We start from the raw sequence: 57,671 nt of genomic DNA, 5'->3' as shown, positions 1-57,671 counted from the left end.
GCCCGCGACCAGGCCACAGCCACGATAAACGGGCCCAAGGCGCACATGTCGCCGGACCGCCGCTCGATTCGCCACCAGGGGGCGGGCGGTGGCCGCGCGACCAGACTGCGCGCCGCAGGTTCCGGGCCGGCCACGTGTGCCGCACGAGGCCGGACGACACCCGCTTGTCCACGCCGAGCCCATCCGCTCCGCCGCAGCTCAGGCTGGGCTGCAACGGGGTCATAACCAAGAACTATGCGCGCCTTTATGACCGCTGGTTTGGTTTCGTCACCAAACTACGGGCGGCAACACCTCTTCGCTCTCCGAGATCCCTGAGCCACGTGGCCCGCCGGTCCGACAGGACCCGGCGGAGCCCCCGCCGCGTCCTGGCCCGTTCCGGCCGCCGCGGCACCCCCTGTCACATCCAACCTCACGCTCGTTCTTCCACACCCCCCGGAGGTTGCTCGTGGGAATCACCCCACCCCTGCGCGCGCTCAGAAAATCGTCACTGACCGCGCTCGTCCTCGTCCCGGCCCTCGGCCTGGGACTCGCCCTACAGCCGGCGGCCGCATCGGCCGCCACCGAGCCCATCGCCAGGCCCGTCGTGACGGCATCCGCGGGTAAGACGCCGCCCCCCGCGCCGGCGCTGCTCGCGACCGACGGCACCGACCACGTCCGGCGTTCTCCGCTCCCGGTCAGCGAACGGGCGCCGATGCCCTCCTCCAACGAGCGGCTGCGCCATGACTACGATCGGCCCGAGCCCGCCCCGGCGCACCCGCGCCCGTCCATGAAGGAGAAGGCGAAGTCCGCCGCCACGGTGCAGGCGGCGGCCGCGTGCACCGTGAGCGACTTCACCAGCCGGACCGGAAGCGCCCTGGTCCAGCAGATCAAGTCCGCCACGACCGACTGCGTCAACACCCTGTTCAGCCTCACCGGCAGCGACGCCTACTACGCCTTCCGCGAGGCGCAGATGAGCAGCGTCGCGTACGGCCTGCGTGACAACGGGTCGTACTACCCCGGTGACAACTCCACCGGCACCGCTCAGCTCGTGCTCTACCTGCGCGCCGGCTACTACGTGCACTGGTACAACGCGTCCACCGTGGGCACGTACGGCTCGTCGCTCAAGACCGCGATCGAGGCGGGCCTGGACGCCTTCTTCGGCAACTCCAAGTCCTCGACGGTGAGCGACGCCAACGGCGAGGTGCTGGCCGAGGCGGTCACGCTGATCGACAGCGCCGAGGAGAACGACCGCTACCTCTACGTGGTGAAGCGGCTGCTCAACGGCTACAACAGCTCCTACAACGCGAGCTGGTGGATGCTGAACGCGGTCAACAACGTCTACACGGTGCTCTTCCGCGGCCACCAGCTCCCGGCGTTCGTGACCGCCGTCCAGGCGGACCCCAGCGTGATCGACACGCTGTACGGCTTCGCCGACAACAACTGGAACCTGCTCGGCACCGACCAGAGCTACCTGGCGTCGAACGCCGGCCGGGAGATGGCCCGCTTCCTTCAGGAAACCGCCCTGCGGTCGAAGGTGCGGCCGATGGCCAAGGCCCTGCTCGACCGCGGCGACGTCTCCGGGACGACCGCGCCCATGTGGGTCGGCGTCGCTGAGATGACCGACTACTACGACAAGGCCAACTGCTCCTACTACGACACCTGCGACCTGCAGGCGCGGCTCGCGGCCGCCATACTGCCGATCCGGTACACCTGCAGCTCCAGCATCACGATCCGTGCGCAGGCCTTGACCTCCGCGCAGCTCACCACCGCCTGCAACAGCCTCAAGAACCAGGACGCGTACTTCCACAACCTGGTGAACGACGGCAACCGACCCGTGGCGAACGACAACAACACCACCATCGAAGTCGTCGTCTTCCACTCCAGCACCGACTACCAGAACTACGCCGGGACGATGTTCGGCATCGACACCAACAACGGCGGCATGTACCTGGAGGGCGACCCGGCCGCGGCCGGTAACCAGCCGCGCTTCATCGCCTACGAGGCGGAGTGGCTGCGGCCCGCGTTCGAGATCTGGAACCTCAACCACGAGTACACCCACTACCTCGACGGCCGGTTCGACATGTACGGCGACTTCACCGCCGGCATCACCACCCCGACCATCTGGTGGATCGAGGGCTTCGCCGAGTACGTGTCGTACTCCTACCGGAACGTGACCTACGACGCGGCGATCACCGAGGCGGCCAAGAAGACGTACCCGCTCAGGACGCTGTTCGACACCGACTACTCGCACGATACGACCCGCGTCTACCGCTGGGGTTACCTGGCCGTGCGATACATGTTCGAGAAGCACCCGGCTGACGTCACCACCGTCCTCGGCAACTACCGGACGGGCAACTGGAGCGGCGCCCGCACCTTCCTGACCAGCACCATCGGCAACCGCTACGACAGCGACTGGTCGAGCTGGCTCACCGCCTGCGCGTCCGGCTCCTGCTCGGGCGGCGGCGGCACGAACAAGCCGCCGGCCGCGAACTTCACCTTCACCGTCAGCGGCCTCAACGCGACCTTCACCGACGCCTCGACCGACTCCGACGGCACGATCGCCTCGCGCTCGTGGGAATTCGGCGACGGCACGTCCTCGACCGCGGCGAACCCCACCCACGCGTACGCCGCGGCGGGCACCTACCCGGTGAAGCTGACCGTCACCGACAACGGCGGCGCCACCGCGTCGACCACCAGGCAGGTGACCGTGACGTCCGGAGGCGGAACCCTGCCCGAGTGCACCTCGTCCGACACCAGGGAACTGGGCAAGAACTGCCGGCGCGGCAACGTGTCCGCGACCGCCGGTAACCACGCCTACTTCTACCTGTACCTCCCGGCCGGCACTACCAGGATCGTCATCACGTCGTCTGGCGGCACCGGGAACGCCGACCTCTACTACAGCCCCAGCACGTGGGCCACGAAGTCGGCGTACACGCAGCGGTCGACCAACTCCGGCAACAGCGAGACCCTGACGATGACCAGCCCGGCGGCCGGCTACCACTACATCAGCCTTTACGCCACCACCGCATTCTCCGGGGCCTCGGTGAAGGTCGAGTACTGACGCCCACCGTCGCCTCATCTATGCCGGGACCGGGCCTCACGTCCGGTCCCGGCCCTCGGCACCGCCGGCCGGGTCTCGACACCACAGAGATTTCACCGCGGCACCGGCACGACGCAGTACCGACACACCCCGGCCGGTCCCGGCTCTGCGATTTCATACATGGACTTCGGCATCCGCCTGCTCTACCGGACGCTCGCGACGTTCAAGGCGGAGCCGGGCGCGGCCGGTGCGGAAATCGTCCCGGACCTCGCCACCGACCTCGGCACCCCCAGCGAAGGTGGCAAGGCCTGGACGTTCACCCTCAAAGAGGGCGTGAAGTACGAGGACGGCACCCCGATCCGAGCGCAGGACATCAACCAGGGGCCGCACCAGACCGTGGTCGACGATCGGCTCACCGACAGGGGGCGAGGATGCCACGTCGGTCGGTCTCCTACAGCGACGCGACCGCGGCCGGTCTGGCGAAGATCCTGCCCCGCCCACAGGTGAAGTCCCGGCTGGCCGACGAGATGTCGGGCTGCACCAGGCTGATCGGCTTCAACACATCGGATAGGGCACGTGTCCGAAGAAGACCCGGAGAAACCGTCTCATCCATCTGATGACGATCGTCTAAGTTGTCAGTGATGCTTTGAAAAGTGCGATCGGGGGTGTTCGCGGTGCCCCCTGGACGGCAGGCGGGTCGCGGTGCCGACGGCACGGACGTCGCCGACAGTGTCCTCCGGAGCCGCGATCGGGAACCTCCCGTCCCGGTACGGACCCGGGTGAGGCGCCGTCCCCGCATGATCGCGGCCGCGCTGCTCATGGGAGTCTGCGCCTGCGGGCCCGCCATGCCGCCGTCGGCCACCGGCGGACAGGCTCCGAGCGTCCCTTCCGGAGAAGGTGCTTCGCCGGAGTGGCTCGGCCCGTCGGAGACACCCCCACCCGTGCCCTCTCCCGTTCGGAAGGCCGAAACGCCTTTCGCCCGGGCCTATCCCCGGGCCAGGATCCTGTGGATCCCCGCCAAGGACACGATGTCCCGTTCCGTCATCGGCGCCCTGCCCGACGGGCGGCTCATCGTCCGCAAGTTCTCCCGGTACCTCCCGTACCTCGACCACGTCGACATCCTCGACCCCGTCACCGGCCGCAGCACGCTGTTGCAACGCAAGAACAGGGAGTCGTACACCGCCGCCGCCGCGGCGCATGGCACGCGCGTGGTGAAGCTGCTCGGAAACGACGAGCCGGGCGGGTGGATTCTCGAGGTCACCGACATGCGCACCGGCCTGACCCGGCAGATGACGAACACCTGGGGCGTTCCCGGGGGGTACTGCGGGACCGGCTGGCAATACCCCATCGACCTCCAGTTCCATCGGGGCGAGCTCTACTTCTCCCGGTGCGTCACCAACAGCTCCGGAGACGTGGGCGTCTACCGCATGGGCCCCGGCGACAGGACTCCCCGGCTGTGGCTGCAGGGGGTGTACGACATCGCCTGGGAGGGCGACACCTTCCTCGCGAGGTCCCCTGTCATGGTGCCGGATTCATCGGATCCGGGGGAGTTCACCGGCTCGCCGCCGGCTCGCTACGGCCCGGACTGGGCCAGGCGCGGCGTTTCCGATCCGGCCTCGTACATCGCCCGGGTGGGCAGGGACCGGGATCGCCTGGAGTACGGCGACGGCACCGTCGCCGGCCTGAGCCCGCGTGCCAAGAACGTCGACATCTCGCGGCACGGGCGCTTCGCGGCGTGGCGCGAGGACGGGACCGGATGGCTTCTCGACGCCCGGACACGTACCGCGGTGCGCCTGCCAGGCCGGGAGACGGACAAGGTGAGCATCTCCAATGCCAGGTACCTCCACTGGAAGACGGCGGGCGGCTACCACGTCCTGGACCTGGCGGCCCTGAACGACCGGGGTTGAGCGTCCTCGGCTACGGCGGAGACCGGAGCCGGGACGTGCGGCCGGGCTCCCGGCAGGCAGGTCGGGCGGTATCGGAGCGCCGTGGTAGGCCAGGTTCATGGTCAACGAAACTGAAGGCGTGATGTCGCCAAGGTGAGGCTGGTTGCGGTCAGGCATCCGTGGACGAGGTCGCTGCGGTACTGGAGTTTGCGAAGTCCTCGACGCGGGCTGCCGAGCAGGTGGTCGGGGTCGGTGAACCGGGAGGAAAACCAATGTGCGCGGAGTGGTTCGACTGAGTATCGTGCTTGCCATGTCGAGCCCAGAGGCATCCAAGGTGGGGGCTTTCGGTCACCCGTCAGCCCCCTGAACCACTGAACAATCCTGTTCTGCCGCACGGTGGCGGCAGATGACAGGAGTAGTCGGGCCGCTGACCGCGGTGACGAGACGTTTCATCTGATCTCTCATCACCTCGGAGTTTCTCGATGCCTCTACCTCTCTATCTGCTTGCCATGGCGCTTTTCGCCATGGGCACGTCAGAGTTCATGCTCGCCGGCCTGCTGCCGGACATCGCCGCAGACCTCGGCGTTCCGGTTGCGACGGCGGGACTGCTCACATCGGCCTTCGCCATCGGAATGGTGGTAGGCGCCCCGCTCATGGCGGGCCTCGCGCGCCGGTGGCCACGGCGATCCAGCCTGCTGGGCTTTCTCGGCCTGTTTCTGGCCACACACGTCCTCGGCGCCTGCACCGGCAGCTTCACGGTTCTGCTCGCCACCCGAATCATCGCAGCGCTTGCCAATGCCGGCTTTCTGGCGGTCGCGCTCACCGCAGCCGCCGAACTGGTCCCCTCCGACCGGAAGGGCCGGGCCCTGGCCGTCCTGCTGGCGGGCACCACGGTCGCCACCATCGCAGGGGTCCCCGGTGGTGCCTTGCTGGGGACACTGCTCGACTGGCGCGCCACCTTCTGGGGGATCGCGATGTTGTGCCTACCCTCGGCGCTCGGCGTAGTGCGTGGCATTCCCGCCAAGACAGAACGGCCAGACGAGCCGGCAGGCCCGGATCTACGTCGGGAGCTCACTGAACTACAGCGTCCGCGACTGCTCCTGGTCCTGCTGCTGGGCGCGCTGGTGAATGCCGCAACGTTCGGCACTTTCACCTTCCTCGCTCCGATCGTCACCGATGTCGCCGGACTGGATCCGCTGTGGGTCTCTGTCGTGCTGGTGCTGTTCGGCCTAGGGTCCTTCGTCGGCGTCACCGTCGCCGGGCGGTTGTCCGACCAGCGGCCCGGTGTCGTCGTCGCAGTCGGCGGGCCGTTACTGCTCGGCGGCTGGGTCACCCTCGGCCTCGTCGCGTTCAACCCGATCGCTCTGCTGATCCTCGCGTTCACCCAGGGTGCGCTCTCCTTCGGCCTTGGGAGCACGCTGATCGCACGCGTGCTGTATGAGGCCGCAGGAGCGCCGACCATGGCAGGCTCCTACGCCACCGCCGCTCTCAACGTCGGGGCTACCGCCGGTCCCGTCATCGCCGCCGCCACGTTGAACACCTGGTTGGCCGAACTGGGACCCGTCTGGGTCAGTAGCGCCTTGGTCTCGGTCGCGCTCCTCCTCGCTCTGCCCTTTCGCCGGGCGCTGCCCGTAGGAGAGTTGGCGGAGTAGCTGTCCCGGTCGTCGTACGAGCTCACCCAGGTGCCGGCGGAGACGTCTTGTCGATTCGTGCCACGGATTCGCACACGCCGGCTCCCGGGTTGGCGGACGCGTCCGGTCAAGCCGATCCGCTCATGTGACTCCAACCCCTTTCCCAAGAGATGTTGGAAATGCCATAATCCCAACATGTCTTGGGAAAAGGGTGACGGCCTGGTGCCGCTGCGTGCGCTGGCGAACCCGCTCCGGATCCGCATCGTGTCGCTGCTCACCGGCGCGTCCATGTCGGCCACCGAGGTCGCGGAGGAGCTGGGCATCGCCCACGCCTCGGCCAGCTACCACCTGCGCCAGCTGGCCGAGGCCGGCTTCCTGCAGCAGGTGGACGAGCGGCCGCCACCGGGCGGCAAGGGCAGACCCCGTCGGCTCTACCAGTACGACCCCTCCAGCGGCGCGCGGCTGGACCGCGCGAACGGCCGGCAGCTCCTGCACGAGGCGCTCACCACCGACCTGGCACGACGCCTCGCCCAGACCAAGCTGCAGCGCATGTCCATGGACGCCGAGGTATGGCTGGATCGCGCCGTGTGGGAGGAGATCGTCGGGCTGATCGAGCAGGCGGTCGCGCTGGCCCACGACAAGGCCGGGCCGCCCCGCTCCGACGACCGGGTCAAGGTGAGCATGACCGCGATCCTGCTGGAACTCGACGACGTGCGATGACCCGCCTGCTGATGGCGTGCGCGGGAGCGTGCTTCCTGTCGCTCGGGCTGCTCATCCCAACGATCCCCAAGTACGTCACCGGCCCGCTGGACCAGGGTCCGGGCCTGGTCGGCGGTTGCTTGGCGATCACGGCCGGGTGCGCCGTGCTCTTCCGCCCACTGGCCGGTCGGCTGGCCGACCGGCTCGGCCGCAGGGCGGCGGCCTGCACCGGCGCCGCGCTGCTGGCGATCACCTCCTTCGCCGTACTCATGGCCGAGTCGCTGCCGCTGTTCCTGGCGTGCCGGGCCGTCGCGGGAGCGGGGGAGGCCCTGACCTACGTCGGTCTGGCCGCCGCGGCCAGCGATCACGACCGTCCGGGTGCCGCGATCAACCGCTTCTCCGTCGCGGTCAACGCCGGCCTGCTCGCCGGACCGGCGCTCGCCGAGGCCGGCCATTCCGTCGCCGGCCTGCGGGCCACATGGGCGCTGTCCGGAGCCGTCGCCCTCGCGGCCTTCGTGGCCTGCCTGTTCCTGCCCGCGGGCCCGGCCGTCGCCGGCGATCCCGCCGGCACGAGGAAGGCCGGGCCGCTCGTGCATCGCGCGGGACTGCGCCCCGGGCTGGCGTACTGGGCGTCGGTGTGGGGATACACCGCCTTCGGCGCCTTCCTCCCGCTGCACGTCGCCGCGCTGGGCGGCAGCGGCAGCGGCCCGCACTTCCTCGTCTACGGCTGCGTGCTGCTCGCCGTGCGGCTCGGCGGCCAACGATGGACGGACCGGATCGGCCCGCGTGCGACGGCGACCGCGGCCCTGCTGGTCACCGCGGCCGGGCTGGCCCTGCTCGTCGCCTGGCCGTCCGTGACCGGGGCGCTGGCCGCCGCGGCGGTGATCGGCGCCGGGCAGGCGCTGGGGCTTCCCGCGTTCCTCACGATGGCGGTGACCGGTCTGCCCGCCGCGCAGCGCGGCTCGGCGGTGGCCACCACGACGGCGTTCTTCGATCTCGGGTTCATGACGGCCGCGCTCGCGCTGGGCGCCATCGTGCAGTCGTCCGGCCTGGCCTACGGCTTCGCCGTCGCGGGCTGCGTGCCGGCCCTGGCGCCGCTGCTGTTCCTCTCCCGCTCCCGCAAGGTCCGCAGGACATCCCCCCAAGGAGACAGCCATGACCATTCCCACCACTGAACTGGCCGGCTACGCCGACGTCGTCTTCGACATAGCCGTACCGGTCGTCGCCGGCGACCGGGTGCTGATCAACGCCGAGATCGAGCACGCCCCGCTCGCCCGCGCCCTGGCCGAGGCGGCATACGCCCGGGGTGCCCGCTATGCCGACATCTGGTATTTCGACCCCTACGCGAAGCGATCCCGGGTCCAGCACGCGGACGCGGCCACCCTGAGCGAGGTCCCGGCCTGGCTGGACGCGCGCAACGAGGAGTTGGCCCGCCACTGCGGCATCCTGCTCAACATCCGCGGCGTCGCGGCCCCGGATCTCCTCGCCGGGCAGGACCCGGTACGGGCGGGCCTGGACCGCATGCCGTACCTCACGTCGAGGCAGCGGCTGCAGCTCGGCAGCCTCGTCCGCTGGACGATGGTCCCCTGCCCGACTGCGGAATGGGCGCGCGCGATCTTCGGGGAGCCGGACGGAACCCGCCTCTGGCAGCACCTGCGCCCGATACTGCGGCTGGACCGGCCCGATCCCCGCGCCGCCTGGGAGCAGCGGATCGCCGAGCTGCTGAGCCGCGCGGAGGTGCTGAGCAGGATGCGGCTCGACGCCGTCCGGTTCGAGGGGCCGGGCACCGACCTGACCATCGGCCTGCTCCCGGACGCGCACTGGACCGCGGCGCGCCTCGAATCCGTGCGGGGGCACCGCTTCCAGGCCAACCTCCCCACGGAGGAGGTGTTCACCACGCCTGACTACCGCCGGGTGGAGGGCACCGTCCGTTCGACGCGGCCACTCGCGCTCAACGGGAGCGTCATTCGCGACCTGGAGCTGACCTTCACCGGTGGGGTGGTGACGGAGGTGAGGGCGAGTGCCGGCGCCGACGTGGTCCGCACCCACCAGGCGACCGACGCGGGCGCGGCCCGTCTGGGCGAGCTGGCCCTGGTCGACGGCTCGTCGCCGGTCGGGCGATCGGGCCTCACCTTTCTCGAGACCCTGCTGGACGAGAACGCCACCTGCCATCTGGCCTGGGGTGCCGGCCTGCCTCCGGGCGTGCCCGAGCACCTGCGCGAGCGGGACGCCGCCGGGCTCGATGCGGCCGGGGTCAACCTCTCCGGTGTGCACGTCGACTTCATGGTGGGCGGCCCCGACGTCACCGTCACGGGGATCGGGCATGACGGCGGCGCGATCGAGTTGCTCCGCGACGACGAGTGGCAGGTCTGAGTCGAATCCACGTAGGACGGCGCGAGCCGCGCGGGATCAACGGACATCGCCGTCGGTACCGAGGAGCGAACCTCTCCGTACCGACGGCGATGAAGCCCCATCGCGAGTCACCTCCACGGACCCTGTCACGCGGACGGCCGCCGTCACCGGCTCCGGGAACTACCGGGAGAACCGCGTCGCGGTCTCCCCCGCGTGATGTGTCGGTGACGACGCATATGGTCGGGGGATGGCAGAGACGCTGACCGGTGTGGGTTCCCGGCTGGAGCCGTTCCGGACCGAACTGACCGGTTACTGCTACCGGTTGCTCGGCTCCGGCTTCGAGGCCGAAGACGCGGTGCAGGAAACGCTGCTGCGTGCCTGGCGGGCGTTCGACCGCTACGACGAGCGACGGGCGTCGCTGCGTACCTGGCTCTACGGCATCGCCACCAACGTCTGCCTCGACATGCTGCGCAGCACGCAACGCCGGGCCTTGGCCATGGATCTCAGCCGGGCCGCGGACGGCGGGCCGAGCATCGGTGAGCCGGTCTCGGAGCGGATCTGGATCCAGCCGGTTCCAGACGGTCTCGTGCTGCCGATGGACGGCGATCCGGAAGAGCTGGCCGTGCGGCGGGAGACGATCCGGCTGGCATTCGTCGCCGCGCTGCAGCACCTGCCGCCCCGGCAGCGGGTGGTGCTGATCCTGCGCGACGTGTTGCGGTGGAAGGCCGAGGAGGTCGCGAACCTCTTGGAGACCACCGTCGCGTCGGTGACCAGCGCGTTGCAGCGGGCAAGGTCGACGCTCAAGACGGTCGACGTCATGCCCGGTGAGCCGTTCCGGCCGTCCGATCCCGCCCAGCGCGAGCTGCTCGCCCGCTACTGCAGCGCGTTCGAGCGTCACGACATCACCGCGCTCGTCGCCCTGCTGCACGAGGACGCGACGATGTCGATGCCTCCCTTCACCTGGTGGCTTCGCGGCCGCGACCGGATCGAACAGGCGCTGCTGGACCCGAACGCGTCCTGCGCGGGCGCGCGCCTCGTCCCGGTCGCGGCGAACGGCTCGCCGGCGTTCTGGCAGACCAGACCCGGCCCCGACGGCGTTCACGTGCCCTTCGGGCTGGTCCTTCTGGACGTGTCCGAGGGTCTGATCAGCGGCATCACCACATACCTGGACGCCGACCGGCTGATCCCGCTTTTCGGCGCTCCGGCCGAGTCCTCCCGCACACCGATGAGTTTCGTGACGCCACGTCGTATCACCCTGAACGGCTAGTCACAGCAGACCGGAGGAGCGGACATGACGACTGTCCAGCCCATCATCATCACATCCGACCTGGATCGACTGCGAACCTTCTACGAGCGCCTGCTCGGCGCGGTGGAGGTGAGCCGCTTCCCCGACGACGGGCCCACCTTCTTCGTGAACCTGAAGCTGGGCGACTCGGAACTCGGACTGGTCAACGAGGCGGCGACCGACCTGGCCGCCCCGCAGCGGATCCTGCTGCGCGTGCAGGTCGACGACGTCGACGGTCTGCTGGACCGGGTCGAGTCGGCCGGCGGACGGGCGCTCGGCCCGTCGACCGACATGCCCTGGGGAGAACGCGTGGCCCACATCCACGACCCTGACGGAAACATGGTCAACCTGACCCAGTACCTCCAAGAAAGCGCCGGATAACTCAGGCGATGACGCGCTCTGGATCCTTAGCCGACCCCACTCTGACCAGGGGCGGAACAACGGGGAACCGGATGTGAGCGCCACGCGCCCGCCGCTCGCCTGAGCCGGTCGGCGAAAACCCGGTCCGCGATGCGCGGGAAAGGCCCCGGCCGGCCGGTGAAACCTCGCCTGACCAGCGTGGTGGCCCGGCCAAGAAAACACACCGTAGCCGGCCATACGAACACCGTGAAATATCGAAACCGATGGTTGAAAAGATTCAACTCGCTGACTATGCTCAAAGTAAAGATCCAGTCGACAAAAAGAAAGGCGAAGTGTGAGGCTTCGGAAAAAATTACTTCGAGTGACTTCAGCGGCAATTCTGGCCGGGGCGATGTTCGCCTCCGCACCGGCATCGGCTTCCGCAGCGCCGACGCCGGGCGATGTGCAGATACTTGGATGCGGCGCCTACGAAGGAGCCGTGAAAAAGCAAATCATCTACTGGTACGCGCGGGTCTACAACGCGTGCGGCTCATCGAAACAAATGCGCGCGGTGGTCAACGGGTGGCCCGACGGCCCATGCGAATGGGTGGGCGCGTACAGTCGCGCGGATCTCTACGCCGGCGTGTACCAGCCGAGCGGCACCGCCGACTGCTGACAGACGGCACCGGCTACGACCCGGTTCCGGCGGTGGGGCTCCGGACTCGGCGGCCATTCCCCATTTCGTGGTTCAGGTGATCGTCCCTCGCGATGTGGAGGTCTGGCGCCTCGCCGCCATTCTTATGTGACGGGCCCTCCCGGAACCCCCCGGGAGGGCCCGTCACTGTTTAATCGGGCTCCCGCAGCAGAGATAACGGTAAGACAATCAATCGAAGCCTCGAGCCCCGGAGCCGATGCCGCCGGGTCGGTGCTCTCTTTTTCAGGTTAGGGTGGTCGTGCGGAGCCATTTCGTTTCCGGCTCAGTCGAAGACGGAGACGCGGGTGCGGTGGTGCCGTGGCGTGTCGATTTCGTCGATCACCGCCACCGCGAGGTCCGCATAGGACAGCTGCGCCGATGCCGATCGCGGCACGGTCTCTCCCCCGATCCGGTAGCGGCCGGTCCTGGGACCGGCCGAATCCAGCAGCGCGGGCGGGGTCAGCATGAGCCAGTCGACCGCGGTGTTCCCGGCCGCCCGGAGCCGGTCCAGGCCGGCCGTGTGCGCGATGGCGAACGGCCGGATCTCAGCCGGGAAGACCGAGGGATCGTCCATCACCGGACGCCCGTGGGCGTCGCGGAGGTTCGCGAACAGTCCGACCAGAACGAGCCTGGGCACGCGCGCTTCCGCCAGACCGTGCAGCAGGGCGTCGGCCGCCTTGACGAAGAACTGCGGGTCGAGGCCGGCGAAGCCCTGCTCCGGGCCGGAGAACGGGCTCACCGCCTGAACCGCGGCATCATGGCCGGGCGCGATCGAGGAGATCGCCGCCAGGTCCGTGACGTCGCCCCGCACCACGTGGACACCGTCCGCCTGAATGTCGCGGTACCTGTCCGGATCCCGGACCACGGCCGTGACGTGATGTCCGCGCCCACGTGCCTCAGCCGTGATCGCCCGTCCCGCCCGGCCTCCCGCCCCGAAGATGACGATGCCGCTCATGTCGCTCCTGTCTGGTCGCGTATGTCGCCGCCGGACAGAACGGTATCCAGGGGATACTGGTTACCTCAAAGATACTGGGATAGCCTCGCGTTCATGGTCGAACCCCTGGACCCGCAGATGTTCGACCCCGTGTGCCCGTCCAGCGCCATGCCGATACGGATCGGCGACAAGTGGACCGCGATGGTCGTGCTCTGTCTCGAAGGCGGCCGGCGGCGGTTCAACGAACTGCGGGGACCGCTGCGCGGCATCACCCCGAAAGTGCTCACCCAGACCCTGCGGGCGATGGAGCGCGACGGTCTGGTCACCCGCACCGCGTACGACGAGAACCCGCCCCGGGTCGAGTACGAGCTGACCGCGCTGGGGCGCAGCCTGCTGACCCTCATCGCGGCCGCACGCGCCTGGAGCGGGGAGCACCTCCCCGCGCTCCTCGAAGCCCGCGACGCGCACGACTCCGCACCCGGCCCGTCACCGCTGGGATAGATCGCCCGAAAGGCTACGTGCGGTCCTAGTGTGGGAAGGTGGGGAGGGTCGGGGGTTCGAAGTCGGCGCCGGTCCGCGGGTCGCCGGTGGACTGGGTCAGCAGCAGGCGGGTGGTCTCCAGCAGGTGGTCGTGCATGGCCTGCGCGGCGCCCTGGTTGTCACGGGCCCGGATGTTGTCGAGGATGCGCTCGTGGACCCGCCAGATGTCGGCGAGAGTCCGCGTCTGGGTGGTGGACAAGCCCCGGGCGGACATCTGGGCGCGGGTCGTCGCGACGGACTGGGTCACCCGTGCGTTGCCCGCCGACTCCAGGATGAGCTGGTGGAACTTCACGTCCTCCTCCTGGAAGAGGCGCTCGTCCCCGGCCTCGCCCGCCTGGCGCATCTTCTCCAGGGCCGTGGCGACCAGTGCCATCTGGGCGTCGTCCATCATGGTCGCCGCGCGGTACACCGAGGGGACCTCCAGCAGGAAGCGGAGCGAGTAGATCTCCTCGATGTCACGCGTGGTCATCTGGAGGATCCGGACACCGCGGCTGCGCTCGAATCTGACGACTCCGTGTGTGGCCAGCTGGAGCAGGGCCTCCCTGACCGGGGTTCTGGACACGCCGAGCTGGGCCGCTATCCCCACCACGGAGTGCAGCGTCCCGGGAGCCAGCTCACCGGTGATGATGGCACGGCGAACCACCTCGAAGGTCCGGGCCGTCAGCGATGCCTGGTCCACCGAAATCTGTTCCATCCGACAAGACTCCCGGGGGGATCGGTCCGGCGCCCGACTGAATGATCAGGCGCCCTTGGTTGGGCAAAAAGGTACCACGCGCACAGTAGTGCAGCATGCAACATGCAGCATTACCGCTCTGCGGGATCAGAGGAACGACAGATCGGCGCCCTCACCCGCGGGGAGAACCGTCTGCGCGTACAGTCGCCGCCAGCCTCGCTCGGGCAGCTCGGGCGGGGTGAAGTCCGCCCGGCGGCGCTCAAGCTCGTCCTCGTCCACCAGCAGATCGAGCCGTCGCGCCTCGACGTCCAGCCTGATGAGATCGCCGTTGCGGACGAGCGCGATCGGCCCTCCGGCGGCGGCCTCCGGGTCGCAGTGCAGCACCACGGTGCCGTAGGAGGTGCCACTCATCCGCGCGTCGGAGACCCGCACCATGTCCCGGACCCCGGCGCGGGCCAGCTTGGCCGGGATGGGCAGGGCACCGGCCTCGGGCATGCCCGCGGCGATCGGGCCCGCGTTGCGCAGCACCAGTACGTGGTCCGGGGTGACGTCCAGATCCGGGTCGTCCAGGATCCGCTGCGCCTCCTGCGCCGAGTCGACGACCAGGGCGGGACCGGTGTGGTTCATCAGGTGGGGGCTCGCGGCGGCGGTCTTGATGACCGCTCCGCCCGGGGCCAGCGTGCCCCGGAGCACGGCCAGGCTCCCCGCGGGTCCGAGCGGGTCCTCCAGGGGGCGGATCGTCGTCTGCCAGTCCTCCCGCGCGGGGGTCTCGGCGAGCAGCGATTTCAGGCTGTCCCCGGAGACCCCGACGGTCTCCGCTTCGAGCAGCGGTTCGAGGACCTTCAGCAGCGCGGGAAGCCCTCCGGAACGGTGGAAGTCCTCCAGGTACCCCGAGCCGGCGGGCTTGCAGTCGACCAGGAACGGCACCTCGGCACCGATCACGTCGAAGTCCCTGAGTTCGAGCTCCACGCCGGCCCGCCGGGCCACGGCGAGCAGGTGGATCAGCGCGTTCGTCGAGCCGCTCATCGCCGAGAGCACCCGGATGGCGTTGCGGAACGCCGCGGGGGTCATGATCTCCTTGGGCACCGGGCCGCCCGACCGGGCGAGCTCGACGGCGCGGCGGCCGGTCTCGGCGCCGTGCCTGAGCCGGGCACCGGTGGCGGCCGGGGGCGTCGCGCCGCCCGGCAGCATCATGCCGAGGGTCTCGGTGACGCAGGCCATGGTGGAGGCGGTGCCCATCACCGCGCAGGTGCCCGCGGTCGTCACGAGCTCGTTGCGCACACTGGTGATCTCGGCCTGGTCGAGTTCCCCGCCCCGGTGCCTGCCCCAGAAGCGCCGGCAGTCGGTGCAGGCTCCGAGCCGCTCACCCCGCCAGCTGCCGGTCATCATCGGGCCGACGACCTCGAGCAGTACCGGCTTGTCCGAGGAGGCCGCGGCCATGAGCTGGGCCGGCACGGTCTTGTCACACCCGCCGAGCAGCACCGCGGCGTCCATCGGGAGGGCGCGGATCATCTCCTCGGTGTCCATCGCGAGCAGGTTGCGGAACAGCATCGTCGTCGGGGAGGTCAGGATCTCCCCGAGCGAGATGGTGGGGAACTCCATGGGAAGGCCGCCGGCCTCCAGGACCCCGCGCCTGACCGCCGCCAGCAGCGCGGGCATGTCGCGGTGGCAGGTGTTGTAGTCGGAGGTGGTCACCGCGATGCCGATGATCGGCCGGTCCAGCGCCTCGTCGTCGTACCCGCTGGAGGCCAGGAAGGCACGCCGGAGATATTTGCTGAAACCGTCATCACCGTAGGACGTACGACTCCGGTCGATGACCGATTCAGTGGGTTTGGCGTGCATGGTGGTAATGCCTCCGGGGGTCAATCCGATCAGGGAAGAATGGGGTCGCGTCAGGGGCGGAGCGGCATGGCCAGCGGGCGCATCGGGGCGCCGGTCGCGCCGCGCAGTTTCATGGCGGCGGCCACGAAGGCGAACTCGTAGAGCCGCTCGGCCGAGATCTGCTCGCAGTCGACCACCTCCATGATGGGGATGCCCGCCTCCCCCAGCAGATAGGTGTGGACGACCTGCCAGTTCTCCTCGTCCGCGGCGGGCATCTGCTCCAGGGCGAGGGTGTCGCCGCCGATGACCGACGCGCCCAGGTGGGCGAGGAACCGCGCCCCTTCCAGGTTCAGGCCGGGGCTGTTGTCGATGTAGGCGTCGATCTTCGGCCACGCGCGCATCCGGCCGGTACGCACCAGCGCCACGTCACCTGGCCGGAACTCGACGTTCTGGCGTCGCATGGCCTCGCGCAGGTCGTCCGCGCCGATCCCGTGGTTGTCCGGGAGCACGTCGACGTCGTGCAGCGCGGCGATGTCGAACAGGACCCCGCGGGCGATGATGGGAGGGATCTTGTCGGCGCCGCACTTGGTCCAGTGCCGGGAGGTGATGTGCTCCTCGGCGGAGAACCCGTTCCAGATCCGGCCGTTGTACCCGAAGTGGTTGAGGGTGTCGATGTGCGTCCCGCAGTGGGTGTACATCGAGATCGCGTCACCCGAGTAGGAGACCAGCTCGTTCTGCGCGCGGCCCATTCCGGTGATGTCGTCCAGGACGGTGCCGGCGGGCGTGTGCGTCATCCACTGCTGGAAACCCGGATCGCCGGCCTTGGTCCACGAGGGCATCCCGACGAAGTAGTCGACCGACAGGTCGATGACGCTGCCGCCGTCCGCCCGCCGCAGCACCTCACGTGACGCCTCGGGGGTGAGCAGGTTCAGCATGCCGATCTCGTCGTCGGGACCGAATGGGCTACGGGTGACCTCGCGGAACTTCGCGCAGTACGCCGCGATCCTGTTCCTGGTCGCCTCGCTGATGAGTGCCGGCCCGCACATGTGGTGTCCGCCTTCCTGTTAACGGTCCGGGGTCACCGGACGGGTGATCTCGCCGTACATCTCGGGGCGCCGCCCGGAGAACACCGGGAGCTCGAACTCGCCCGGCCTGATGATCAGCCTCTTCGTCCGGGAATCCCGGACGTCGATCGCCGCCCCGAACAGCCCTTCCTTCTCCCCCGCGTCCACCAGCACCGTCCCGGAGGGGGCGATGATCTGGCTCCTGCCGATGAAGCGGGTTCCGGACTCGGAGTCGGCGCGGTCCGCGACCGCGAGATGGACCAGGTTCTCCAGGGCGCGCACGCGGACCATGTGGTCGGCGAGGATGTCCGCTCCCTCCGGCCAGTTGGTGGGCATCGCGATGACGTCGGCGCCCTGCAGCCCGAGCTCGCGGGCGGATTCGGGGAAGCGCAGGTCAAAGCAGATCATCACGCCGACCCGGCCGAAGGGGGTGTCGACCACCCGTGGCGCCGCGTCGGTGCCCGGGTCGACGAACCGGTCCGCGCCCAGGTAGGGCAGGTGCTGCTTGCGGTACCTGCCAATGATCCCGGTGGGTCCGAGCACCAGGGCCGTGTTGTGGACGCGTCCGTCCGCCTCCTCCAGCAGGCCCACCACCGCGTGGGTGGAGTACTCGCGGCAGGCGTCCACGATGCGGCCGATCCTCGGGTCCCCCGCGCTGATCGCGGCGGCGTGCGTCTCGGCCCGGGAGCCGAACAGGTACCCGGTGAGCACGCATTCCGGGAAGACCACCAGTCGCTGCCCGGTCGCGGCACCCTCTCGCAGGGTGTCGACGACCCGATCGACGTTCGCCGCCACATCGGTTCGGTCGACGCCGACCTGAGCCACGCCGATCCGGATGCCGGTTTCGGTATCTGCGCCGGGCAAAGTGCCACCCCTTGGGTCCGCCGTGAGTTGAGTATGCCCCAGAGTGGCATGCAACATGTTGCACGTCAACGCAGTACTCATCATTGACATGCAGCGTGCTGCATGCCAGTCTGGCCGACCAAATCGGACATTGTGCTTGAGAGGGATTGAGTCGTGCCGGAAGTAGTGATCCTCAGTGGCGCCGGAGGTGGGATCGGCGCCGCGACGGCCCGCGAATGCGCGGCAGCCGGCGCGTCCGTCCTGCTCACGGATCAGCGGGTCGAGCTCGTCGAGCGGCTCGCGGCCGAACTCCGCGCCGACGGTGCCGACGCCGTGGCACACGGGCTGGACGTCACCGACGAGGAGGCGGTCGCCCATACGGTACGGGTCGCCGTCGACCGGTGGGGCCGGATCGACGGGCTGGTGAACTGCGCCGCCACGATCGTGGCGAAACCGCTGGTCGACACCACTCTTGACGACTGGAACCGGGTCATGACCATCAACGCGACCGGGACCTTCCTGCTGTGCAAGCACGTGGTGACCGCGATGCTCGCCCAGCGGACGCCCGGGGCGATCGTCAACCTCTCCTCGATCTCCGGGACGGTCGGCCTGCCCAACCAGCCCGCCTACTGCGCCTCCAAGGGAGCGGTGCTGCAGCTTTCCCGCCAGATCGCCGTCGACTACGCCGCCGCGGGAATCCGGTGCAACGTGGTCAGCCCCGGCTCGGTGGCCACCGAGCAGCTGGCCACCTACCTGCGGTCCCAGCCCGATCCCGAATCCGCCCGGCAGAGCCTCATCGCCGGCCACCCGATCGCGCGCCTGGCGGATCCGCACGAGGTGGCCAAGGTGGTCGCCTTCCTGCTGAGCTCCGCCGCCGGCTTCATGACCGGCGCGGACGTGGCCGTCGACGGCGGCTACACCGCCATCTGAGCACGGATTTCCAGGAAGGGACTCGGAAAATGTCTCGGCATACGACCTTGCCTCCGGCGGAGCGCGCCGGTCCTGGTGGGCTGCTCGACCTGCGCCGCCTCAAAGGCGGCCGGTTCTCCTCGATCTGGCTGATCACGCTGCTGCTCTTCGCCGTCAGCCCGCTGATCTCACCCGGCAGCCTGTCCGGATCCGCCGTGCTGTCGATGCTGCCGTTCGCGGCGGTGATGGCGATCGCCGCGCTCGGGCAGACCCTCGTCGTCTCGCACGGCGGCATCGACCTGTCGGTGCCCGGCGGGATGGCGCTGGCCGCGGTGCTGGCCACCAAGCTGCCCGCGGTGTCGGGCGTCCCGGTCTGGGCGGCCGCCGCGCTCGGACTGGTCGCGGGCGCGCTGAGCGGACTGGTCATCGGCATCGCCGTGGTCCGGCTCTCCATCGCGGCGTTCGTGGCCTCGCTGGCGGTGAACTCGATCCTCATCGGTGTGGTCCTGCAGGTCTCCAAGGGCTTCCCCGCGTCGGCCGGTCCCGCGCTGAGCGCGTTCGCGGTCGGCTCGGTGGCCGGTATCCCCAACCTGCTGCTGGTCGCGGTCGTGGTGATCGGCCTCGCGCACTGGGGCATCCGGCACACGGTGCTCGGCCGGCGCTTCATCGCGGTCGGCGCCGGACGGCCCGCGGCCCGGCTGCTCGGCCTGCCCACCGGCTCCTACGAGGTGGGCGCCTACGTGGTGGCCGGAATCTGCTACTCGCTGGCCGGAATCCTGCTGGCCGGCTACCTGCGCACCCCGGACATCCTGCTCGGCGACACCTACCTGCTCCCCACCATCGCGGCCGTCGTCCTCGGCGGCAGCCTGCTGTCCGGCGGCATCACCAACCTGGCCGCCACCGCCGTCGCCGCGCTGTTCCTCACCCAGCTGAACCAGGTGGTCCTCGCCGCCGGCGCGTCCACCGCCACCCAGCTCCTGGTCCAGGCCGGCGTGCTCGCGCTCAGCGTGGTGGCCCGCGGAGTGCCCTGGAACTCCGTACGCGCGCGGCTGCGAAGCCGCTCCCTCGAACCCGCTTCCACGCTGTCCTCGCCCTAGAGGCCTCCCCCAACAGGAGATCACAATGTCCCTCACCAAAACCCGCCTGCGGGCCCGTCAGTCGGTCGCCGTCCTGGCCCTCGCCGCCCTCGGCGCGGCGGGCTGCGCCGGTGGCCCCGGTGAACCGGCCGCCGCGAACGGCGGTGTCGAGGCCGTCTACAACGACGCGGCCCGGACCGGAGACGTCTCCGCCCTCCGCCCCATGGCGGACTTCTGCGGCACCAAGCCGGTGAAGGTCGCCCTGGCCGACGGCACCGGCGACAACGCCTTCCGCAAGACGGCTCGCGCCGAGTTCGAGGACGAGGCGAGCAAGTGTCCCAACATCACCGTGCTGCCGTACGCCGACGGCCAGAACAACCCGCAGAAGGCGATCAGCGACGTCAAGGCCCTGGTCGCCCAGGGTGTGGAGGCCCTGGTGGTCTTCCCCGACGCCGGCGAGGCGCTGCTGCCCACCCTGCGTGAGGCGTACAAGGCGGGCGTGCAGGTGGTGCCGTGGACGGCCAACCCCGGTGGCAAGCCGGGCACGGACTACACGACGTTCGTCGGCCACAACACGGTCAACGACGGCGTGACCTGGACCCGCTGGATGTGCGAGGCGCTCGGCACCAAGGGCGGCAACGTGGTCTTCCTCGGCGGTACGCCGGGCAACACCCAGAGCCTCACCGAGCTGGTCGGCATCGAGAAGGAGCTCAAGGAGAACGCCGGCTGCTCGGCCGTCAAGCTGCTGAACGACCCGGGCAAGCCGATCGACACCAACTGGAACCCCGCCCAGATGCAGAAGGTCGTGTCCGGGCTGCTCACCAAGTACCCGACCATCGACGGTGTGATCACCGACTCCGGTGACGCCTCCCTCGGTGGCATCCGCGCCTTCCTGCAGGCCGGCCGGCCGCTGCCGCTGTGGACCGCCAACGACCTCAACGGCTTCGCCTGCGCCTGGAAGGACAACTCGGGCAAGCAGCCGAACTTCCAGACCGTGACCGTGTCCTCGCGTACCTGGATCATCCGTCTCGCGCTGCGCAAGGCCGTCGCCGCGCACCAGGGGATCAAGAACGACGAGCCGGAGATCATCAACATCCCGATCTTCGAGAACACGCTCGACAAGTCGAAGCTCCCCAAGTGCGACCCCTCCCTTCCCGCCAGCGCGATCCTGTCCTCCGAGCTCACGCCGGAGCAGCTCAAGCAGGCCTACAGCTGATCACTTGTCGTCTTCCGCCGGGCACGCGCCCGGCGGAACGCACTGAGCCGGAGTAAGGAGTGATCCTTCGCATGGTCGAATCGACCGCTGGACTGGTTCTCCGTGGAGTGACCAAACGCTTCCCCGGCGTGGTCGCGCTCGACGGGGTCGATTTCCAGGCGCACCCGGGCGAGGTACACGCCCTGGTCGGCGGGAACGGCGCCGGAAAGTCCACGCTCATGGCGGTGGCCTCCGGTGCGCTGGCACCCGACGCTGGCACCGTCGAGATCTCGGGCTCGCCGATGCGGCAGTCGTCCCCGATCGCCGCCCGGGAGCAGGGCCTGGCCATCGCCTTCCAGCATCCGGCGCTTCTCCCCGATCTCACGGTCACCGAGAACCTCCTGCTGAGCGTGCCGAAACGGCTCCGCCCGTCCTTCGGCGACGCCCAGGACTGGGCCAGGGAAAAGCTGCTGCCCATGGGGATGGACATCGACCCGGCCGCCGCGGCCGGCCGGTTGACCCTCGCCGAGAAGCAGGCCGTCGAGATCTGCGGGGCCCTCGCCTGCGAGCCCGGCGTCCTGATCCTCGACGAGCCCACCGAGCCGTTCATGGTGGCCGAGATCGAGAGGCTGTTCGAGCAGATCAGGAAGCTCGCCGCCGACGGGATGGCGGTGGTCTACATCAGCCACCGGCTGCCCGACGTGATGGCCCTGTCCGACCGTCTCACCGTGCTGCGCGACGGGCAGATCCGCGGCACCTTCCTCGCCTCGGAGGTGACCGAGGAGGAGATCGTCACCCGCATCGCGGGACGGGAGATCGACGCGCTGTTCCCGCCGCGCCCCTTCTCGGTCGGCGACGTCGTGATGGAGGTCCGTGACCTGCGCTCGGACCGGCTCCGCGGGATCACCACCACGCTGGCCCGCAACGAGGTCCTCGGCCTCGCCGGGGTGGAGGGCAACGGGCAGCGCGAGTTCATCCGCGCGCTGGGCGGAGCCGACCCGGTCACCGGTGGCACCGTCACCGTCGACGGCCGGACCGTCGAACTCGGCAGCCCCCGCCGGACCCGGCGGGCCGGGGTGGTGCTCATGCCCCAGGAACGGCACGTCGAGGGCGTCGCCACCGTACTGTCGGTCAAGGAGAACCTGGGCGTCGCCGCCACCGGCAGGACCGCGGTCGCCGGAGTGGTACGAGGCTCGGCGGAGAACGCGATCGTGGCCGAGGAGATCAGGAAACTCGGCATCAAGGTGGCCTCACCCGACTCCGCCGTCGACCACCTGTCCGGCGGCAACCAGCAGAAGGTGGTACTCGGCCGGTCGCTGCTCTCCGCGCCCAAAGTGCTGCTCTGCGACGAGCCCACCCAGGGCATCGACGTCGGCGTCCGCTCCGACATCTACCACCGGCTCCGCTCCACCGCCGCCTCCGGGACACCGGTGGTGGTGCTCAGCTCCGACAACGTCGAGCTCGCCGGGCTCTGCGACCGGGTGCTGGTCTTCTCCCGGGGGGAGGTCGTCCGCGAGCTGACCGGGGAGCAGATCTCCGAGCACGCCATCACCGAGGCGTCCCTCACCGCCGCGACCTCGGCGCGGAGCGCCGAGACCACCGAGCGGGCCCGGGGCACCGGCCTGCTCGGCGGGTTCCGCAGGCTGCTCTCCAGCGAGCAGGCGCCCAGCGCGTTCCTCGCCGTCGCGATCGTGCTGCTGGCCGCGGTGAGCGCGACCCGGAGCGACCGCTTCCTGTCCGAGTTCAACATCGCCAGCATGCTGGGGCTGCTGGCCCCCGTGCTCTTCCTCGCCGCGGGCCAGCTCATCGTCATGCTCACCGGAGGCATCGACCTGTCGGTCGGCCCGCTGAGCGGGACCCTCGTGGTCATCGCGTCGTTCTACGTCCTCGACGGGTACGGCGCCGGATGGTGGGCCCTGGGCTTCCTGCTGATGGTCCTCGCGGCGACCGGCGTGGGACTGACCAACGGCATGCTGGTGAGATTCGCCCGGGTGACCCCGGTGGTCGCGACGCTGGTGACCTACACCGCGCTCCAGGGACTCTCCCTGGTCATGCGGGACTCGCCCGGAGGATCGATCTCCACCTCCGTCACCGAGGCGCTCGGCGCGCGCATCGGCCCCATCCCGTACGCGGTGATCGTCGGTGCCGGTGTCCTCGTCGCGCTGGAGGTGATGTCCAGGCGCTCCATGACGGGGCTCCGGCTGCGCGGGGCCGGCTCGTCCGAGCAGGCGGCGCGGAAGCGGGGCATCCCGGTGGCCCGTGTCCACCTCGTGGTCTACCTGGCCAGCGCGCTGTTCACCGTGGTCGGCGCCCTGCTGCTGATGGCGCAGATCGGCGTGGGCGACCCGACCGCCGGCGTCAGCTACACGATGGCCAGCATCACCGCGGTCGTGCTCGGCGGGGCCTCGATCTTCGGCGGCCGGGGCAGCTTCGTCGGCGTCCTGTTCGGCGTCGTCCTCCTGCAGGTCATCCAGAACGCCACGGTCTTCCTCGGCCTCTCCCAGTCGTGGCAGTACTGGATGCTCGGCCTGATGGCCCTGGCGGCGACGGCCGTCTACTCCCAGGCCCGCACGGCGCGGGCCTAGGCGTCGCTGTCGGAGGTTCGGATGCCGCACTCCGGGAGCGGGCACCGTCCGTGGGCGTTCCTCAACTCACGGAGGGTGCTCCTCTCAGGGTTCGAGCACAGCGGATTCGAACACGAAGGAGAGGCCCGGCCAGCGTTCCGCCGCACAGAGCACGGGAGGCCGGTCGACGGGGGCGGGCAGCGTCACCACCCGCGAGCCGCCGAGGACCGTGCCGGTCCAGACGTCGACCCACTCCCCCTCAGGGAGGTACACCGGTATTTCCGAAATATCCGGTGCGGTGACCGGGGCGACGAGCAGCGCGTCCCCGAGCTTGTACTGCAGCGGGAAGTCCCACACCCGCGGGTCGCGGGGGTGGTCGAAGAAGAGCCCGCGCATTAGCGGCGCTCCCCCACCGACCGCCTGGCGAGCCTGCTCGGCGAGGTACGGCACGAGCCTCTCGCGGATCTCGACCAGCCGCCTGAACACCGGCACGACCCGCTCGTCGCCGGTCCGGGCGGCGATGTTCCACGGCGTGCGGTCCCTGCTGGGCGTGCGGTGGTGGTTGAACTCCGAGTGATACTGCATGATCGGCATGAACGCCGCCGCCCCGGCCGCCCTGAGGTAGAGCTCCGCGCTCGGCACCTCGCCGGAGAAGCCGGCCAGGTCCCACCCCCAGTAGACGATCCCGCAGGCGGAGGCGGTGATCCCGGCCCTGATCGAGGAGCGGAAGGCCTCCCAGGTGGAGTCCTCGTCCCCCGCCCAGAACGCGCCGTGGGGCTGCGACCCGGCGAACCCGGCCCGGCTGAACGTCACCGGAGCCCTGCCGTGCCGGCGCAGCAGATCGCCGAAGGCACGGGCGTAGTGCACGGGGAACAGGCCGTTGCCGTCCGCGCCGCGCCGACCGTCGGCGTAGCGCAGGTCGTGCCCCCAGGCGTGCTCGCCGCCGTCGGTCTTGAAACCGTCGATCCCGACCTCCTCGACCAGGTAGGCGCGCTTGGCCGTCCACCAGTCGCGCACCTCCTGCGACGACAGGTCGGGCATCAGCGCGAGCGGGAACCACCAGCCGCGGTTGCGGTACGGCCTGCCGTCGGCCTCCCGCACGCCGTATCCGCGCTCGACCAGCTGCCTGGCGTCGACGGCGGCCTGGTGCCTCGGGTGCGGGCGCGTCTTCTGCAGCGGGATCTGCCAGAGCAGCACCTTGATGTCACGTTCGTGGAGCTCGTCCACCATGCCCTTGGGGTCCGGCCACGGCCCGTCGGCCGGGAAGGTGTAGTCGGCGAGCCGGTGCGGCTCCTCCGACGGCTCGTACTCGGCGCCCCTGAACGCGGTGAACGTGCTCTCGTCGCTCCACGCCTCGATCACCACGGCGCCGACGGGGATGCCGTGCTCGCGGTGCCGGTCCAGCTCGGCCAGCACGCGCTGCTGGGTGTTCCACTCGTTGCCGCTGGCCCAGAGCCGGAACACCCAGGAGGGCAGCTCGCTGGGCCGCCCGACGTCGTCGAGGAAGGCGTGCAGCACGTCACCGGGGGTCACCCGGGGCGCGCCGTCGGGGGCAGGACCGGAAGCCGTCGCGAGGGACGCGCTGTCGTAGACGCGCAGGGCCGGCTCGGCGTCGGGCCCGACCTCGGCCTCGACCCGGAGCCGGCCGGGCGTGCTCGCGCCCACGTCGTACCAGGTGCGCCGGGATGTCTCGACGTGCAGCCCCCAGCTCTCCTCGCCGCCCACCACCAGGGCGAACGGCATCGGCAGGTACGTGCGGCCGTGCGCGCCCTGCGTCTTGTACTGCTCGAACACCACCGCGTCGAGCTCGCGTCCGCGCTGGTCCACGGCGTCGAAGCGCTCGCCGAAGCCCACCACGTGCTCGCCCTCGGCCAGGGCCAGCTCGAACCGGACCCGCCGCACGCCTTCGCCGTCGCCCAGCCATCGGACGCTGCCGGGTACGACCCGGTCGCTTCCGCGTACGTGGAGCCTCCCGCCGGTCTCCGACCAGGTCGCCGCCGTCACCTCGAACCACTTGCCGCGCCGGCTTCCTCCGCCGTCCAGCGTCGCCACGAACCGGTAGGAGTAGTGATGCCCGCTGCGCAGCACGGGTGTCGTCACCACCCACGACCCGGACACCGCTCGCGCGGCCCGGGCCTGCGCGGCGGCCAGATGCCCCCCGTCGACGGCCGTGCCCCCGCCGCTCGGGGCCGGGGCGGCGGAGGGGACGCCCGGTCGCGCGGTCGAGCCGTCCGCGCGGCTGAGCGGGAGCTCGACCCGGGTGGTGTGGTCCACCAGCCACTCGCAGACCACCGCCGTCACCTTCGCCGACGCGCGCACCCGCAGCTCCACCGTCTCGCCGTCGAGCGGCAGAGCCGGCACGCGCTGGTCCTCGGTCGTGGCGTACGGATGCCCGGACCCGTACGGACGATGCCGGATCATGCCCGCACCCCCAGTTCGTCGGCGAGAATCAGGTACATCCCGTGCGACCACAACAGGGGCGTGGCGACCGTGCCCCACCGAGCCACCCACTCGTCGTGTCGTTCGGGAGCCAGCAGCACGTCCGACACCTGCTCGGGCAGGTCGCCCTCGGGGGTCGCCTGGGCCGCCATCCAGTCGAGGTACCGGGTGGCCTCGGCCGTCCGGCCCGCCCGCGCGTGGTTCCAGCCGAGGAACCCGGCGAGCAGCACCCACCGGCCGCCGCCGTAGAAGGTGTCGGCGAGGTACCGGAACACGCCGCCGTCCCTGGCCAGTTGCCGCTCCACCTCGGCCACCGTCGCGGCGCCCACCGGGTGGTCGGCCGGGTAGAGCCCGAACGGCTCGACGCAGGCCAGCAGGCTCGCGTCCACCGCGTCGGTGCCCAGCCACTTCGTCAGGCGGCCCGCGACGACGCCTTCGGCCGCGACCAGCGCGGCGATGCCCGCCACGGCCTCGGCGGCGGCCTCCGCCTCGGGGCCGCTGAGGACACCGAGGGCCAGGGCCGCCCGCAGGCCGGCGTGGACGGAACCGAGCGTCGCCACGTGCCGCTGCTCGACGTGCTCCTCCCACCAGTCGTAGCAGGGCAGCTGCCAGAACGCGGTCAGGTAGCTGACCGCGGTCCTGACGCCCTTCTCGACGCCGGGAACCGCCCTGCCGTGCCGGAGGGAGTGCTCGCGCAGCGCCCACAGCCAGGCGCCGTAACCGTCGAGCTGGAAGTCCCACCATTCGTCATCGCCGTCGACGCCGTCCAGGGTGAACCTGGTGGGCAGCATCTCCGCCGGCGAGACGCGCTCGCCGCGGGCCGCGCGGGCGACGAGCGCGTCGACCTGGCCGGCGCGGTCGCCGAGCACTCCGGCACTCCAGGCGTGGAAGGCGTCCGCCCCGGCCACGTCGCCGTGCCGGCTCACCCCCTCGGCGATGAACGCGCCGTCGCGCAGCCACGAGTAGCCGCGGTAGGCGGAGAAGGTGGGCGACGCCGGGTACGCGCCGGTGTGGGACTGGAACCTCTTGATCACGTCGAGGCTGTGCGACACGAGGGTCACGAGAACGTATCTCCTGGAAGTAGGGAAACTAGCCGAGCAGGGCGTCGACCGCGGCGGCGGCGGCCTTGAGCGCGTCGGGCACCGGCTTGCGGCCGGCCGCGGCCTCGCTCAGTTCCTTGGTCACGGCGTCCTGCATCTCCTGCTGGCGCTTGATGACCGGCGGCAGCGCGATCGACTCGAGCGCGTCGAACACGGCCTGGCGGTTGGCCGGCTTCGGGTCCTTGAGGTAGCCCGACAGCACCGCCTGGTCGGAGACGGGCGGCAGCTCCCACGACGACTCGATGCGGGTGGTGGCCGCGGTGCCCGAGGATGACAGGAAGCGGGCCCAGGCCCAGGCCTCCTTGCCGTGCCTGGTGGTGGAGGACGCGGCGACGGCGTTGTGGAAGACCGCGCTGGCCCGGGTGGCGTCACCGGGCTCGACGACCACGTCCCACTCGAACGGCACGTCCTTCAGCCCGGCGAACTGCCAGATGCCGTTGTGCCACATCGCGAGCTTGCCGGACTTGAAGAGGTTGGTGTCGTAGTCGGCGGTGCCGCCGATCTCGGCCTCGGTCGGCATGGTCTTGCCCACCTTGGACACCAGCCACTGCGCCGCCTTGACGCCCTGCGGGCTGTTGAAGGCCGACTTCTTGCCGTCGGCCGTCAGGAACTCGCCACCCGCCTGCTTGAGCGTCTTGTAGAACTCGAAGAACTGCACCGGCTGGAAGTCGCCGAACACGCCCTTCTTCTTGTCGGTCAGCTTCGCCGCCGCGGCCTGCTCCTCGGCCCAGGTCCAGTCGGCGGTCGGGACGTCCACCCCGGCCTTCTCGAACAGGTCCTTGTTGTAGAAGAGCACGACCGTGGAGAAGGAGGCGGGCAGCGCGTACTGCTTGCCGTCGCGCTTGAAGGCGTTCAGCGACTCCTGCGCGTACACCGACGGGTCGCCGTCGCCCGCGACCGAGCCGAGGTCGAGCAGCGAACCGGCGCTGGCGTAGGTGACGAAGTTCTCGTAGTTGAGCTCGAAGGTGTCGGGCGCGGTGCCGCCCGCGATGCTGGTCTGGAGCTTGGTGAAGTACTCGTCGTAGGGTGCGGTCTCCACGACCACGTCGATCTTCGGGTTCTCCCGCTCGAACGCGGCGACGATCTTGTCGAGGTCCTTCAGGTGGTCCGGCGCCGCCGAGAAGGTGAAGTAGCGCAGCGTCGTCTTGCCGTCCTCGCCCGACGAGGTCCTCGTCGCCGAGCCCTGCGAGCATCCGGCGGCGAGCAACGCGGCCGTCAGCACGGCGGCCATCTGGAACTTCCTGGTGTGCATGGGGGGATTCCTTTACTTGAGCCCGGACTGAGCGACGCTGGCGATGACGTGCTTCTGCGCGAAGACGTACAGGATGAGAATGGGGACGACGCTGATCACCGAACCGGCCATCACCACGTCCCACTCGGTGGTGAACTGGCCGTGCAGCGTGGCCAGCCCCAGCGGGAGCGTCATGAACTCGGGCGACTTGATGATGATCAGTGGCCAGAGGTAGCTGTTCCAACTGGCCATGAACCCGAAGATGGCGAAGGTCGCCAGGGCGGGCCTGATCAGCGGCAGCACGACATACACAAAAATCCGGAAATGTCCGGCGCCGTCCAGCACGGCCGCCTCGTCGAACTCCTTCGGCACCTGGTTGATCGCCTGCCGGAGCAGGAACACCCCGAACGCCGAGGCGATGGTCGGCGCGAGCAGCGCGAAGTAGGTGTCGACCAGGTTGAACGTGCGCATCTCGATGAACAGGGGCACGACCAGCACCGGCAGCGGCATCATCAGCGTCGCCAGGTAGACCGCGAACAGCGCGCCCCTGCCGGGGAACGGCAGCCTGGCGAACGCGTAGGCCGCCATCGCGCTGGTGACGAGTTGCAACGCGGTCGAGGCGGCCCCGATCCAGGCGCTGTTGGCGACGATCCGCCAGAACGGCAGGGTCTCCAGGAGCTTGCCGTACGCGTCCAGGCTCGCGTTGTCGGGGGTGAAGTCGGGCGGCACGGCCAGCACCGCGTCGCTCGGCGTGATCGAGGTGATCACGGCCCACGCGAACGGGAACAGCATCACCAGCGCGCCCAGCCACACCAGCAGGTGGCGGATCGCCTTACCCATAGGTCACCCACCGCTTCTGGCCCCGGATCTGGACGACGGTCACCAGCAGCACGACGGCGAACAGCAGCCACGACAGCGCCGAGGCCGCGCCCGCCCTGCCGTACCGGAAGGTGAGGTCGTAGATCTGCGACACGACGACCTGCGTCGCGCCGGCCGGCCCGCCGCCCGTCATGATCTTCACCTGGTCGAACACCTGGAAGCCGTTGATCAGCGAGATCACGATGACGAAGAACGTCGAGGGGGAGAGCAGCGGCAGCGTGATGTGCCGGAACCGGCGCAGCGCGGTGGCGCCGTCGACCATTGCGGCCTCCTGGTACTCCTTCGGGATCGCCTGCAGGCCCGCCAGCAGGATGATCATCACGAAGCCGAGGTCCTTCCAGGCCGAGGCGAGGATGACCGACGGCATCGCCCAGCCTGGATCGGTCCACCAGCCGGGCCCGCTGATCCCGAAAAGACCCAGTGCCCAGTTCACGATCCCGCTGGCGGGGTTGAGCAGCCACTTCCACATCAGCGCGACGACGACCCAGCTGGTGATGACCGGCAGGAAGTACACGCCGCGCAGCAGGCTCCGCCCGGCCATCGCCCGGTTCAGCAGCACCGCCAGCCCGAGCCCGCCCAGGTACACCAGCGGCAGGTAGCCGGCGATGAAGTACAGGGTGTGCAGGAAGGCCGCCCTGGTCTGGGGGTCCCCGATCAGCTCGGCGTAGTTGCCGAGGCCCACCCAGCGCATCTCGGTGATGAGGTCCCACTCGTGGAGGCTCGTCCAGAACGACCAGATCATCGGGATCAGCGTGTAAAGGAGCAGCGGGACGAGGCTGGGCAGCAGGAACACCGCCACGGTGGCCGCGTACCGCAGCCGCCGTCTCGGCTCCCGCCGCACGTGCGCGGGCCCGGCCTCCGGCCGGGCCGCGATGAGGGTCATGCGATCGCTCCCTTACTCGTACGGCGGGCGCTCACCAGACCGCCCTCGATGAGGCGGGCCCTGACCAGGCGGCCCTGTTCCCCGGCGGCTCCGGCGGCGTCGAACGGCGTGGCCAGCACCAGCGCGGCGGCGCCCTGGGCCCAGCTGGTGTCGTCCCAGCTCTCCACCTCGATCGAGATGTCGCGTCGCCCGGGATACAGCTGCGCCCGCACGGCCCGGTCGAACCCGGCCTGCCAGAGCGGCCAGTCGGCCGTCCCCTCGCCGAGCAGCACGACGACCTCGGGGTCCACCACGTTGATCAGCCCGGCGGTGGCCCGGCCGAGGATCGCCCCGGCCTCGGCGAACACGGCCAGTGCCGCCCGGTCCCCGCCCGCCGCGGCCCGCCCCAGAGCGGCCACGGCGCCGAGGGGGTCCGTCTCGTCCTGCCGGCCGCCGTCGCGCTTGGCACGGGCCGCCGCGAGGAGCCCCGCGGAACCGACGAAGGCTTCGAGGCACCCCCGGGCGCCGCATCCGCACACCGGCCCCGAAGGATCGACGGGGAGGTGGCCGAACTCGCCTGCCCCGCCCCTGGCACCCCGGTACACCCGGCCGTCGGCCACGATCGCCGCGCCGACGCCCCGGCCGATCGTCAGCACCAGGAAGTCGCGGTGCGTCCGGCCCCTGCCGTACAGCCGCTCGGCCGCGGCCAGCGCGTTCACGTCGTTCTCGACCAGCACCGGCAGGTTGAGGCGGCGGCGCAGCCGCTCGCCGACCGGCATGGCCTGCCAGCCCAGGGTGGGCGCGTTGACCGTGCCCACCGCCTGGTCGTCCACGCTCCCCGGGACGCCCACACCGATGCCCAGCAGGGGCGGCGCCTGCCCGGCCGCCGGAGCCGCCGACATCACCGACTCGACCGCGTCGGCCAGGTCGCCGAGCGCGTCGAGCGAGGCGGGGTCGAACGGACGCTCCCAGGAGCCGAGCACCTCACCGTCGAGCCTGACGTCCACCAGCACCAGGTGGTCGGCCGTCACCTTCACGCCGAGCGCCCTGCCCGCACTGCCCACCAGGCCGAGCCGCTGGGCGGGCCGGCCGCCGCGCGACGGCTTGAGGTCGAGTTCCTCCAGCATGCCGTGGCCCATGAGCTCACGCGTCAGCTGCGTGACGCTCGCCGGGCTGAGGTCGAGCTCCCGGGCTATCTCGGTCCGGCTAAGCGGGCCGACCGTGCCGAGGAGGGCGAGGATCGCCGTCCTGGTGAGGTCGCCGCGGTCAGTGCCTGCCATGAGGGACTTTCTATAGAGGTAAAGTTAGTGGTGAAAATATGACCGCCCGAAACGTCGCTGTCAAGCCCCCGAAACACGCGAAAGGCCCCGGCCCGCGAGTGCGGGCCGGGGCCTGGGGCAGGTGGTCACGGCCCCTTCAGGCCGATGGGCGGTTCGGGCACGGCCAGCCCCAGCGCGGCCGCCATGTCGATCGTTCTGCGGGGGGTCGAGCACCGCCTGGCCAGGCCGGCCTGGTCGAGCCGGCCGTTACGGGCCTGGAACAGGTACTGCGCGGCGGGATGCCGTCGCAGCTCGTTCGTGGTGAGCCCGTCGGCGACGCGATGCGCCGCGGCCACCAGGGCGGGAAACGACGACCGCAGATCCGCGGCCCACTTCTCGACCGTCTCCAGCCAGCCGCGCGCGGCGGCGTCGGGCGTCGAGGAGAATCGCACGATCGCCTCAGCCAGCTCCGACCAGGTGAAGTCATGCCAGGGCTTGGTCTTCAGGACGGGCAACTGCCACTGGCGCTTGGCGACCGACCAGTGATCCGCGTGCGCCTCCACCGAGTGGACCGTGAATCCCGGCACGCACAGCGCGGTCAGGTTCCCGCCGTGACAGGCACCGGTGTCCAGGCCGAAGATCCTGCCGTCGCGGATCATCGGCTCACGTCCGGTCACATGATGGCCGAACACGACCGGCTTGATGTCGGTGTAGTGGTCGTGCCAGTGGCCGTCCGGGAACAGCGCGGTGAGCTCTCGCTGACCGCTGGTCGAGCCGCAGAGGATTTCCTCCTTCTGGTCGGCCGGCGGAATTCCGGGCAGCATCGCGGCGTGGACGACCCGGACATGCTCGTTCTCGAAGTAGTACGGCAGCGTCCGCATCCAGTGGACCGTCTCGGCGTAGCGGTCGCCCAGCTGCAAGCGCGTGATCTCCTGCGCGTAGGAGAAGATCCCGCGCACGTGCTTCCTCTCGTGGTTGCCCATGACCACGACCGAGTTCGGACGCTCGCGGAAAAGCCTGACCACCTCACCGGGTGCCGGGCCGCGGTCGACCAGATCGCCGACGCTGACCAGCAGGTCGTCCGGGCGGAGGCCGACTTTCTCCAGCAGTTCGAGCAGTTCGTCGAAGCAGCCGTGGATGTCACCGACGATGACGGTACGTCGCACCCCGGCGAGCCTAGGCGGGCAGTGGTTCGGCGTGCAAAGGATTATCCACCGCGTGCGACTCTCAAGCACTCCCATGGGCGGGCACGACCTCCCGGACAGATTGCCGCCGACTTCACTGCGGGGCTCGGCAGCCTCGCCCTCGCCCCCTTACGCTCTCGGGTATCCGGTCAAGAGGCGAAACTCCGTATTCGTTTACGCGCCGTCGCGCCCTATGATCTTTACTCGGCAGAGTGCGTCACCTGGGCCGCCGTTCACCTTGAGTGGATCGATCGGCCCGATGAGCTGGTCCCACGGGAGAATCCAGTAATAGGTCGCCATTTCTTTTATTTCGAGGGATTCGTTAATTTGATAACTCGCCCGGTGCGGCAAAGGGGGCACGCATGACGGCTGACGGTCTTGAGGCGCTACTCGCCGGCCGGTACGAGCTGCTGGGAGAGATCGGCACCGGGGGAATGGGCACGGTGTGGAGAGCCCGCTCGGTGGCCACCGGCGAGCCGGTGGCGGTGAAGGCTCTCCACAAGAACCTCAGCGCCGACGACGGTCTGGTACTGCGGTTCGTGCAGGAGCGCAACGTGCTGCGCGCGCTGCGCCATCCCCACATTGTCACGATGCGCGACTTCGTGATGGGGGGCGACCAGCTCGCCCTGGTGATGGATCTCGTCGACGGAAAGGATCTACGGGCGCTGCTGCGTGAGCGTGGCTCATTACCTCCCGCCGAGGCCGTACGCCTGATCGGCCAGATCGCCGACGCACTGACGCACGCCCACGCCCACGGCGTGGTTCACCGTGACGTCAAACCGGAGAACGTCCTGGTCGATGCCGCCGGACAGGCACGGCTGACCGACTTCGGCGTGGCGCGTCTCGCGCACGGCCCCGGTCTGACCCAGACCAGCCTGATTCTCGGTACCCCTTCCTACCTGGCGCCCGAAGTGGCCGATGGGCGACCTGCCACCCCTGCCGTGGACGTCTACGCGACCGGCCTGGTGCTGTACGAGCTGCTGGCCGGACGTCCGCCCTTCGTCGGCGACCATCCGATGGCCGTGTTGCGCCAGCACGCGATCTCGGCCCCACGCAGGCTGGCCGGGATGCCCGATGCCGTCTGGTCGATGATCACTGCCTGTGTCGCGAAAGATCCGGCGCAGCGGCCCTCCATCGATCACGTGGCCGCGACCGCACACACCCTGGTGCCGGCCCTGGCCGGCTTGCCCGCGCTGCCCCCGATCAGCCGGACGGCCGACCCCGCGATCACCCGCGAACCCCTGGCCCCCGATCTGGCCGCCACCTCGCCTCGTCCCCGTCCCGAGTCACGATCACGGCTCAGGCCGCGCCTGATCGGCGCGGCGGCGGTCACGACCGCGCTGGCCGCCTCAGCCGCCGTAGCCCTGGTCGTGAACTCCTCCGGCGAGGCCGGCCTCACCGTGCCGGCAGGGCGTTCCACGACCGCGGCCGCCCTGGCTCCCCCCATGACGGCCCGGAACACACCACCGATCCCGCAAACCGACGCCCCCGCCTCGGAAGAGTCCCCTCTCCCCAAACCCAAACCCAAACCCAAGACGGTGCCCAGCACCCCGCCGGTCACCGCCACTGAGCCCGCCAAGAAGGCCAAGGGCACCGCCACACCGTCGCCGAAACCCGCACGGCCGAAGACGGAGGTGGCACCGGAAGTCGAGGGCCCGGCCGACCCCCCCGCTTCCGAACAGCCGAAACCCCAGTGGCGGTGTAGGGCGTGGATCTCCACCGGAGACGGCACCGGCACGCAGATGTCACCGTGCATGGCCCTGGTCGGCGATGTCTTCCATCTCCTCGGCCGTATCCGGGGCGCCGCCGATGTGCGCTCGGACGTACATGTCCAGCTGTACAACACCGACGCCGATACCAACGTGTCCCCGCCCATGATCTGCACCGGTCTGTCGCCGGCCGGCGACGGCGCGGTCGCCACCTGCGGCCCGTTCACCGTCACCGCTCAGCGCACAGGTGCGAAGCTCAACGTCCGGCAACGCTGGCGCAGGAGCGGCACCTCCGCCTTCGGCGGGGGCAGCGAAAGCCCCTGGGTGTTCTGGTAGCCCTGCCCCTGAGAGGTCGTCGCTCGGGTACGTTGAGACCGATGAGTGATCAGCGCGCGGGGATTCACAGCCACCGACCGAGCGGGCGGGCGATGCCCGTACCGCCGGCCGTGCGTACCGGCCGGTGGAGACCGATGGCCGCGGCGCTCGTCAGCCTGGCCGTGGCGACCTCCGGCTGCGCCGCCTCGTCGGGTGCCACCTCGTCGGGTGCCGCCTCGTCGAACGCGCCGAGCCGGACAGCTCCGAGCGAGACAGCTCCAGGTCAGCCAGCTCCGGGTCGGACAGCGGCACAGCCGGCTCCGGAGCAGTCGGCGGGGTCGCGACCCGCCCTGCCCGATCCGAAGGCGGCGATCCCCAAGGACCCCGCGAAACTGGCCCGTTCCCTGACCGGCACCGTCGCGGAGCTCCGGCGCGCCACCGACGACTGGATCCGCGACGGGGACCCCGGCAAGGGGCAGCCCCCCGAGCCGGTGGTGCTGCTGGCCCTGCAGCAGCAGCGCGTCTACCGCTATCTCGCCCGCAATCCGGAGGTCGCCTCCCGCACCTACGCCAGGCTGTCGAAGTCCCTGGCCGCGCAGGCGAAGGACAATGTGACGGCCATCCGGAACCTGCTCTCCCTCGTCCACCCCATCAGCGGGTCGGCGAAGTTCCGCGTCCAGCCGGCCAAGCCCGCCGATGTCCTGCTCGGCCACTTCAAGCACGCCGAGCGCCGGTTCGGCGTCGACTGGGAGATCCTCGCGGCGGTGATGTTCGTCGAGACCAAGTTCGGCCGGGTACGCTCACCGAGCCACACCGGCGCCAAGGGACCCATGCAGTTCATGCCGGGCACCTGGGCCGCCTACGGGATGGGCGGCGACATCCAGGACACCCGCGACGCCCTGCTCGCCGCGGCCAACTACCTGCGTGCCTCGGGAGCACCGCGCGACTACCGGCGAGCGCTGTACGCCTACAACCACTCCTGGGCGTACGTCGACGCGGTGCAACTGCACGCCCGCCAGATCAAGCGGGACATCAGGAACTACTACGCGTACTACAACTGGCAGGTCTACGTGGTCACCACCAACGGCGACCGCCGCCTCACCGGCCCCTGATCCGGGGGTGCTCACCGGCGTTCTTACGAAGGGGTCCAGCCGTCAAGGTGCCCTGCGGGGAGCCCCCGACGCGGGAGTCACCGCCCCGGGAGGTCCTCATCGCATGGCGCCGCCGCCGGGCCCGATGGCCGCTAGGGCAGGCCGTCCTTGTCCTCAAGCTTGGTGGTCACCTTGTTCGCGGGCGGAGCCTTGATGGAGACCCTGCTCCCCCAGCCGGTGTAGCGGGTCTCGGCGCTGAGCGTCTCTCCTTCCCAGCCGGCGCTGTCGAAGATGCCGGTGACCGGGAAGGACGTGGTCAGCTGCTGCGGGAGCCGGTTGCGGTCCACGGTGAGCTTGAACGTCACCACGGTCTTGTCGCTCGACCTGATCGGCAGGGTGGCGCGGAACCAGGGTGAGACCTTGGCGAGCCGGCCGAACGTGGTGGTGCCGGTGTAGGTGTTACGGGTCTGCTTGGCCCCCTTGAGCAGAGTGGCGAGGGTCGCCGGCTCGGCGACGTTCACGAGCTGGCTGAACCAGCCGGCCACGTCGCCGGTCATGCCGTCCGGGCTCTTGTACCAGCTCTTGCCACTCGGCATCTTGTCGCGGTAGGTGCCACCCTGGGAGTAGCTCGTGGTGCCGATCCGGATCGTCCGCCCGGGGACGAACATACCGTTGTACTGCCCGATCCTCGGGTCGACCGGCATCGCGCCTCTCGAGCTGATGTCCGAGGCGACGATCCCGGCTCTGCCGAACTGGAACGAGCCCGTGCGCTTGAGGTAGGGCTCGGTCTTGCCCTCCTTCTTCATGGTGCTGAGCTCGGTGAACTTCACACCCTGGCCCGCGACGAGTCGGCTCTTCAACGCCTTGACCGGGTCCGCGGGAGCGGGAGCGGCCTGGGCGGGGGCTGCGGTCACGAGCAGAGCGGCCGTGGCCGCCGTGACACTCGCGATCACTCGCTTCATATGGAATCCTTGATCGTCCGACAGGGGGAGAAAAAGGAAAGCCTGCCGGACCTTGATCACGAGCGCGTCTCGAAATATGTAATTCCATACGAAAGTCTGATCAGCTGGATTTTCTCGCCATATTTCGCCTACCCCTCCGAGCAGGACCGACGCGGCTCCGTCGAACTCGATGTGGTAGCCCTGTCTCAGCGGATCCCTACCGAGCAGCAGCGATGAGTCGAAGGCTCAGGTACGGCATTTCCGCACACCAGGCCCCGTTAAGAAAGCAGTTTCATGCTGGGATTCATGGTCTTGGGGCGCTGTGCGCGGCCGGCAGCCGGAGAGGCGGACTCCGGAGCTACGATCGTTGGCAATCATTCGGATTTGAAGTTGAACGGGGTTGAGGTCCGCCTGACAGGTAGGGGGTTGAGGAACAGCGGAACAGCCATTGGCGGTAAGCCGCTGCGTCGCAGGTCGCGGAAGGCTATGCAGGATGTCGGAGCGGTGTTTCCCTGGACCCTGCCCTCACCTCAGTGGGCCCTGACCGCCTGGCCCTTTCGCATTCGACCAGCTCACCGCTACAACGAGGAGCAAGGTCATTCTCAGCGCCAACGGCTGCCCGCCGGTTCCTCAACCCCGTACCCGGTAGCGGTCCTACGCTCCGCCGTACTCGCGTCGTCGGATGAGCAGCGCGAGCAGTGCGCTCACCGACGTCGCGCCGACACCCACCCACATCGCCGCGTGCAAGCCGTCCATGAACGCCTGCGTCGAGGCGTCGGTGACGGCGGCCACGATGTGACCGCTCATCTCCGGGCTGATCGGCGCGAGACCTTGCCCGATGGTCCCTGGGTCCGCGGCTACCCGGGCGGCGACCACGCTGGGCACGCCCGCATCGTCGAGCGCACCCGGCAGTCTGTGGCCGACGGTGCTGACGACCACCGATCCGAGCACGGTGGTGCCGAGTACGCCGCCGAACTGATTCGCCGTCGTCTGCAGGCCCCCAGCGATGCCGCCGTGCTCGACGGGCGCGTTGCTGACTATCGCCTCGGTCGAAGCTACGATCACGAGCCCCATCCCCAGCCCGAGGACGACGAAGTACGGCCACTGCTCATGGAAGGACGAGTCCGCCTCCAGAGCGGTGAGGCCATAGAACGTGCCGGCGAGCATGAGCATGCCAGAGAACAGCGGCCACCGGGGGCCGAACTTCTCGGTGAGGAAGCCGCCTAGCGGCGCGCTGAAGGCGAACACCGCTGTGAGCGGCAGCATCCGTACCCCCGTTTGGACGGGACTGTAGTGGTGCACGTTCTGCAGGTAGAGGCCGATGAAGAACAGCACTCCGTACAGCGCGAAGAAGCCGGAGACCACGAGCGCGACCCCCACAGACAGTGAGCGGGAGCGGAAGAGCAACAGCGGCAGCAGCGGGTCGGCCGTGCGGCGCTCTCGCAGGACGAACAGCCCGAGGACGATGAGGCCCGTGACACCGAAACCGAGCACGTATGAAGAAGTCCAGCCGTGCTCCTGTGTTTTGATCAATGACCAAACGATGAGGAACAGGCCACCGGAAAGGAGCGTCACTCCGGGCAGGTCCAAGCCTCCGGCGTGCGTGGTGGCGCGCGTTTCCCGCACCCACCGCAGGGTGGAGAACGCGGCGGCGAGGCCGAGCGGCAGGTTCAGGATGAAGATCGACTCCCACGAGACGTGCTCGACGAGCACACCGCCGACGATCGGGCCGGAGGCTGCGGCAAGTGCGGAGGCGCCTCCCCAGATACCGACCGCACGATTCAGTTCGATCGGTGGGAAGGTCGCGCGCAGGAGGGCGAGCGTGTTCGGTACGAGCATCGCGCCGGCGAGGCCCTGGAGCACGCGAAATGCGATGAGGATCTCGATCGAGGCCGATAATGCGCAGCCGAGCGACGTGAGCGCGAAGCCGACGATACCGATCATGAAGGTACGCCGTCGGCCGAAGCGGTCGCCGAACTTTCCGCCGAGGATGAGTGCGACGGCCAGCGCAAGGAGATAGCCGTTCGTCACCCATTGCAGGCCGGCCAGGGAAGAGCCGAGATCTTTCGCGATGGTGGGGTTCGCGACGTGGACGATGGTGCCGTCGAGGCTGACCATCATGACGCCGAGAGCGACAGCGACGAGGGTGAGTCGGCGCTGGCGCGGTGGCGGGTACGCGGCGTCCTTCGTAGACGTCGTGACAGGTCGATGGAGGTTGGGCTTGCTCATGGTGAGGAACTCCGGCGTAAGCTAGACTTACGAAGCGGTACAGGAACGTACCACTTGGTACTCAGCTGTTCCACTTCTTCGACATGGCTAACTTTCCCTATGAGCAACAACAACCAGCCCCTCCGCTCCGACGCCAAGCGAAACCGGGACGCCGTGCTCGCCACCGCGATGCGCGTGCTCAGCTCCAAACCCGAGGCGAGCATCCAGGAGATCGCCGACGCGTCCGGCGTCGGCCGCACCACCGTCTACCGGCACTTCCCCGCACGCGAGGACCTCGTCCGCGCGCTCTTCGCGGTGGTCGTCAAAGAACAGCGCGCGATCGTCACCGCGGCCATCGCCGAAGGCGGGACCGCCACGGCGATCCTGCGCCGGCTCGGGCCCGGGATCGTCGCGGTCGGCGAGCGCTACCGCTTTCTCGACGCGCATCGCGACCTTCTCGCCGAGGACCCCCTGAAGCACCCCGCCTCGGACGAGCCGCTGCTCGCCTGGCTCACGACCGCGCACAAGCTCGGCAAGATACGGCCCGACCTGCCGCCGGACTGGGCGTACACGATGATCCGAGCCCTTGCCCTCGGCGCGAACGAGGAGGTCAGCGCCGGGCGCAGGACCCCGGAGGAAGCGGGCCGCCTGCTCGGCGACACGCTGGTGCGGGCGTTCGCGGCATAGTTCATCATTCGAAAGGTTTGGAAAAGTGAAATGCCATCACAAGGCCCGCCCCACCGACCGGGGACGTGAGCCACCGCTGGACGCATCGGAACAGACGATCGCCCGATTCCAGATCGGCGGTCCAGCATGACCGTCGCGGAACTGCTCACAGAGCAACGGATTGTGGAAGGCCTGGACTTTTCCGGCATGGCACTCACCAACGTGCTGGCGGCGGAGCCGTACGTCTTCAGAGACTGCGACCTGTCGCGGGCTGATCTGAGCGACGCCGATCTGGCGGGCTACGTCTTCGAGCGGTGCATTCTCGAAGAGACCGATTTCCGGGGCTCGGACCTCGAAGGCGCCCGATTCGACGGCGGCGGCGGCGCGAGGATCGGATTCGTCCGCGCCGAGCTCACGGATGCGGTGTTCACCAGCGTCGACCTGTCGGGCGCCCGGTTCGGCAACGCATTGCTGACCGACGCGAGCTTCACCGGCTGCCGAATGATCGGCGCGGGGCTTACCGGGTCCCGGGGGACATCCTTCTTCGTCTCGTACTCCAATCTCACCCTGGCCGACCTGTCCGGGTGCTCCTTCAGAAAGCAGGAGTTCAACGGCGTTCGGCTTGACGAGGCCAACCTCTCCGGCTGCGACTTCACCGGGGCCGTCTTCAACGACTGCCGCCTCACCCTCGCCAGGTTGGCCAATGCGACGTTCGCCAAGGCCGACCTGCGGGGCGCCGACATCGGCGAGCCCGAAGACGACCAACTCCGTGCTTTCGCCGGTGCCGTCATCAGCCCTACTCAGGCTGCTGCCATCCTGGCGGCCCGTGGGCTGACGGTTCTGTGAACGTCCCCCGTCACAACGACTCTGATCGACTTCGTATCCGGCAGCTGAACTGGCCGGTACTTGCGTCGTGCGCCAGCGACCGCCGCGGTGGTCGACGCAAGTTCGGCCGATCGCGGGGCCGGGCTGCCGGGCCCGTCGGGGTGTCGGGTTGGGTCGGACCGGGGCGTCCTGCCGTGATTACTCACGGTGGGTTTCCCCGGCCCGCCCGCCGCACCCGGCGTGCGTGTCTCCACACACCGGGCGCTCCACGTGCCTTGCCCGCTGGTCAGGTTCCTGCGGGTTCGGTGGTCCAGGGGGTCGGGATGTCGGGGAAGCCGGAGCACCTCCACCCCGACCAGCGACCTGCGTCCACTACGTGATCCGGATGCAACCGAGCTGGACGATGACGACGGTCACGAGACTCGACACTGTGACTTGCCGGCGAGGCCGATGCGCACGTCGAGGACATCGCCCGACGGGCCGGCGTCGCCGTCGGCACGCTGTACCGCCACTTCGAGACGCGTGAGGCCCTCGTCGAGGAGGTCTACCGGCAAGAGGTCGCCGAACTGTGCGCCGCGCCACCGGCACTCCTGGAACAGCCCGCCCCGGACGAGGCCCTGCGGCAATTCCTGCTCCTGCTCGTGGAGCACGCTGCGATCGGCAAAGGAATGGCCGCCGCGCTGGCAAGCATCATGGCGACGGACTCGCCGGTCTTCGACGACGCGCGCTCACAGATGGCCGCCTGTCTCGACCGCTTGCTCGCCGCAGGCTCCGGGGCAGGCACGATCCGTGCCGACGTCGACGGCAAGACTCTGCTGCGCGCCATGGGAGGCGTCTGCAATCTGCGCGCCACGGAAGGCTGGCGTGAGAACGCCGCACGGATAACCGCACTCCTCTTCGACGGCGTGCAATGCCGCGCCGACATCACGGCGACCCAAGCCTGAGTTCGCGACTTTCTGCCTAACCCACCTGAAAGGAGGGGGCCATCTGCGTCCATGCGCCTGCCAGAAGAGGGCGCTCTGTCACGCCTTGCCGGTGAGCGGCTCTCCTTGGTGCTTCCTGCGCGGTGCGGGGTGCCAGAATCGGTCGGGGTAAGCGTGGCGAACCTGGGCCGGTGTTGTGCCGCTCTACTTCTGGCGTTCGCCTACGGCAGACACACGGGCAGGGCGTAGTCCGCGGCGGCGGCCAAGGCCGCGACCTCGGTCGCGCTGTGGATACGAGGGCGGTGAGTGATCCACCCGTGCAGGCGAGCCGCGCGCAGAATCGTTGTGTCTCCCGTGTTGATCGCTTCCCAGCGAGGTTGCGGGGCGGGGCAGCTCGACCCAGGCCTAGTCTAGGAGTTGGTGTTTGGCACTGCACTGCTTGGAGCGGCGCAGGACGGCTGATCGTGGTTCGGGCTGTGCAAGACCTGCCAGCCGCTCGCCGCCGCCCGGTAGGGGCGGAAGAACGCGCGCAGTTCTTCCGCGTAGAGCTCGGGCTCTTCGAACGGTGCGAAGTGCCCGCCGCGCGCGGGTTCGGTCATGCATACGACGTTCGCCGTGCGCTCGAGCCACGCTCGCGGTGGGCGGACGATGTCGCCGCGGAAGAGCGAGAACCCGGACGGCACCTCGACCCGACGGGCGAGCTGCTCAGGCGGGATCGCGGCGTTCGCGTGGTACATGCGCATCGACGAGCCGATCGTCCCCGTGAGCCAGTAGAGCGTGACGTTCGTGAGGATCTCGTCCTTTGTGAAGCTCCGTTCGACGTCGCCGCCGCAGTCGCTCCACTCCCGGAGCTTCTCGACGATCCACGCGGCGAGCCCGGCCGGGGAGTCGGTGAGCCCGACGGCGGCGGTCTGGGGCTTCGTGCGGTGCATGGCACCGTAGGCGCCCTCGCTCGCACCCCAGGCCGCGGCTTCCTCGAACCAGGCACCCTCCTCGGGCGCCAGATGGGCCGGGTCGCCGGTGAAGACGGGCAAGCCCCCGTCCATGCGGTGGACGGCCACGACTCGGTCTGGGTAGTCGAGCGCGAGGTAGCGGCTCACGTGACTGCCGATGTCCCCGCCCGCCGCGCCGAACCGCGCGTAGCCGAGGACGCCCATGAGCTCGGCCCACAGGCCGGCGACGGCGATGGAGTTGAGCGGCGGGCCGGTGGGACGGTCGGAGTACCCGTAACCTGGCATGTCGGGCACGACCACGTCGAACGCGTCGGCGGGGTCTGCGCCGTGCGCGCCGGGATCGGTCAGGAGCGGGATGACTTTCGAGTAGCGCCAGAACGAGTCCGGCCAGCCATGGCTGAGGACCAGCGGCAGGACGGGGTCGGTCGACGCGACAGCCCGGGCGTGCACGAAGTGGATCCCCAGGCCGCCGAGCCGGATGCGGAAGCGGGGCAGCCGGGCAAGCGCCGCTTCCTGTGCCGGCCAGTCGAACCCTTCTGCCCAGTACGCGACGAGCTCACGAAGATAGGCGATGTCGGTCCCGAGTGACCATCCGGCGTCCTCGGGTGCATCCGGCCAGCGTGTCGCGCGCAGCCGTGCGCGGAGGTCATCGAGCGCCGCGGGCGCGGTCTCCGAGGTGAACGGTTCCAGGCGAGGCGTTGCGTCAGGCATGGCACATATGCTAGTGGGGCGGAGACGACCGCCATGGGCATCCGTACGGCTAGCCCGGCCTGCGGACGGCGGGGGGACGTTGCCTGACCGAACACGGCTGCCCCATCTCCACCAGCACCTATGGCGGCCGGGATCGACGCCTCCATCGGCACCGTCGGCGATGCGCTCGACAACGCCCTGATGGAATCACAGATCGGCTTGTACAAGACTGAGCTGATCAAGCCCCGAGGCCCTTGGCGGAGCCTGGCCGAGGTGGAACTGGCCACCGCCGAATGGGTCGCCTGGTTCAACACCCCCCGCCTGCACTCCGCGATCGGGCACCTGCCGCCCGAGGAGTTCGAGGCGATCTACTACGCTCAACACGAGCCCAGCGATGCCCTGGCAATCAACCGTTGAGGTCTCCACCAAAGCCGGGGCGATTCACGGACGCCTGGGTGCGGGCCGAAACGGGCCGGGCAGCGAGGCGGATTCTCCGGAAGCAGGAGGACGGCCATGCGCGTCCTGCGGGGAAAGGTCGGCCACACGCGCCCGTGGCCGACGACATCATCAGGCCATCCCTACAGGTCGGTAGCGATGATCTTTTCGATGTTCCGTTCGGCCAGGGCCGTGATGGTGACGAACGGGTTGACGCTGGTGTTGCCCGGGATCAATGAGCCGTCGATGACGTACAGGCCCGGGTAGGCGGTGAGGCGGCCGTAGTTGTCGGTGGCCTTGTTCAGGACGGCGCCGCCGAGGGGGTGGTAGGTGAGGGTGTCGTTCCAGATCTTGTAGACGCCGAAGAGGTCGGTCCGGTAGATCGTCCCCTCCTTGGAGTTGATCTTGTCGAAGATGGTCTTGGCCATGTCGATCGACGGCTGCTTCCAGGCGAGCTGCCAGTTCAGGTCGACCTTGCCCGTGGCGGCGTTCCAGGAGAACTGGGCCCGGTTCGGGTTCTTGGTGATCGACAGGTACAGCGAGGCGAAGGTCTCGATCCCGGTGGGGATCGGGGCGACCTCGGCGAACGCGCCGCCGGCGTCCCAGTTGTCGATGCCGGAGCAGGGGATGGTCGACTGGAGGCTGCCGGTCGGGTCCCACAGGTGGTTGGCCCGGCCGCACATGACGTTGCCGTTGTCGCCCCAGCCCTTGCCGATCTCGTTGTTCAGGTTGGGCAGCGCGCCGGTGGCCTTCAGCTTGACCAGCAGCTTGCTGGTGCCGACGCTGCCGGCGGCGAAGAACACCCGGTCCGCGGTCACGGTCTTGGTGGTCGTGACACCACCGGTGGTGTTGAGCTGGTCGATGACGACCGTGTAGCCGCCACCGGCCGCCGGGGTGACCGAGGTGACCTGGTGCAGCGCCGAGACGGTGACCCTGCCGGTGGCCTTGGCCTGGGCGATGTAGGTCTTCTGCAGTGACTTCTTGCCGTGGTTGTTGCCGTAGAGGATCTCGCCGGCCAGCGCCGACTTGGTGACGGTTCCGGCCGCCTCCTGCTTCATGTAGTCCCAGTCGTACACGTCGGGCACGAAGACGAACGGGAAGCCGGAGCGCTGGGCGTGCTTGCGGCCGACCCGGGCGTACTGGTAGCAGGCGGTGGAGTCGAACCAGGCCGGGTCGATGTTGCCGACCCCGAGCCCGGCGTTGGCGCGCGGGTAGTAGGTGTTGTACATCTCGTCGGCGTTCACCGACGGCAGGATCGCGGCGAAGTTCTCCCGCTTGGGAGTGACCGCCATACCGCCGTTGACCAGCGAGCCGCCGCCGACGCCGCGGCCCTGGTAGACGGTGATGCCGCCGAACTCCTCGGCGTCCAGGATGCCGGTGTAGCGAGGGATGTCCCGGTCGATCGGGAAGCCGAGGAAGAAGTTGAGCGGTGCCTTGGTCCTGGTGCGGAGCCAGTAGGAGCGCTGGTCCGGCGAGGTCGTGTTGCAGAAGATCTTTCCGTCGGAGCCCGGGGTGTCCCAGGCCATGCCCATCTCGATCATGTGCACGTCGACGCCCGCCTGGGCGAGGCGCAGGGCGGCGACGGAGCCGCCGTAGCCGGTGCCGATCACCAGGGCCGGGACATGGGCCCCGGAGGCGATCGGAGCGGCTACGCGTGCGGCTTTTGCCTGGGCTGCGGTGGTGGGAGTCGCGAGGGCCGCGACTCCCAAGATAGAACCGGTTCCAGCGATGAATCCACGGCGCGAGATGCCTTCGGAACCTGTTCTACGCGAGGTTTTGTCACTCATGTGATTTTCCTCACTCTTGGCGTATTAGAACAAGTTCTACATGTTTCTCGAGTGTTAAGCCACCACGTACCGGGAAGTAACTTATGTCAGATCGAGGGTGACCGACCGCTGGGCAGCATGCACACGGTGTCCAGGCCCAGCACGTGGTTGAGCCGGCCGAACGCCAGCCAGGAGCCGAGGCTCATGCTCAGCTCCACGATCTCCAGCTGGCTGTAGTGCGCGGTCATCCGGGTCCAGAACTCGTCGTCGAGGCCGTGGTGGTCCAGGGCGTACCGCTCGGCGTACTCGGCGGCCAGCCGGGTGCGGTCGTCGAAGGCGTCGGTGGTACGCCACTCGGTCACCGCGTCGGCGAACTCCTCCTCGACCTTCTGCCCGTCCCGTTCGGTCCGCCAGTCGAGACAGAAGACGCACCCGTTGATCTGCGCGATCCGCAGCCGGGCGGCCTCGAACTCGCGGAGTCCGAGGGTCGTGTGGGCGTACACCGCCATCGAGAACTTCGAGGCGGCGACCCCGATGCCGGGGACCATCTCACCCCACACGTAGCCGATCGCGTCCTTGCCCTCGGGGATGTCGATGTTCATGGTTCTCTCCTTACGAGTTTGCCGACCGCCGGGCGCAGCGGGACGTCGAGCGCGTCGTAGAGTCCGGGTTCCGCGTCCACCAGCCAGTCGATGGCGCTCACCAGGCGGCCGACCGCGGTGGCGTTCCCGCCCGCCGACCGGTTGCCGCCCTCGTCGGTGGCCTCGACCGTGACCTCGATGCGCGGGCGACCCTCGATGATGACCCGGTGGGCACCGACGCCGTCGGGCGGCATCGGCCAGTCCGGGGCGCAGGAGGCGTGGATGCGGGTGACGTGCTCGATGACGATGCGGGGTTCGCCCTCGACGATGCCCTGCACCTCGAACCGGACCGCGCCCTGGGTGCCGGCCTCGAACTCGCCCATCGTCTTGGTGCTCACCGTGGCGTCGAGCGCACGCCGGTCCAGGGTCTCGCGGATCTCGTCGAGTTCGACGCCCAGCGCCCTGGCCATCAGCCGTACCTGCCCGCCCCAGACCATGGTCGGGACCGTCGGCGCGGTCATCGGCGGTTCGTAGTCCATCGGCTGGCCCATGCCGACCAGGTAGCGGACCGAGTCGGGTTGGTCGTAGGTGGAGTAGTCGAAGATCTCCTGGCAGCGGATCACGTCCACGACGGTGCCGAGCCCGCTGATCAGCAGGGGCAGTACGTCGTTGCCCCAGCCGGGGTCGACGCCGGAGACGAAGAGCGAGCCGCCGCCGTCCGCGATGGCGGCCAGCACCGGTTCGCGCAGCTCCGGCGGGGCGCCCCGCTGGTCGTAGAGCGCGTACAGCGAGGGGGTGACGACCACGGCTCCGACCCGGATCGCCCTGATGATGTCGGCGAGGGCCTCGTCGGGGCGGATGTCGCCGGACGCCGCGTACACCACGGCGTGCGGACGGGTGGCCAGCACCGCGTCGATGTCGTCGGTGGCGGCGATCCCCAGCTCGTGGCCGAGGTCGCCGAGGTCGCCCGCGTCACGGCCGACCTTGTCGGGGTTGTGAACGAGCACTGCCGCGAGTTTCAGCGCCGGATGGGCCTCGACGGCTCGGATGGCCGCGCGGCCGACGTTGCCGGTGCCCCAGACAATCGTGGAGAGCATGCGCGGAGAGTAGCAAGCGCTTGGTTTGGTGTATAGTGCCGCCGCCATCTCGACAGCCGGCCCCAGAGGGCGCTGTACGACCGCGACGCGGGCGAAACCCTGACGATCCATAGCGACCCCTATCTCCCAACCGGGTGTCCACAGGCCGTCCCGACTTTCTTCACACCCGGCGTCAGGCCGGTCCGGGAAGCCGTTTTTCACCCGTTGACGCGGTCGTAGCACGTATGTAACCTTTGGCCAACACTACGCAAGAATCTTGCAAAGAAAAGTTCATTTTCTCGCGGCTCTTCGCAACTTTAGGAATGCGCTGCGCCCATGCACCTGCCCCCCATCCGTGTGCGGTGAAGGCGCATGCCTTCACGTCTCGGCCCTGTCGTGCTAGACGAGAGATGGAAGAACGCGAATGAGAAAACCGTACGGACCGTTACGGCTGGTGGTGGCCATGCTGGCAAGCACGGTCGCCACCGGTCTGCTCGTCATGGGGTCGGTCGTGCCGGCCTCCGCCGCGGGCGGACCCAACCTGTCGCCGGGCAAGGCGACCCAGGCCAGCAGTTCCACCGCCGAGTACACGGTGTCGGCCATCAACGACGGCAATCAGAACACCTACTGGGAGAGCGCGAACAACAGCTTCCCGCAGTGGGCGCGGATCGACCTCGGCACCGCCACGAGCGTCGACCAGATCGTGCTGAAGGTGCCCGCCCCGGCCGCCTGGCAGACCCGCACCCAGACCCTCTCGGTCCAGGGCAGCGCCGACGGCACCGGCTACAGCACGGTGGTGGCCTCGGCGAACTACACGTTCGACCCGGCGACCGGTAACAAGGTCACGATCGACTTCAGCGCCGCGACCTACCGCTACTGGCGCGTCAACATCACCGCCAACACCGGCTGGCCCGCCGCGCAGATCTCCGAGTTCGAGATCTACGCCGCCGCCGGCAGCGGTGGCGACACCGAGAAGCCGTCGGCCCCCGGCAACCTCGCCTTCACCCAGCCGGTCTCCGGCCAGATCAAGCTGACCTGGAACGCCTCGACCGACAACGTGGGCGTCACCGGGTACGACGTCTACGCCAACAACCAGCTCCGGGGCAGCGTCGGCAACGTGCTGACCTACACCGACAACCAACCGGCGTCGGCGACCGTGACGTACTTCGTGCGGGCCAAGGACGCGGCGGGCAACGTCTCGGCGAACAGCAACACGGTGACCCGCAACGGCACCGGCGATCCCGGTTCGAACCTGGCCATCGGCAAGGAGATGGTCGAGTCCGGCCACGTGCACACGTTCGTCGCGGCCAACGCCAACGACAACAACACGGCCACCTACTGGGAGGGCAACGCCGGTTACCCGAACACGCTGACGGTCAAGCTCGGCGCCAACGCGAGCGTCAGCTCGGTCGTGCTGAAGCTGAACCCGGACACCGCGTGGGGCACCCGTACCCAGAACATCCAGGTCCTGGGCCGGGAGCAGAACGCCACGGGCTACACCAACCTGGTGTCGGCGCAGAACTACACGTTCAACCCGGCCTCCGGCGGCAACACGGTGACGATTGACGTCAACGCCACCGTCGCCGACGTCCAGCTGAAGTTCACCAGCAACACCGGCGCACCCGCCGGGCAGGTCGCCGAGTTCCAGGTCATCGGCGTCCCCGCGCCGAACCCCGACCTGACGGTCTCGGCTCTCACCTGGTCCCCGAACGCGCCGATCGAGACCAACGCGATCACGCTGTCCGGCACGGTGCGCAACATCGGCACCGCCGCCTCCGGCGCGACCAATGTCAACTTCTATCTCGGCGGCACGCTGGCCGGCACCGCTCCGGTCGCCGCTCTCGCGGCCGGCGCCCAGGCCACGGTGACCGCGAACATCGGCACCCGCGGCGCGGCCAGCTACTCCGTCAGCGCCAAGGTGGACGAGTCGAACACGGTCTTCGAGCAGAACGAGGGCAACAACACCTTCACCGCGGCGTCGCCGCTGGTGGTCACCGAGGCTCCCGGCCCCGACCTGCAGGTTCTCAGCATCAGCTCCAACCCGCCGAACCCGGCGGTCGGCGCGGCGGTCACCTTCACCGTGGCGGTGAAGAACCGCGGGAACACCGCGACGGGCGCGACCACGGTCACCCGGCTGACGGTGGGCGGCACCACGCTCAACACCAACACCCCGTCGATCGCCGCGGGCGCGACGGTCAACGTGGCCATCAGCGGCAGCTGGACCGCCACCAGTGGCGGTGCCACCATCACCGCCACCGCCGACGCGACCAACGTCGTCGCCGAGACCAACGAGACCAACAACACGCTCTCCCAGGCGATCGTGGTCGGGCGCGGGGCGGCGGTTCCGTGGGTCGAGTACGAGGCCGAGGCCGCCAGGTACCAGGGCACCCTGCTGACGGCCGACCCGCTGCGCACCTTCGGGCACACCAACTTCGCCACCGAGTCCTCCGGCCGGCAGTCGGTGCGGCTGAACAGCACGGGGCAGTTCGTCGAGTTCACCTCGACCAACTCCGCCAACTCGATCGTGGTGCGCAACTCCATCCCCGACGCGCCGAACGGCGGCGGCATCGAGGCCACCATCAGCCTGTACATCAACGACACCTTCGCCCAGAAGCTGACCCTCTCGTCGCGGCACAGCTGGCTGTACGGGAACAGCGACGGCCCGGAATCCCTGACGAACACCCCGCAGGCCGACGCCCGGCGGTTGTTCGACGAGTCGCACGCACTGCTGCCGTCGACCTACCCGGTGGGGACCAAGTTCCGGTTGCAGCGCGACGCCACCGACACGGCCTCGTTCTACATCATCGACCTGATCGACCTGGAGCAGGTGGCACCACCGGCGAGCCAGCCGGCCGGTTGCACCTCGATCACGACGTACGGCGCGGTGCCCAACGACGGGCTCGACGACACGGCCGCCATCCAGCGGGCGGTGACGGACAACCAGAACGGCGTCATCAGCTGCGTGTGGATCCCGGCGGGACAGTGGCGGCAGGAGAAGAAGATCCTCACCGACGACCCGCTGAACCGGGGTCAGTTCAACCAGGTGGGCATCAGCAACGTCACGATCCGCGGAGCGGGGATGTGGCACTCCCAGCTGTACACCCTGACCGAGCCGCACCTGGCGACCGGCGGCATCAACCATCCGCACGAGGGCAACTTCGGCTTCGACATCGACAACAACGTCCAGATCTCCGACATCGCCATCTTCGGCTCGGGCCGCATTCGCGGCGGCGACGGCAACGCCGAGGGCGGGGTGGGGCTGAACGGGCGGTTCGGCAAGAACACCAAGATCTCCAACGTGTGGATCGAGCACGCCAACGTGGGTGTCTGGGTCGGCCGTGACTACGACAACATCCCGGATCTGTGGGGGCCCGCCGACGGGCTGGAATTCAGCGGCATGCGCATCCGCAACACCTACGCCGACGGCATCAACTTCACCAACGGCACGCGGAACTCGCGGGTGTTCAACTCGTCGTTCCGCACCACCGGTGACGACTCCCTGGCGGTCTGGGCCAACCGGTACGTCAAGGACCCGGCGGTGGACATCGCGCACGACAACCAGTTCATCAACAACACCATCCAGCTGCCCTGGCGGGCGACCGGCATCGCGATCTACGGCGGCTACGGCAACAAGATCGAGAACAACCTGGTCTACGACACCATGAACTACCCGGGCATCATGCTGGCGACCGACCACGACCCGCTGCCCTTCTCCGGGCAGACCCTGATAGCCAACAACGCGCTCTACCGGTCCGGTGGCGTCTTCTGGAACGAGGACCAGGAGTTCGGCGCCATCACGCTCTTCGCGGCGAGCCGGGACATCACCGGTGTCACCATCCGGGACACCGACATCTACGACTCGACCTACGACGGCATCCAGTTCAAGACGGGAGGCGGCAACATGCCGGGCGTCGCGATCACCAATGTGCGGATCGACAAGTCCAACAACGGTGCCGGCATCCTGGCGATGAGCGGCGCCCGCGGCAGCGCGACGCTGACGAACGTCACCATCACCAACTCGGCCAAGGGCAACATCGTGAAGGAACCGGGGTCGAGCTTCGTGATCACCCCCTAGTCTTCCCGCGCCTGAGAACGACCGGCCATGTGGTGTGCTCCTCAACCTGGACACCCGCATGGCCGGTCGTACCGGTCCTAGGCCGAGGTACGGCGCCGGAACAGCACCGCCGCGACGGGGATGCTGATCACCACGCCGGCGGCCAGCCAGGCGGTGGCGAGCCACCCCGCGTCGCCCATGGGGTGGTCGAGGAGCAGCCCGCGTAGCGTCTTCACCATCGGCGTGGTCGGCTGGTGCTCGGCGAAACCGCGGAGCAGGCTCGGCATGGTCTCCGCGGGGACGACGCCGTCCGACAGGTACGGGAAGAAGATCACGACGAAGCTGAAGGCACCGGCGGCCTGGGCCGAGGTGACCAGCAGTCCCCAGAGCACCGCGATCGCGGACACCGCCAGGACGTATCCGATGACGAGAAGCAGCGCCAGCGCCCAGTCGGCGAGCGTGGCGTCGGGGCGGAAACCCAGGGCGATCGCCACGGCCAGGGCGATCCCGGTCGCCACCACGTTGCGGACCACCGAGGCGACGACATGCCCGGCGGGCACCACCCAGCCGCTGATGGGCAGGGTCCGGAAGCGGTCGATCATTCCTCGGGTCATCTCGTCCGTGACGCTCACGGCGGTCAACGCGGCACCGTACCCGCCGGACATGAGCAGCACGGTGGGAACGACGAAGTCGATGTAGGTCAGCCCGCTGGACCCGGTGGTGATCGCGCCGCCGAAGACGTAGACGAAGAGGATCATGATGAGCGCCGGCAGCGCGATGTTCACGATGAGCGCGTCGGGGGTGCGCGTCTCGTGGCGCAGCGCGCGGGTGACCAGACGCCCCAGATCGCCCATCGTCGTCCCGCTCATACCGCCACCGCCGTGAACTCGAAGAAGACGTCGTCCAGGGTGGGGCTGCGCAGCTCGACCCGCTCGACGGCGATGCCCTTCTCCTCCAGCAGGTTCAGCGTGTGACGCAACTGGTCGGTGCCCTGCAGTGCCAGGGTGACCTCCCGCGCGTCGGCGTCGAGATGCGGTCCGGTGCCGGTGGACAGGACGGTGCCGGCCCGGGAGACGTCCTCGGCCCGTGACAGGTGCAGCACCAGGCGCTCCGCGCCCACCTGGCGCTTGAGGGCGGCCGGGGTGTCGTCGGCGACGACGCGGCCGTTGTTGATCACCGCGATGCGGTCGGCGAGCCGGTCGGCCTCCTCCAGGTACTGGGTGGTCAGCAGGATGGTGGTGCCGGAGGCGAGCAGTTCGCGGATCACCGACCAGAGCTCCGCCCGGCTGCGCGGGTCAAGGCCGGTGGTGGGCTCGTCGAGGAAGAGGATCCGCGGTACGGCCACCATGCTCGCCGCCAGATCGAGGCGGCGGCGCATCCCGCCGGAGTAGGTGGAGACCCGGCGGTTCGCGGCGGCGCCGAGATCGAACCGTTCGAGGAGTTCGGCCGCCCGCCGCCGGGCTTCCCGCCTGCCCAGGTGGTGCAGGCCGGCGAACAACTCCAGGTTCTCCCTTCCGGTGAGCAGGTCGTCCACCGTGGCCTGCTGGGCGGTCAGGCCGATACTGCGCCGTACCGCGACGCCTTCCCGCGCGACGTCGTGGCCGCCCACCGTGGCGGTGCCGCTGTCCGCGGCGAGCAGCGTGGTCAGGATCCGGACCGTTGTCGTCTTGCCTGACCCGTTCGGTCCGAGCAGGGCCAGCAGCGAGCCGGTCGGAACGGTCAGCTCGACTCCGTTCAGCACCCGCGTCGCACCGAAGGATTTGCCCAGGCCACGGGCATGGATCGCGGCGTCGGTCACGCTCACCCTTTCTGCGTATGTCGTACCGTGTATCTTATACATAGATTAATCTGTACCAGATACACAGTTGGAGTGCCAGGGATTCCGGCGTTCGACGGCAGGGGACCCGTCATGGCGCGAACCGGCGCCGGGTACCGCGGCCCACGCCCGGGTCCGGCGGGAGCCTCGGTCGCCGGGGCCGGCATGACGACAACGGCGCCGAACCGTGGGCGGGGAAAGTGCGGACGCGCCGTCGTGACGATGGACGGCCCTCCGGCGACGTCGGTGCGGCCGTGCCGAGCGGGATGTTCGGCGCCAAGGCTCCCGAGAACCCGCGGGCAGGCACCCTGGACCGGTCCACGTCGCTGATCCTGACCGGGATCGCGACGTTGGAACCGTCGCGCCGCTAGGCGGGTCAGCCCGCCTGTCGACGCGAGGTGACCAGCCCGCAGTCGTAGGCGGTGGCGACGACATGGGCGCGGCTGGACAGACCGAGTTTGCTCATCGCGCGGTTGAGGTGGGTCTTCACGGTGGCCTGGCTCAGGCACAGCTTCTGGGCGATGTCATGGTTGGACAGCGTCTGGCCGACCAGGGTGAAGATCTCAAGCTCGCGAGCTGTCAAAGCAAAAAGCTGGGACATGTCATGATCGGGCACCGCGGGCGGGGCGGGCGTGAACGCCTCGATCAGTCGCTGGGTACTGGTGGGTGACAGCAGGACGTCCCCGGCCGCGACGGTGTGAATGGCGGACAGGAGGCGCTTGGCCGGGGTCTGCTTGAGCAGGAAGCCGGAGGCTCCGGCACGCAGCGCCTGGTAGACGTACTCATCGATGTCGAAAGTGGTCAGAATGAGTATCTGCGGGGTACGAGACGCGCCGCCGTCGGCCAGACTGTCGGCCAGGATGCGCTTGGTCGCGGCGATGCCGTCCATGCCGGGCATGCGGATGTCCATCAAGATCACATCCGGATGAGTGGCGGCGGCGCACTGGACGGCCTCGTGACCGTCCGAGGCCTCACCGACTACTTCAAGGTCCGGGGCGGCGCGCAGGAGGGCGGTCAGTCCCGCCCGGATGAGTTCCTGATCGTCGGCTACCAGAACCCTGATCATCGTCACCTCTCGCTGGTTAGGGCGGCGGGCTCCTGGCCGGGACGGGTGAGCAGGGGAAGGGTCGCCACGACCTGGAATCCGCCCGTGGGGCGAGGACCGCTGGTGATCATGCCCTGGTACAGCTTGACTCGCTCAGTCATGCCGATCAATCCCTGGCCTGGTGTGTTCTGGATCACTTCGACCGGTTGGCCGGTACCGAGGCGGCCGTCGTCGCACACCTGCAACGTCAGGACACCCGCGCCGTAGGTGAAGGTCACCCGCACCCGGGTGGGCGCGGCGTGCTTGACGACGTTTGTCAGGCACTCCTGAATGATCCGATAGACGCACAGATCCAGCCCCTGGGGCAGGGGCTGCTCGTTGCCGGTCACGGTCACCTCCACCGTCACCCCGGCTGTGCGCACCCGTTCGACCAGTGTTTCCAGGTCCCCCAGTCCGGGCGTCACGTCGTAGCGCGTCTCCCGCTCGTCGTCGGCCCCGATTCGCAGGATCAACAGCAGCAGTCGCATCTCGTCCAGGGCCTCACGGGTGGTGTCGGCGATGGTGGCCAGTGCCGTGCCGGCGGTGGCCGGATCGGTTGACAGCACGTACTGGCCCAGCTCGGCCTGGACCGCGACCACCGACAGATGATGGGCGACCACGTCGTGCAGTTCGCGGGCGATCCGCGTTCGCTCCTGGGCCACCGCCAGCCGGGCCTTGTTCTCCTGCTCGTCACGCAACTGCCGGGTCAGCTCGGTGAGCCGCCGGTTGCTCTCGATGACCATCCGGGTGGCGTTACCGAAAGCCCAGGTGAAGCCGACGGCCAGCAGCGGCCACACGACGGCCATCCAGAACTTGGTGCCGGGGAACACCATCGAGGAGCACCACCACAGGCCGAAGGTGAGCACCGCCCCCGCCAGTGACACCGCCACGGGCCGCTGGACGGCCACGGTGTACAGCACCAGCAGCGCTCCCATCTTGTTCACCTGGGAGTGGTAGCCGAGTGCCAGATGGACCAGGGACACCGCGCACGAGATCACCAGCACCGTGCACGGTATCCGCCGTCGCAGGGCCAACGGCATGTTCACCGCGATGGTCAGTGCGAGCGACAGGCCGTCCGGCGGACGCGACCCGTACCTGGCATCGCTGAGTTCCCACATCCACATGACGGCGGACAGCGCCACCGCGATCACAGTGTCGACGAGAAGTGGATGCGCTGTGAGAAGTCTCCACCAGGATGTCCTCGCATAGCTGTACATCAGCGCATGCTAGTCATATTCCCGCTGGCCGACATCCCTCTTCATGCCATATACCGCAGGAGGTGTACAAGGCATAACGCCGTAGGTGTAGAAAAAAACAAACTTTGCGCGGTATGTGGCGGATATATCACTCGGGTAGCTTTATCCCGTCGAAAACGATCGCGATCCTCTTTCTTCGGAGGCAGAGAGGATCCACACCGACAATCCATCCACGACCATGATCCGGACCACTTCGGACCACCGACCCCGGGGAAAGGCTCGAAAACGCTCCCGCGTTCACGGGCCGGTGGGTCGGGGTCCAGGTCGGCCCGGCCCGTTAATGGATTATCACTCGCCATCCACCAAGACGGCGGGGCCGACCTGGACATGGCCTCTCCATCGGTCAGCCGACCGGACACGATCCCGATGACATCGAATCTGACGCGATGTCCACGACTTCGCATCAGCTTAAATTCCGGCGATTACCTATTAACCGTATTTCCTGGCAGGCCGGAAACCGGGCCGATATCCGCGCGGGAGGACGGATCCGCCAATGTCGTTCGACCCGCCCGGTCGCGGCACGACACGTACACCGGCCCCTGGCGCCGGCGCTCGCGGTCCTGCCCGTCATGGCGAGGCTGACGCCCGCGGTGTCCTCCGGCTTCCCGCCGCCGGGTCGCCTCGATCCGGGTCCTCCAGGACGGGTCGCCGGGCACCGCGTTGGCAACAGGCGGCCGACGGGAAGGTCAACTCTGCGCGATGGACACTCTGACGTGCTTAAACGCCGTCCGAGGTGTCATAGGTGAGGGCATGGATGCGAACATCGTGTTGCTCGCCATCGTGATCGTGACGGCGCTGTCCTTCGACTTCACCAACGGTTTTCACGACACGGCCAACGCCATGGCGACCTCGATCGCGACCGGGGCGTTGCGGCCCAAGGTGGCGGTCGGGTTGTCGGCGGTGCTGAACTTCGCCGGGGCGTTCCTGTCGCTGAAGGTCGCGGCGACCATCGCGACGGGCATCGTCGACACCGGCGCGATCACCTTGACGGTGGTCTTCGCCGGCCTGATCGGCGGTCTGGCCTGGAATCTGCTGACCTGGTACTTCGGTATTCCCTCCAGTTCCTCGCACGCGTTGATCGGTGGTGTGGTCGGGGCCACGGTGATCGCGGCGGGCACCTCGGCGGTCAAGGGAGCCGAGATCGTGTCCAAGGTGCTGGTCCCGGCCGTGCTCGCGCCGCCGGCGGCGATCCTGGTGGCGGCGGCCGGTACGTACCTGATGTACGTCATCATCGGGAACGCACCGGAGGGGAGCCGCGGGCGAGGGCTCAGGTACGGCCAGATCGGCTCGGCGTCACTGGTGTCGCTGGCCCACGGCACCAACGACGCGCAGAAGACGATGGGCGTCATCACGCTGGCGATGATCGCTGCCGGGGCGATCGGCGAGGACGCGGGAACGCCGCTGTGGGTGATCGTGGCCAGTGCGACCGCGATCGCGCTGGGCACCTATCTGGGCGGCTGGCGGGTGATCCGTACCCTGGGCAAGGGGCTGACCGACATCGAGACCCCACAGGGGTTCACCGCGGAGGGTTCCTCGGCGGCCGTGATCTTCGCCTCCTCCCACTTCGGCCTCCCGCTGTCGACCACGCACGTGTGCACGGGGTCGGTGATCGGCGCGGGCATCGGCAGGCGCCTGGACCAGGTGCGCTGGAGCGTCGCGGCCCGGATGGCCGCCGCGTGGCTGGTCACCCTCCCGGCCGCGGCCGTGGTGGGGGCGCTGGCCTGGGCGAGCGCGAGTGTGATCGGCGGCGTGCTGGGCGTGGGGGTGGTCTTCGCCGTCGCCCTGATGCTGTCGGCGGGGCTGTACGTGGCCTCGCAGCGCCGTCCGGTCAACGCCGGCAACGTCAACGACGAGTGGACCGGGCGCCTGGCCCCGGTCCCGGCGATGAGAGAAGGCTGAAGAGGGCTCATGCCACCGTGGCGCAAAGATGCGCGTGGCCGGCGTCGTGACGTCGCCACACCGCGAGGGCGATGAGAGCATTAGAGATCAACTTCGTAGCGGTAGCCGCGCCCCCGCAGCGTGGTGATCCGCTGTGGATCCTCCCCGTACTCGCTGAGCTTGCGGCGCAGGGCGAACACGTGCACATCCAGCGTCTTGGTCGGCCCGAACCAGTTGGCGTCCCACACCTGCTCCATCAGCTCCTCGCGGGTGACCACCTCACCGGCGTGGCAGGCCAGCACCGTCAGCAGGTCGAACTCCTTTGGCCGCAGCATGACCTCGTCCTCGGCGATGTAGGCGCGCCGGGCGCGCAGGTCCAGACGCAGGCGGGCGACGGACACACCGGACTCCTGCTGCGACACGGTCTGGCGACGCAGATGCGCCCGCAACCTGGCGAGCAGCTCGGTGAGCCGGAACGGTTTGGTCAGATAGTCGTCGGCACCGGCGTCCAACGCCACCACGACCTCGAACTCCTGGACGCGTGCGGTCAGCACCACGATCACCGCCTGCGACAGGACCGTCCGCAGCCGCCGGCAGACCACCACCCCGTCGGCGTCGGGGAGACCGAGATCCAGCAGGACGAGATCGGGGACGAACTGCCGCGCCTGATCCAGCGCCTCACCCCCGGTGATCGCCAGACTCACCTGGTAGCCGCTACTTGACAGCGCCTCGGTCAGCTCCGAACCGATGGACAGATCGTCCTCGACGATCAGTACCCGCGTCATGTATCGATGGTAGGGACACTGGTGGCACTGGGTGTTTCCGCGTACCGGCATCTGGCGGCGGGCGGGCGCCGGGGAGCGGGCGGGCGCGCCCCCGCCGCCGCCCGACCAAGCCGAGGCGCGAGCGACGAGGTGACAAGAGGG

47 protein-coding genes and 1 pseudogene are annotated in these 57,671 nt (G+C 69.1%); 25 read left to right on the top strand and 23 right to left on the bottom strand.

Features of this window, described 5'->3' with window-relative positions:
* Window positions 1-445: 445 nt before the first annotated feature.
* The 10 genes from ABT130_RS07375 (at window position 446) to ABT130_RS07330 (ending at window position 11,887) form a co-directional block, all read left to right on the top strand.
* Window positions 446-3,040, top strand: a complete 2,595-nt coding sequence (locus tag ABT130_RS07375; RefSeq protein WP_350953632.1) for a collagenase — start codon at window positions 446-448, stop codon at window positions 3,038-3,040.
* 159 nt (window positions 3,041-3,199) lie between these two features.
* Window positions 3,200-3,526 carry an ABC transporter substrate-binding protein gene (locus tag ABT130_RS07370; RefSeq protein WP_350953630.1) on the top strand — a complete coding sequence of 109 codons (327 nt, stop codon included), beginning with the start codon at window positions 3,200-3,202 and terminating at the stop codon, window positions 3,524-3,526.
* A gap of 521 nt (window positions 3,527-4,047) precedes the next feature.
* Complete coding sequence (locus ABT130_RS07365; protein WP_350953628.1) at window positions 4,048-4,926, top strand: hypothetical protein; 879 nt, start codon at window positions 4,048-4,050, stop codon at window positions 4,924-4,926.
* A gap of 461 nt (window positions 4,927-5,387) precedes the next feature.
* The gene (locus ABT130_RS07360; protein WP_350953626.1) at window positions 5,388-6,557 is read left to right on the top strand and encodes a Cmx/CmrA family chloramphenicol efflux MFS transporter; all 1,170 of its coding nucleotides are present in this window, start codon (window positions 5,388-5,390) and stop codon (window positions 6,555-6,557) included.
* A 174-nt stretch (window positions 6,558-6,731) separates the two neighbouring features.
* Window positions 6,732-7,256 carry an ArsR/SmtB family transcription factor gene (locus tag ABT130_RS07355; protein WP_350926551.1) on the top strand — a complete coding sequence of 175 codons (525 nt, stop codon included), beginning with the start codon at window positions 6,732-6,734 and terminating at the stop codon, window positions 7,254-7,256.
* On the top strand, window positions 7,253-8,410 hold the full coding sequence (locus ABT130_RS07350) for an MFS transporter (RefSeq protein WP_350953624.1): 1,158 nt from the start codon (window positions 7,253-7,255) through the stop codon (window positions 8,408-8,410). Before ABT130_RS07355 ends, ABT130_RS07350 begins: the two co-directional genes overlap by 4 nt.
* Window positions 8,391-9,608, top strand: coding sequence for an aminopeptidase (locus ABT130_RS07345; RefSeq protein WP_350953622.1), 1,218 nt, complete (start codon window positions 8,391-8,393; stop codon window positions 9,606-9,608). The genes ABT130_RS07350 and ABT130_RS07345 overlap by 20 nt, the downstream gene beginning before the upstream one ends.
* A gap of 226 nt (window positions 9,609-9,834) precedes the next feature.
* Window positions 9,835-10,854, top strand: a complete 1,020-nt coding sequence (locus tag ABT130_RS07340) for a sigma-70 family RNA polymerase sigma factor (RefSeq protein ID WP_350953621.1) — start codon at window positions 9,835-9,837, stop codon at window positions 10,852-10,854.
* Between the two features lie 24 nt (window positions 10,855-10,878).
* The gene (locus tag ABT130_RS07335; protein ID WP_350953619.1) at window positions 10,879-11,253 is read left to right on the top strand and encodes a VOC family protein; all 375 of its coding nucleotides are present in this window, start codon (window positions 10,879-10,881) and stop codon (window positions 11,251-11,253) included.
* Window positions 11,254-11,593: 340 nt separating this feature from the next.
* Window positions 11,594-11,887, top strand: a complete 294-nt coding sequence (locus ABT130_RS07330; RefSeq protein WP_350926561.1) for a hypothetical protein — start codon at window positions 11,594-11,596, stop codon at window positions 11,885-11,887.
* A 301-nt stretch (window positions 11,888-12,188) separates the two neighbouring features.
* Here the strand turns inward: ABT130_RS07330 and ABT130_RS07325 are convergent, their stop codons facing one another.
* Window positions 12,189-12,860 (bottom strand): NAD(P)-dependent oxidoreductase, encoded by a 672-nt coding sequence (locus ABT130_RS07325; protein ID WP_350953617.1) that lies wholly within the window; start codon window positions 12,858-12,860, stop codon window positions 12,189-12,191.
* 93 nt (window positions 12,861-12,953) lie between these two features.
* Between ABT130_RS07325 and ABT130_RS07320 the strand changes: the two genes are divergently transcribed.
* Entirely contained in the window at window positions 12,954-13,340 is a 387-nt protein-coding gene (locus ABT130_RS07320; RefSeq protein WP_350926565.1) for a winged helix-turn-helix transcriptional regulator, read from the top strand.
* A 25-nt stretch (window positions 13,341-13,365) separates the two neighbouring features.
* Here the strand turns inward: ABT130_RS07320 and ABT130_RS07315 are convergent, their stop codons facing one another.
* From ABT130_RS07315 to ABT130_RS07300, 4 genes are all read right to left on the bottom strand, one after another.
* A complete protein-coding gene (locus ABT130_RS07315; RefSeq protein ID WP_350953615.1) occupies window positions 13,366-14,073 on the bottom strand; it encodes a GntR family transcriptional regulator in 708 nt (235 codons plus the stop codon).
* A gap of 126 nt (window positions 14,074-14,199) precedes the next feature.
* Complete coding sequence (locus ABT130_RS07310; RefSeq protein ID WP_350953613.1) at window positions 14,200-15,894, bottom strand: dihydroxy-acid dehydratase; 1,695 nt, start codon at window positions 15,892-15,894, stop codon at window positions 14,200-14,202.
* Window positions 15,895-15,944: 50 nt separating this feature from the next.
* Window positions 15,945-16,919, bottom strand: coding sequence for a cyclase family protein (locus ABT130_RS07305; RefSeq protein WP_344742881.1), 975 nt, complete (start codon window positions 16,917-16,919; stop codon window positions 15,945-15,947).
* Between the two features lie 18 nt (window positions 16,920-16,937).
* Window positions 16,938-17,801: a carbon-nitrogen hydrolase family protein gene (locus ABT130_RS07300; RefSeq protein WP_350953612.1), complete on the bottom strand. Its 864-nt coding sequence runs from the start codon at window positions 17,799-17,801 to the stop codon at window positions 16,938-16,940.
* Window positions 17,802-17,954: 153 nt separating this feature from the next.
* Between ABT130_RS07300 and ABT130_RS07295 the strand changes: the two genes are divergently transcribed.
* The 4 genes from ABT130_RS07295 to ABT130_RS07280 all read left to right on the top strand — a co-directional run bounded on the left by ABT130_RS07295 (window position 17,955) and on the right by ABT130_RS07280 (window position 23,545).
* On the top strand, window positions 17,955-18,710 hold the full coding sequence (locus tag ABT130_RS07295; RefSeq protein ID WP_350953610.1) for an SDR family NAD(P)-dependent oxidoreductase: 756 nt from the start codon (window positions 17,955-17,957) through the stop codon (window positions 18,708-18,710).
* Between the two features lie 29 nt (window positions 18,711-18,739).
* Window positions 18,740-19,786 carry an ABC transporter permease gene (locus tag ABT130_RS07290; RefSeq protein WP_350953608.1) on the top strand — a complete coding sequence of 349 codons (1,047 nt, stop codon included), beginning with the start codon at window positions 18,740-18,742 and terminating at the stop codon, window positions 19,784-19,786.
* Between the two features lie 25 nt (window positions 19,787-19,811).
* Window positions 19,812-20,981, top strand: coding sequence for a substrate-binding domain-containing protein (locus ABT130_RS07285; RefSeq protein ID WP_350953606.1), 1,170 nt, complete (start codon window positions 19,812-19,814; stop codon window positions 20,979-20,981).
* Window positions 20,982-21,052: 71 nt separating this feature from the next.
* On the top strand, window positions 21,053-23,545 hold the full coding sequence (locus tag ABT130_RS07280) for an ATP-binding cassette domain-containing protein (protein WP_350953604.1): 2,493 nt from the start codon (window positions 21,053-21,055) through the stop codon (window positions 23,543-23,545).
* Between the two features lie 84 nt (window positions 23,546-23,629).
* On the opposite strand, the gene ABT130_RS07275 is transcribed toward ABT130_RS07280, so the two are convergent.
* From ABT130_RS07275 to ABT130_RS07245, 7 genes are all read right to left on the bottom strand, one after another.
* Window positions 23,630-25,945, bottom strand: coding sequence for a glycoside hydrolase family 31 protein (locus ABT130_RS07275; RefSeq protein ID WP_350953602.1), 2,316 nt, complete (start codon window positions 25,943-25,945; stop codon window positions 23,630-23,632).
* Window positions 25,942-27,024 carry a glycoside hydrolase family 15 protein gene (locus ABT130_RS07270; protein ID WP_350953600.1) on the bottom strand — a complete coding sequence of 361 codons (1,083 nt, stop codon included), beginning with the start codon at window positions 27,022-27,024 and terminating at the stop codon, window positions 25,942-25,944. The genes ABT130_RS07275 and ABT130_RS07270 overlap by 4 nt, the downstream gene beginning before the upstream one ends.
* A gap of 28 nt (window positions 27,025-27,052) precedes the next feature.
* Window positions 27,053-28,315, bottom strand: a complete 1,263-nt coding sequence (locus tag ABT130_RS07265) for an ABC transporter substrate-binding protein (protein WP_350953598.1) — start codon at window positions 28,313-28,315, stop codon at window positions 27,053-27,055.
* A 12-nt stretch (window positions 28,316-28,327) separates the two neighbouring features.
* Entirely contained in the window at window positions 28,328-29,134 is an 807-nt protein-coding gene (locus ABT130_RS07260) for a carbohydrate ABC transporter permease (protein WP_350953596.1), read from the bottom strand.
* Entirely contained in the window at window positions 29,127-30,056 is a 930-nt protein-coding gene (locus ABT130_RS07255; protein WP_350953594.1) for a carbohydrate ABC transporter permease, read from the bottom strand. Before ABT130_RS07255 ends, ABT130_RS07260 begins: the two co-directional genes overlap by 8 nt.
* Window positions 30,053-31,315: an ROK family protein gene (locus ABT130_RS07250; protein ID WP_350953592.1), complete on the bottom strand. Its 1,263-nt coding sequence runs from the start codon at window positions 31,313-31,315 to the stop codon at window positions 30,053-30,055. Before ABT130_RS07250 ends, ABT130_RS07255 begins: the two co-directional genes overlap by 4 nt.
* Before the next feature lie 125 nt (window positions 31,316-31,440).
* A complete protein-coding gene (locus ABT130_RS07245) occupies window positions 31,441-32,460 on the bottom strand; it encodes a metallophosphoesterase family protein (RefSeq protein ID WP_350953590.1) in 1,020 nt (339 codons plus the stop codon).
* A gap of 380 nt (window positions 32,461-32,840) precedes the next feature.
* Between ABT130_RS07245 and ABT130_RS07240 the strand changes: the two genes are divergently transcribed.
* Window positions 32,841-34,523, top strand: coding sequence for a serine/threonine-protein kinase (locus tag ABT130_RS07240; RefSeq protein ID WP_350953588.1), 1,683 nt, complete (start codon window positions 32,841-32,843; stop codon window positions 34,521-34,523).
* A gap of 41 nt (window positions 34,524-34,564) precedes the next feature.
* Complete coding sequence (locus tag ABT130_RS07235; protein ID WP_350953586.1) at window positions 34,565-35,614, top strand: lytic transglycosylase domain-containing protein; 1,050 nt, start codon at window positions 34,565-34,567, stop codon at window positions 35,612-35,614.
* A 131-nt stretch (window positions 35,615-35,745) separates the two neighbouring features.
* Here the strand turns inward: ABT130_RS07235 and ABT130_RS07230 are convergent, their stop codons facing one another.
* On the bottom strand, window positions 35,746-36,555 hold the full coding sequence (locus tag ABT130_RS07230) for a hypothetical protein (RefSeq protein WP_350953585.1): 810 nt from the start codon (window positions 36,553-36,555) through the stop codon (window positions 35,746-35,748).
* On the opposite strand from ABT130_RS07230, the gene ABT130_RS07225 reads away from it, so the two are divergent.
* A complete protein-coding gene (locus tag ABT130_RS07225) occupies window positions 36,556-36,771 on the top strand; it encodes a hypothetical protein (RefSeq protein ID WP_350953583.1) in 216 nt (71 codons plus the stop codon). It abuts the gene before it with no gap.
* 417 nt (window positions 36,772-37,188) lie between these two features.
* On the opposite strand, the gene ABT130_RS07220 is transcribed toward ABT130_RS07225, so the two are convergent.
* Window positions 37,189-38,763, bottom strand: coding sequence for an MFS transporter (locus ABT130_RS07220; protein WP_350953581.1), 1,575 nt, complete (start codon window positions 38,761-38,763; stop codon window positions 37,189-37,191).
* Between the two features lie 99 nt (window positions 38,764-38,862).
* On the opposite strand from ABT130_RS07220, the gene ABT130_RS07215 reads away from it, so the two are divergent.
* From ABT130_RS07215 to ABT130_RS07205, 3 genes are all read left to right on the top strand, one after another.
* Window positions 38,863-39,429, top strand: coding sequence for a TetR/AcrR family transcriptional regulator (locus ABT130_RS07215; protein WP_350953579.1), 567 nt, complete (start codon window positions 38,863-38,865; stop codon window positions 39,427-39,429).
* A 186-nt stretch (window positions 39,430-39,615) separates the two neighbouring features.
* Complete coding sequence (locus tag ABT130_RS07210) at window positions 39,616-40,254, top strand: pentapeptide repeat-containing protein (protein ID WP_350953577.1); 639 nt, start codon at window positions 39,616-39,618, stop codon at window positions 40,252-40,254.
* A 620-nt stretch (window positions 40,255-40,874) separates the two neighbouring features.
* Window positions 40,875-41,177: an SbtR family transcriptional regulator gene (locus tag ABT130_RS07205; protein ID WP_350953575.1), complete on the top strand. Its 303-nt coding sequence runs from the start codon at window positions 40,875-40,877 to the stop codon at window positions 41,175-41,177.
* Window positions 41,178-41,566: 389 nt separating this feature from the next.
* Here the strand turns inward: ABT130_RS07205 and ABT130_RS07200 are convergent, their stop codons facing one another.
* Window positions 41,567-42,820: an epoxide hydrolase family protein gene (locus ABT130_RS07200; RefSeq protein WP_350953573.1), complete on the bottom strand. Its 1,254-nt coding sequence runs from the start codon at window positions 42,818-42,820 to the stop codon at window positions 41,567-41,569.
* Window positions 42,821-42,946: 126 nt separating this feature from the next.
* On the opposite strand from ABT130_RS07200, the pseudogene ABT130_RS07195 reads away from it, so the two are divergent.
* A pseudogene (locus ABT130_RS07195) lies at window positions 42,947-43,216 on the top strand (integrase core domain-containing protein); the annotation flags it as partial.
* 161 nt (window positions 43,217-43,377) lie between these two features.
* On the opposite strand, the gene ABT130_RS07190 reads toward ABT130_RS07195, so the two are convergent.
* From ABT130_RS07190 to ABT130_RS07180, 3 genes are all read right to left on the bottom strand, one after another.
* Window positions 43,378-44,943 (bottom strand): GMC oxidoreductase, encoded by a 1,566-nt coding sequence (locus tag ABT130_RS07190; RefSeq protein ID WP_350953571.1) that lies wholly within the window; start codon window positions 44,941-44,943, stop codon window positions 43,378-43,380.
* Between the two features lie 164 nt (window positions 44,944-45,107).
* The gene (locus tag ABT130_RS07185; RefSeq protein ID WP_350926605.1) at window positions 45,108-45,602 is read right to left on the bottom strand and encodes a carboxymuconolactone decarboxylase family protein; all 495 of its coding nucleotides are present in this window, start codon (window positions 45,600-45,602) and stop codon (window positions 45,108-45,110) included.
* A complete protein-coding gene (locus ABT130_RS07180; protein WP_350926607.1) occupies window positions 45,599-46,678 on the bottom strand; it encodes an NAD(P)H-dependent amine dehydrogenase family protein in 1,080 nt (359 codons plus the stop codon). The genes ABT130_RS07185 and ABT130_RS07180 overlap by 4 nt, the downstream gene beginning before the upstream one ends.
* A gap of 403 nt (window positions 46,679-47,081) precedes the next feature.
* Here ABT130_RS07180 and ABT130_RS07175 point away from each other — a divergent pair, with 403 nt between their 5' ends.
* Window positions 47,082-50,732 (top strand): CARDB domain-containing protein, encoded by a 3,651-nt coding sequence (locus ABT130_RS07175; RefSeq protein ID WP_350953569.1) that lies wholly within the window; start codon window positions 47,082-47,084, stop codon window positions 50,730-50,732.
* Between the two features lie 77 nt (window positions 50,733-50,809).
* Here the strand turns inward: ABT130_RS07175 and ABT130_RS07170 are convergent, their stop codons facing one another.
* A complete protein-coding gene (locus tag ABT130_RS07170) occupies window positions 50,810-51,580 on the bottom strand; it encodes an ABC transporter permease (RefSeq protein ID WP_350953567.1) in 771 nt (256 codons plus the stop codon).
* On the bottom strand, window positions 51,577-52,515 hold the full coding sequence (locus ABT130_RS07165) for an ATP-binding cassette domain-containing protein (protein ID WP_350953565.1): 939 nt from the start codon (window positions 52,513-52,515) through the stop codon (window positions 51,577-51,579). Before ABT130_RS07165 ends, ABT130_RS07170 begins: the two co-directional genes overlap by 4 nt.
* Window positions 52,516-52,727: 212 nt before the next feature.
* Here ABT130_RS07165 and ABT130_RS07160 point away from each other — a divergent pair, with 212 nt between their 5' ends.
* Complete coding sequence (locus ABT130_RS07160) at window positions 52,728-52,898, top strand: hypothetical protein (protein ID WP_350953563.1); 171 nt, start codon at window positions 52,728-52,730, stop codon at window positions 52,896-52,898.
* 5 nt (window positions 52,899-52,903) lie between these two features.
* Here the strand turns inward: ABT130_RS07160 and ABT130_RS07155 are convergent, their stop codons facing one another.
* Entirely contained in the window at window positions 52,904-53,593 is a 690-nt protein-coding gene (locus tag ABT130_RS07155) for a response regulator (RefSeq protein WP_350926617.1), read from the bottom strand.
* Window positions 53,594-53,595: 2 nt separating this feature from the next.
* Entirely contained in the window at window positions 53,596-54,828 is a 1,233-nt protein-coding gene (locus ABT130_RS07150) for a sensor histidine kinase (RefSeq protein WP_350953561.1), read from the bottom strand.
* A gap of 789 nt (window positions 54,829-55,617) precedes the next feature.
* Here ABT130_RS07150 and ABT130_RS07145 point away from each other — a divergent pair.
* Complete coding sequence (locus ABT130_RS07145; RefSeq protein WP_350953559.1) at window positions 55,618-56,766, top strand: inorganic phosphate transporter; 1,149 nt, start codon at window positions 55,618-55,620, stop codon at window positions 56,764-56,766.
* 80 nt (window positions 56,767-56,846) lie between these two features.
* Here the strand turns inward: ABT130_RS07145 and ABT130_RS07140 are convergent, their stop codons facing one another.
* The gene (locus ABT130_RS07140; RefSeq protein ID WP_350926623.1) at window positions 56,847-57,530 is read right to left on the bottom strand and encodes a response regulator transcription factor; all 684 of its coding nucleotides are present in this window, start codon (window positions 57,528-57,530) and stop codon (window positions 56,847-56,849) included.
* Window positions 57,531-57,671 lie beyond the last annotated feature (141 nt).

The sequence above is a fragment of the Streptosporangium sp. NPDC001681 genome, from assembly GCF_040298085.1.
Classification (GTDB): domain Bacteria; phylum Actinomycetota; class Actinomycetes; order Streptosporangiales; family Streptosporangiaceae; genus Streptosporangium.
The sequence above is the reverse complement of the archived record's forward strand: the minus strand, read 5'-3'. Positions and strand labels throughout refer to the sequence as shown.

Excerpts from the sequence above, each read along its gene's own strand:
- ABT130_RS07230 (WP_350953585.1), bottom strand. The coding sequence starts at position 36,555 with ATGAAGCGAGTGATCGCGAGTGTCACGGCGGCCACGGCCGCTCTGCTC.
- ABT130_RS07280 (WP_350953604.1), top strand. The coding sequence starts at position 21,053 with ATGGTCGAATCGACCGCTGGACTGGTTCTCCGTGGAGTGACCAAACGC.
- ABT130_RS07215 (WP_350953579.1), top strand. The coding sequence starts at position 38,863 with ATGAGCAACAACAACCAGCCCCTCCGCTCCGACGCCAAGCGAAACCGG.
- ABT130_RS07180 (WP_350926607.1), bottom strand. The coding sequence starts at position 46,678 with ATGCTCTCCACGATTGTCTGGGGCACCGGCAACGTCGGCCGCGCGGCC.
- ABT130_RS07355 (WP_350926551.1), top strand. The coding sequence starts at position 6,732 with ATGTCTTGGGAAAAGGGTGACGGCCTGGTGCCGCTGCGTGCGCTGGCG.
- ABT130_RS07220 (WP_350953581.1), bottom strand. The coding sequence starts at position 38,763 with ATGAGCAAGCCCAACCTCCATCGACCTGTCACGACGTCTACGAAGGAC.
- ABT130_RS07235 (WP_350953586.1), top strand. The coding sequence starts at position 34,565 with ATGAGTGATCAGCGCGCGGGGATTCACAGCCACCGACCGAGCGGGCGG.
- ABT130_RS07185 (WP_350926605.1), bottom strand. The coding sequence starts at position 45,602 with ATGAACATCGACATCCCCGAGGGCAAGGACGCGATCGGCTACGTGTGG.
- ABT130_RS07305 (WP_344742881.1), bottom strand. The coding sequence starts at position 16,919 with ATGTGCGGGCCGGCACTCATCAGCGAGGCGACCAGGAACAGGATCGCG.
- ABT130_RS07290 (WP_350953608.1), top strand. The coding sequence starts at position 18,740 with ATGTCTCGGCATACGACCTTGCCTCCGGCGGAGCGCGCCGGTCCTGGT.
- ABT130_RS07255 (WP_350953594.1), bottom strand. The coding sequence starts at position 30,056 with ATGACCCTCATCGCGGCCCGGCCGGAGGCCGGGCCCGCGCACGTGCGG.
- ABT130_RS07200 (WP_350953573.1), bottom strand. The coding sequence starts at position 42,820 with ATGCCTGACGCAACGCCTCGCCTGGAACCGTTCACCTCGGAGACCGCG.
- ABT130_RS07320 (WP_350926565.1), top strand. The coding sequence starts at position 12,954 with ATGGTCGAACCCCTGGACCCGCAGATGTTCGACCCCGTGTGCCCGTCC.
- ABT130_RS07370 (WP_350953630.1), top strand. The coding sequence starts at position 3,200 with ATGGACTTCGGCATCCGCCTGCTCTACCGGACGCTCGCGACGTTCAAG.
- ABT130_RS07150 (WP_350953561.1), bottom strand. The coding sequence starts at position 54,828 with ATGTACAGCTATGCGAGGACATCCTGGTGGAGACTTCTCACAGCGCAT.
- ABT130_RS07250 (WP_350953592.1), bottom strand. The coding sequence starts at position 31,315 with ATGGCAGGCACTGACCGCGGCGACCTCACCAGGACGGCGATCCTCGCC.
- ABT130_RS07175 (WP_350953569.1), top strand. The coding sequence starts at position 47,082 with ATGAGAAAACCGTACGGACCGTTACGGCTGGTGGTGGCCATGCTGGCA.
- ABT130_RS07225 (WP_350953583.1), top strand. The coding sequence starts at position 36,556 with ATGGAATCCTTGATCGTCCGACAGGGGGAGAAAAAGGAAAGCCTGCCG.
- ABT130_RS07335 (WP_350953619.1), top strand. The coding sequence starts at position 10,879 with ATGACGACTGTCCAGCCCATCATCATCACATCCGACCTGGATCGACTG.
- ABT130_RS07310 (WP_350953613.1), bottom strand. The coding sequence starts at position 15,894 with ATGCACGCCAAACCCACTGAATCGGTCATCGACCGGAGTCGTACGTCC.
- ABT130_RS07275 (WP_350953602.1), bottom strand. The coding sequence starts at position 25,945 with ATGATCCGGCATCGTCCGTACGGGTCCGGGCATCCGTACGCCACGACC.
- ABT130_RS07345 (WP_350953622.1), top strand. The coding sequence starts at position 8,391 with ATGACCATTCCCACCACTGAACTGGCCGGCTACGCCGACGTCGTCTTC.
- ABT130_RS07350 (WP_350953624.1), top strand. The coding sequence starts at position 7,253 with ATGACCCGCCTGCTGATGGCGTGCGCGGGAGCGTGCTTCCTGTCGCTC.
- ABT130_RS07315 (WP_350953615.1), bottom strand. The coding sequence starts at position 14,073 with ATGGAACAGATTTCGGTGGACCAGGCATCGCTGACGGCCCGGACCTTC.
- ABT130_RS07170 (WP_350953567.1), bottom strand. The coding sequence starts at position 51,580 with ATGAGCGGGACGACGATGGGCGATCTGGGGCGTCTGGTCACCCGCGCG.
- ABT130_RS07145 (WP_350953559.1), top strand. The coding sequence starts at position 55,618 with ATGGATGCGAACATCGTGTTGCTCGCCATCGTGATCGTGACGGCGCTG.
- ABT130_RS07325 (WP_350953617.1), bottom strand. The coding sequence starts at position 12,860 with ATGAGCGGCATCGTCATCTTCGGGGCGGGAGGCCGGGCGGGACGGGCG.
- ABT130_RS07285 (WP_350953606.1), top strand. The coding sequence starts at position 19,812 with ATGTCCCTCACCAAAACCCGCCTGCGGGCCCGTCAGTCGGTCGCCGTC.
- ABT130_RS07140 (WP_350926623.1), bottom strand. The coding sequence starts at position 57,530 with ATGACGCGGGTACTGATCGTCGAGGACGATCTGTCCATCGGTTCGGAG.
- ABT130_RS07155 (WP_350926617.1), bottom strand. The coding sequence starts at position 53,593 with ATGATCAGGGTTCTGGTAGCCGACGATCAGGAACTCATCCGGGCGGGA.
- ABT130_RS07340 (WP_350953621.1), top strand. The coding sequence starts at position 9,835 with ATGGCAGAGACGCTGACCGGTGTGGGTTCCCGGCTGGAGCCGTTCCGG.
- ABT130_RS07260 (WP_350953596.1), bottom strand. The coding sequence starts at position 29,134 with ATGGGTAAGGCGATCCGCCACCTGCTGGTGTGGCTGGGCGCGCTGGTG.
- ABT130_RS07365 (WP_350953628.1), top strand. The coding sequence starts at position 4,048 with ATGTCCCGTTCCGTCATCGGCGCCCTGCCCGACGGGCGGCTCATCGTC.
- ABT130_RS07240 (WP_350953588.1), top strand. The coding sequence starts at position 32,841 with ATGACGGCTGACGGTCTTGAGGCGCTACTCGCCGGCCGGTACGAGCTG.
- ABT130_RS07265 (WP_350953598.1), bottom strand. The coding sequence starts at position 28,315 with ATGCACACCAGGAAGTTCCAGATGGCCGCCGTGCTGACGGCCGCGTTG.
- ABT130_RS07360 (WP_350953626.1), top strand. The coding sequence starts at position 5,388 with ATGCCTCTACCTCTCTATCTGCTTGCCATGGCGCTTTTCGCCATGGGC.
- ABT130_RS07210 (WP_350953577.1), top strand. The coding sequence starts at position 39,616 with ATGGCACTCACCAACGTGCTGGCGGCGGAGCCGTACGTCTTCAGAGAC.